Source organism: Neobacillus sp. DY30, from assembly GCF_030123065.1.
Taxonomy (GTDB): domain Bacteria; phylum Bacillota; class Bacilli; order Bacillales; family Cytobacillaceae; genus Neobacillus.
Map to the genome: position 1 here is coordinate 1,989,803 of NZ_CP126093.1, position 57,671 is coordinate 2,047,473.

At 39.0% G+C, this 57,671-nt stretch carries 52 protein-coding genes (2 of these 52 running past the window's edge); 50 read left to right on the plus strand and 2 right to left on the minus strand.

Annotated elements, in window-relative coordinates:
- From QNH29_RS09740 to QNH29_RS09840, 21 genes are all read left to right on the plus strand, one after another.
- Positions 1 to 85: the 3' end of a Cof-type HAD-IIB family hydrolase gene (locus tag QNH29_RS09740; RefSeq protein WP_283864591.1), read on the plus strand. Its footprint begins 695 nt before the window's first position; the window shows 85 of its 780 coding nt (coding positions 696–780); its start codon lies off the left edge, out of view; it ends in the stop codon at positions 83 to 85.
- Positions 86 to 274: 189 nt separating this feature from the next.
- Positions 275 to 2,026: a cache domain-containing sensor histidine kinase gene (locus tag QNH29_RS09745; protein ID WP_283864592.1), complete on the plus strand. Its 1,752-nt coding sequence runs from the start codon at positions 275 to 277 to the stop codon at positions 2,024 to 2,026.
- Positions 2,001 to 3,554: a response regulator gene (locus QNH29_RS09750; protein ID WP_283864593.1), complete on the plus strand. Its 1,554-nt coding sequence runs from the start codon at positions 2,001 to 2,003 to the stop codon at positions 3,552 to 3,554. Before QNH29_RS09745 ends, QNH29_RS09750 begins: the two co-directional genes overlap by 26 nt.
- A 300-nt stretch (positions 3,555 to 3,854) precedes the next feature.
- Positions 3,855 to 5,384: an MFS transporter gene (locus QNH29_RS09755; RefSeq protein WP_283864594.1), complete on the plus strand. Its 1,530-nt coding sequence runs from the start codon at positions 3,855 to 3,857 to the stop codon at positions 5,382 to 5,384.
- Positions 5,385 to 5,423: 39 nt separating this feature from the next.
- Positions 5,424 to 7,832 carry a glycoside hydrolase family 31 protein gene (locus tag QNH29_RS09760; RefSeq protein WP_283864595.1) on the plus strand — a complete coding sequence of 803 codons (2,409 nt, stop codon included), beginning with the start codon at positions 5,424 to 5,426 and terminating at the stop codon, positions 7,830 to 7,832.
- Positions 7,833 to 7,986: 154 nt separating this feature from the next.
- Entirely contained in the window at positions 7,987 to 9,345 is a 1,359-nt protein-coding gene (locus QNH29_RS09765) for an ABC transporter substrate-binding protein (RefSeq protein WP_283864596.1), read from the plus strand.
- Positions 9,346 to 9,430: 85 nt separating this feature from the next.
- Positions 9,431 to 9,976, plus strand: a complete 546-nt coding sequence (locus tag QNH29_RS09770) for a glycerol-3-phosphate responsive antiterminator (RefSeq protein WP_283864597.1) — start codon at positions 9,431 to 9,433, stop codon at positions 9,974 to 9,976.
- A gap of 197 nt (positions 9,977 to 10,173) precedes the next feature.
- On the plus strand, positions 10,174 to 11,664 hold the full coding sequence (gene glpK / locus QNH29_RS09775) for a glycerol kinase GlpK (RefSeq protein WP_283864598.1): 1,491 nt from the start codon (positions 10,174 to 10,176) through the stop codon (positions 11,662 to 11,664).
- A gap of 152 nt (positions 11,665 to 11,816) precedes the next feature.
- Positions 11,817 to 13,508: a glycerol-3-phosphate dehydrogenase/oxidase gene (locus QNH29_RS09780; RefSeq protein WP_283865579.1), complete on the plus strand. Its 1,692-nt coding sequence runs from the start codon at positions 11,817 to 11,819 to the stop codon at positions 13,506 to 13,508.
- 22 nt (positions 13,509 to 13,530) lie between these two features.
- On the plus strand, positions 13,531 to 14,715 hold the full coding sequence (locus QNH29_RS09785) for an ROK family transcriptional regulator (RefSeq protein ID WP_283864599.1): 1,185 nt from the start codon (positions 13,531 to 13,533) through the stop codon (positions 14,713 to 14,715).
- A gap of 237 nt (positions 14,716 to 14,952) precedes the next feature.
- The gene (locus QNH29_RS09790) at positions 14,953 to 16,221 is read left to right on the plus strand and encodes an alpha/beta hydrolase (RefSeq protein ID WP_283864600.1); all 1,269 of its coding nucleotides are present in this window, start codon (positions 14,953 to 14,955) and stop codon (positions 16,219 to 16,221) included.
- A gap of 325 nt (positions 16,222 to 16,546) precedes the next feature.
- Positions 16,547 to 17,563, plus strand: a complete 1,017-nt coding sequence (locus QNH29_RS09795) for a TRAP transporter substrate-binding protein (RefSeq protein ID WP_283864601.1) — start codon at positions 16,547 to 16,549, stop codon at positions 17,561 to 17,563.
- Positions 17,564 to 17,707: 144 nt separating this feature from the next.
- Positions 17,708 to 18,187 carry a TRAP transporter small permease gene (locus QNH29_RS09800; protein WP_283864602.1) on the plus strand — a complete coding sequence of 160 codons (480 nt, stop codon included), beginning with the start codon at positions 17,708 to 17,710 and terminating at the stop codon, positions 18,185 to 18,187.
- A gap of 21 nt (positions 18,188 to 18,208) precedes the next feature.
- Positions 18,209 to 19,510 carry a TRAP transporter large permease gene (locus QNH29_RS09805; RefSeq protein WP_283864603.1) on the plus strand — a complete coding sequence of 434 codons (1,302 nt, stop codon included), beginning with the start codon at positions 18,209 to 18,211 and terminating at the stop codon, positions 19,508 to 19,510.
- Positions 19,511 to 19,660: 150 nt separating this feature from the next.
- Positions 19,661 to 20,191, plus strand: a complete 531-nt coding sequence (locus tag QNH29_RS09810) for a helix-turn-helix domain-containing protein (protein WP_283864604.1) — start codon at positions 19,661 to 19,663, stop codon at positions 20,189 to 20,191.
- 136 nt (positions 20,192 to 20,327) lie between these two features.
- Positions 20,328 to 20,756 (plus strand): MarR family winged helix-turn-helix transcriptional regulator, encoded by a 429-nt coding sequence (locus tag QNH29_RS09815; RefSeq protein ID WP_283864605.1) that lies wholly within the window; start codon positions 20,328 to 20,330, stop codon positions 20,754 to 20,756.
- Between the two features lie 93 nt (positions 20,757 to 20,849).
- The gene (locus QNH29_RS09820; protein WP_283864606.1) at positions 20,850 to 22,613 is read left to right on the plus strand and encodes an ABC transporter ATP-binding protein; all 1,764 of its coding nucleotides are present in this window, start codon (positions 20,850 to 20,852) and stop codon (positions 22,611 to 22,613) included.
- Between the two features lie 22 nt (positions 22,614 to 22,635).
- Entirely contained in the window at positions 22,636 to 24,438 is a 1,803-nt protein-coding gene (locus tag QNH29_RS09825; RefSeq protein WP_283865580.1) for an ABC transporter ATP-binding protein, read from the plus strand.
- 170 nt (positions 24,439 to 24,608) lie between these two features.
- Positions 24,609 to 26,540 carry a fructose-1,6-bisphosphatase gene (gene fbp, locus QNH29_RS09830; RefSeq protein ID WP_283864607.1) on the plus strand — a complete coding sequence of 644 codons (1,932 nt, stop codon included), beginning with the start codon at positions 24,609 to 24,611 and terminating at the stop codon, positions 26,538 to 26,540.
- A 238-nt stretch (positions 26,541 to 26,778) separates the two neighbouring features.
- On the plus strand, positions 26,779 to 27,984 hold the full coding sequence (locus QNH29_RS09835) for a sensor histidine kinase (protein ID WP_283864608.1): 1,206 nt from the start codon (positions 26,779 to 26,781) through the stop codon (positions 27,982 to 27,984).
- Position 27,985: 1 nt separating this feature from the next.
- Positions 27,986 to 28,753, plus strand: a complete 768-nt coding sequence (locus QNH29_RS09840; protein ID WP_283864609.1) for a response regulator transcription factor — start codon at positions 27,986 to 27,988, stop codon at positions 28,751 to 28,753.
- Positions 28,754 to 28,824: 71 nt separating this feature from the next.
- Here the strand turns inward: QNH29_RS09840 and QNH29_RS09845 are convergent, their stop codons facing one another.
- Positions 28,825 to 29,979 carry a 1-propanol dehydrogenase PduQ gene (locus QNH29_RS09845; RefSeq protein ID WP_283864610.1) on the minus strand — a complete coding sequence of 385 codons (1,155 nt, stop codon included), beginning with the start codon at positions 29,977 to 29,979 and terminating at the stop codon, positions 28,825 to 28,827.
- A 250-nt stretch (positions 29,980 to 30,229) separates the two neighbouring features.
- Between QNH29_RS09845 and QNH29_RS09850 the strand changes: the two genes are divergently transcribed.
- The 25 genes from QNH29_RS09850 (at position 30,230) to QNH29_RS09975 (ending at position 52,183) form a co-directional block, all read left to right on the plus strand.
- Complete coding sequence (locus tag QNH29_RS09850; protein WP_283864611.1) at positions 30,230 to 31,144, plus strand: choline kinase family protein; 915 nt, start codon at positions 30,230 to 30,232, stop codon at positions 31,142 to 31,144.
- Between the two features lie 270 nt (positions 31,145 to 31,414).
- Positions 31,415 to 32,530 carry an EamA family transporter gene (locus QNH29_RS09855; protein ID WP_283864612.1) on the plus strand — a complete coding sequence of 372 codons (1,116 nt, stop codon included), beginning with the start codon at positions 31,415 to 31,417 and terminating at the stop codon, positions 32,528 to 32,530.
- 30 nt (positions 32,531 to 32,560) lie between these two features.
- The gene (locus QNH29_RS09860; protein WP_283864613.1) at positions 32,561 to 32,827 is read left to right on the plus strand and encodes a hypothetical protein; all 267 of its coding nucleotides are present in this window, start codon (positions 32,561 to 32,563) and stop codon (positions 32,825 to 32,827) included.
- A gap of 20 nt (positions 32,828 to 32,847) precedes the next feature.
- Entirely contained in the window at positions 32,848 to 33,144 is a 297-nt protein-coding gene (locus QNH29_RS09865; RefSeq protein ID WP_283864614.1) for a BMC domain-containing protein, read from the plus strand.
- A 22-nt stretch (positions 33,145 to 33,166) separates the two neighbouring features.
- The gene (locus QNH29_RS09870) at positions 33,167 to 33,469 is read left to right on the plus strand and encodes a BMC domain-containing protein (RefSeq protein WP_283864615.1); all 303 of its coding nucleotides are present in this window, start codon (positions 33,167 to 33,169) and stop codon (positions 33,467 to 33,469) included.
- Between the two features lie 32 nt (positions 33,470 to 33,501).
- Positions 33,502 to 34,992, plus strand: coding sequence for an aldehyde dehydrogenase family protein (locus tag QNH29_RS09875; RefSeq protein WP_283864616.1), 1,491 nt, complete (start codon positions 33,502 to 33,504; stop codon positions 34,990 to 34,992).
- A 55-nt stretch (positions 34,993 to 35,047) separates the two neighbouring features.
- Positions 35,048 to 37,585, plus strand: a complete 2,538-nt coding sequence (cutC, locus tag QNH29_RS09880; protein WP_283864617.1) for a choline trimethylamine-lyase — start codon at positions 35,048 to 35,050, stop codon at positions 37,583 to 37,585.
- A gap of 82 nt (positions 37,586 to 37,667) precedes the next feature.
- Positions 37,668 to 38,603 (plus strand): choline TMA-lyase-activating enzyme, encoded by a 936-nt coding sequence (gene cutD, locus QNH29_RS09885; RefSeq protein WP_283864618.1) that lies wholly within the window; start codon positions 37,668 to 37,670, stop codon positions 38,601 to 38,603.
- A 26-nt stretch (positions 38,604 to 38,629) separates the two neighbouring features.
- Complete coding sequence (locus tag QNH29_RS09890; RefSeq protein ID WP_283864619.1) at positions 38,630 to 38,983, plus strand: BMC domain-containing protein; 354 nt, start codon at positions 38,630 to 38,632, stop codon at positions 38,981 to 38,983.
- Positions 38,980 to 39,426, plus strand: coding sequence for a EutP/PduV family microcompartment system protein (locus QNH29_RS09895; RefSeq protein ID WP_283864620.1), 447 nt, complete (start codon positions 38,980 to 38,982; stop codon positions 39,424 to 39,426). The genes QNH29_RS09890 and QNH29_RS09895 overlap by 4 nt, the downstream gene beginning before the upstream one ends.
- On the plus strand, positions 39,426 to 40,130 hold the full coding sequence (locus QNH29_RS09900) for a cobalamin adenosyltransferase (RefSeq protein ID WP_283864621.1): 705 nt from the start codon (positions 39,426 to 39,428) through the stop codon (positions 40,128 to 40,130). Before QNH29_RS09895 ends, QNH29_RS09900 begins: the two co-directional genes overlap by 1 nt.
- Positions 40,097 to 40,933: an ethanolamine utilization protein EutJ gene (gene eutJ / locus QNH29_RS09905; RefSeq protein ID WP_283864622.1), complete on the plus strand. Its 837-nt coding sequence runs from the start codon at positions 40,097 to 40,099 to the stop codon at positions 40,931 to 40,933. The genes QNH29_RS09900 and eutJ overlap by 34 nt, the downstream gene beginning before the upstream one ends.
- A gap of 84 nt (positions 40,934 to 41,017) precedes the next feature.
- Positions 41,018 to 41,281, plus strand: a complete 264-nt coding sequence (locus QNH29_RS09910; RefSeq protein ID WP_283864623.1) for a EutN/CcmL family microcompartment protein — start codon at positions 41,018 to 41,020, stop codon at positions 41,279 to 41,281.
- A 16-nt stretch (positions 41,282 to 41,297) separates the two neighbouring features.
- Positions 41,298 to 42,623 (plus strand): 4Fe-4S dicluster domain-containing protein, encoded by a 1,326-nt coding sequence (locus QNH29_RS09915; RefSeq protein ID WP_349654895.1) that lies wholly within the window; start codon positions 41,298 to 41,300, stop codon positions 42,621 to 42,623.
- 1 nt (position 42,624) lies between these two features.
- Complete coding sequence (locus QNH29_RS09925) at positions 42,625 to 43,173, plus strand: BMC domain-containing protein (protein ID WP_283864624.1); 549 nt, start codon at positions 42,625 to 42,627, stop codon at positions 43,171 to 43,173.
- 105 nt (positions 43,174 to 43,278) lie between these two features.
- The gene (locus QNH29_RS09930; protein WP_283864625.1) at positions 43,279 to 43,938 is read left to right on the plus strand and encodes a cupin domain-containing protein; all 660 of its coding nucleotides are present in this window, start codon (positions 43,279 to 43,281) and stop codon (positions 43,936 to 43,938) included.
- A 17-nt stretch (positions 43,939 to 43,955) separates the two neighbouring features.
- Positions 43,956 to 44,582, plus strand: a complete 627-nt coding sequence (locus QNH29_RS30320) for a BMC domain-containing protein (protein WP_349654896.1) — start codon at positions 43,956 to 43,958, stop codon at positions 44,580 to 44,582.
- A 24-nt stretch (positions 44,583 to 44,606) separates the two neighbouring features.
- Positions 44,607 to 46,124, plus strand: a complete 1,518-nt coding sequence (locus QNH29_RS09940; RefSeq protein ID WP_283864626.1) for an acetaldehyde dehydrogenase (acetylating) — start codon at positions 44,607 to 44,609, stop codon at positions 46,122 to 46,124.
- Between the two features lie 6 nt (positions 46,125 to 46,130).
- On the plus strand, positions 46,131 to 46,829 hold the full coding sequence (locus tag QNH29_RS09945; protein ID WP_283864627.1) for a phosphate propanoyltransferase: 699 nt from the start codon (positions 46,131 to 46,133) through the stop codon (positions 46,827 to 46,829).
- Between the two features lie 20 nt (positions 46,830 to 46,849).
- Positions 46,850 to 47,134, plus strand: a complete 285-nt coding sequence (gene eutM / locus QNH29_RS09950; protein ID WP_283864628.1) for an ethanolamine utilization microcompartment protein EutM — start codon at positions 46,850 to 46,852, stop codon at positions 47,132 to 47,134.
- Between the two features lie 67 nt (positions 47,135 to 47,201).
- Complete coding sequence (gene eutM / locus QNH29_RS09955) at positions 47,202 to 47,504, plus strand: ethanolamine utilization microcompartment protein EutM (RefSeq protein ID WP_283864629.1); 303 nt, start codon at positions 47,202 to 47,204, stop codon at positions 47,502 to 47,504.
- 367 nt (positions 47,505 to 47,871) lie between these two features.
- On the plus strand, positions 47,872 to 49,374 hold the full coding sequence (locus QNH29_RS09960; protein ID WP_283864630.1) for a pectinesterase family protein: 1,503 nt from the start codon (positions 47,872 to 47,874) through the stop codon (positions 49,372 to 49,374).
- Between the two features lie 209 nt (positions 49,375 to 49,583).
- Positions 49,584 to 50,891, plus strand: coding sequence for a pectate lyase family protein (locus QNH29_RS09965; protein WP_481858789.1), 1,308 nt, complete (start codon positions 49,584 to 49,586; stop codon positions 50,889 to 50,891).
- 244 nt (positions 50,892 to 51,135) lie between these two features.
- On the plus strand, positions 51,136 to 51,522 hold the full coding sequence (locus tag QNH29_RS09970) for a CidA/LrgA family protein (RefSeq protein ID WP_283864631.1): 387 nt from the start codon (positions 51,136 to 51,138) through the stop codon (positions 51,520 to 51,522).
- Positions 51,500 to 52,183, plus strand: a complete 684-nt coding sequence (locus QNH29_RS09975) for an LrgB family protein (protein ID WP_283864632.1) — start codon at positions 51,500 to 51,502, stop codon at positions 52,181 to 52,183. The genes QNH29_RS09970 and QNH29_RS09975 overlap by 23 nt, the downstream gene beginning before the upstream one ends.
- Positions 52,184 to 52,322: 139 nt before the next feature.
- Here QNH29_RS09975 and pdxR read toward each other — a convergent pair whose 3' ends face one another.
- Positions 52,323 to 53,729 carry a MocR-like pyridoxine biosynthesis transcription factor PdxR gene (gene pdxR, locus QNH29_RS09980; protein WP_283864633.1) on the minus strand — a complete coding sequence of 469 codons (1,407 nt, stop codon included), beginning with the start codon at positions 53,727 to 53,729 and terminating at the stop codon, positions 52,323 to 52,325.
- A 150-nt stretch (positions 53,730 to 53,879) separates the two neighbouring features.
- On the opposite strand from pdxR, the gene QNH29_RS09985 reads away from it, so the two are divergent.
- The 4 genes from QNH29_RS09985 to QNH29_RS10000 all read left to right on the plus strand — a co-directional run.
- Positions 53,880 to 54,407: an ECF transporter S component gene (locus tag QNH29_RS09985; protein WP_283864634.1), complete on the plus strand. Its 528-nt coding sequence runs from the start codon at positions 53,880 to 53,882 to the stop codon at positions 54,405 to 54,407.
- A 427-nt stretch (positions 54,408 to 54,834) separates the two neighbouring features.
- Positions 54,835 to 56,073: a Bcr/CflA family multidrug efflux MFS transporter gene (locus QNH29_RS09990; RefSeq protein WP_283864635.1), complete on the plus strand. Its 1,239-nt coding sequence runs from the start codon at positions 54,835 to 54,837 to the stop codon at positions 56,071 to 56,073.
- 299 nt (positions 56,074 to 56,372) lie between these two features.
- Positions 56,373 to 57,332 carry an agmatinase gene (gene speB / locus QNH29_RS09995; protein WP_283864636.1) on the plus strand — a complete coding sequence of 320 codons (960 nt, stop codon included), beginning with the start codon at positions 56,373 to 56,375 and terminating at the stop codon, positions 57,330 to 57,332.
- Between the two features lie 16 nt (positions 57,333 to 57,348).
- Positions 57,349 to 57,671, plus strand: the beginning of a protein-coding gene (locus QNH29_RS10000) for an APC family permease (protein WP_283864637.1). The gene runs 1,033 nt beyond the window's last position; the window shows 323 of its 1,356 coding nt (coding positions 1–323); it begins with the start codon at positions 57,349 to 57,351; its stop codon lies beyond the right edge, outside the window.

The window sequence follows — 57,671 nt, forward strand, 5'->3', positions numbered from 1 at the left end:
TGTAAAGGCAGTCGCAAAATATGTTACAAAATCAGTAGAAGACAATGGGATTACTCATGGACTTCAAATGGTTGGCTTGTTATAACTTAATATGGATTACCGGTAACAAGACCCAAGTGAATGATCACACTTGGGTCTTGTTTTGTTCCTGTTTTTAGCAGATTAACAAAGTAACTTATCTATTTGAATGAATTTTGTTATATTAAGATAAATATGTTATGGAAAGCAACGGTGCACGAATATGATGTTTAAACGTTTCTTAAAATTTCGCCATTTGAAAAATCAATTGTTATTTCAGAATGCCCTTAGCATCAGCCTAATAATTGGGTTGACTGCAATGATTACCTATAGTATTGCTATAAAAATCCAGATTAATGAGGCAATTCGATACAATACTGTAATGGTCATGCAAATAAGTAAGAGTATAGATAATATGGTGGAATCCTTTAATCGTGTGATGGATGGTGTAACTTTCAACAATGATGTACAAGAAATATTGCCAGAGGCATACGAAAATAGTAAAGAAAAAAATTTCTTAAATAAAAACTTATTATCCAAAATAACAGATGAAACTGTCATGTTCAATGAAGTTGATCTTGTTTATCTTTATGACACTGAAGGTTTAAGAGTCAATTTAAGAAGAAGTGTTAATAACAATAACTATGAATTCTTTAATACATTACGTCCCGAGATTTATGATCCAAGTGGAAAAGTCACTTGGAGCGTTGAGAAGTCTGTAATTACAGCGAATCGAACAATCTACGATATACACTCTTATCAAATGAAAGTCATTGGTTATCTAACAATGTCTATGGATAGCGCATATTTACAGGAGCGGATTCAGAAATTTGATCCGACTGAAGAAAGACATATTATTATTTTAGATAAAGAGAATAATGTGGTTATCTCTAATTCAAATGACAAGGAATTAAATGCGGTTACATCATGGCTGTCAAACTCATCTAAACATTTAGCTAATTCCGATACATTAATAGAAATCCCGGATTCTGGGAAAATGATTATAAACAATTATCAATCCGAATTAACAGGGTGGAAAATCATTTCTTTAATAAGTTTGAATGAGATTTCGGAAGGCCCTGAACTTATTGGTAAGACCATCTTTTTAATAGGCATAGTAGCAATCATTATTGGTATCATTATTATTTGGATAAGTACGAATTATATTGTTAGACCTTTAAATAAATTAAGTTTGGTAATGGATGAGGTTGAGAAAGATAACTTCAATGTTCGGCTTCAAATCGACCGTTCGGATGAGCTTGGAAGAGTTGGCGAAAGCTTTAATAGGATGATGAGTAAGATTAACAACTTGATTTCGGACATCTATCAGAAGGATATAAATGAAAAAGACGCACAGCTAAGAGCACTTCGAGCCCAGATAAATCCACATTTTCTCTATAATACTCTAGACACAATCAATTGGATGGCACAGTTTGGGAAATCGGATGAAGTTAGTAAAATGACAACCTCTTTAAGCAGGCTTCTGAAAAAAAGCATTACGAATAATGGGGAATTCATTAGACTTGAAGAAGAGATTAATTATATTGATGATTATATGACGATTCAAAAAATTAGGTTTCAAGACCGAATTCATTACTCTGTCAACGTTGATCCCGATGCTAAAAATTGCTTAGTTCCAAAACTGATTCTGCAGCCAATTGTTGAAAATGCCATGATTCATGGAATAGAAAAGAAAATTGGTATCGGATATATATTTATCAATGGGAAAATTAAAAATAACAAATTGCACATTGAAGTTTTAGATAATGGAGTAGGTATGGATGAAAATACAGTCGCCTCTCTTTCTGAGGGTAGATATGTAAGTCTGGATGAAAACAGAGGAACAGGAAATGGGATATTAAATGTTCAAAATCGGATTCAATTATTATTTGGTGATGATAATGGTTTAAAGATTGAAAGTAATATTAACATCGGAACCTCGTTTGAGCTGACTTTACCTATACGAAGGGAGGGGAGTCTAAATGTTGAGAGTACTCATAATAGATGATGAACCCTTTATTAGTAAAGGGTTATCTGAAAAAATCGATTGGCCAGCCCTTGGCTGCGAAATTTGTGGGATGGCTTCGAATGGTTACGAAGGAAAAGAACTAATTAATAAACTTAAGCCAGATATCGTTGTGTCTGATATTGTTATGCCGGGACATACAGGCCTGGAATTGGCGGAATTCGTTCATCACAATCATAAAGATATCCTAATGATTCTCTTGTCAGGTTATGATGAGTTTACATTTGCCAAAGAAGCCTTTAAATATGGTGTTTTTGATTATTTACTTAAACCAACAGTCGTAGAAGAAGTAATGGCTGTAATTAAAAATGCGGTAAATACGATAGAACAAAAAAGAAATAAAGAGAAAAACTATGAATACTTGGAAAATGCTCTTCAAGAGAGCAAACCCATTATAGAACAATCATTATTATATGAAATGACAGTTAAGGGGATAGTACCGACACAAAATATAAAACAAAGTATAAATCTTACACCTGGAAAAGGTGCTGTGATAACAATAGAAATGTATAGTGATACGCAAAATAGCACATCCTTTGATTCTATTTCAAAATCCATCAAGGACTTATTACTATCAAAAAATAAGGAAGTAAGATTTGTAACGCATGATCAACAACTTTTGGTAATACCCTCATTCTCACTATTAATGCCGGATAAAGTGGTTGAAACACGATTAAAAGATATTGCTGAAAATATATTGGGTGATATTTCTTTTGAGGATCGCACCCATGTTTCAATTGGTATTGGGGGAATGTTTACTTCTATCAACACCTTACACTCCTCTTACTTACAATCAATCACAGCATTATCACGGAGTTATTTTGTTGGGAAAGGTAAAATTCATATTTATACTGAACCTAGCACCAAACATTATAATAATAATTTCTCTGCAAACTTATCGAGCTTTATTGAAAAGTTTGAGGAATGGGAACTTGAGAAGATTCTGCTTGAAATTGAGGAACTATTCAAGGAGCTAAAATACACATTTAATAGACAGTTAGTATTAAATCTTTGCTTAGAGTTATTAATTAAACTTGGGTTAGTCGTTGCAAAATGGGATAAAAATTTTTCAATGACCGTTGGATATGAACAACTTGAACGCTGTAAAACCTTTGATCAACTGCTTGAATTTATGAAGCAAACCTGTGTGAAGGTAAAAAATCATCTTTACGAAACAATGAATAAAAATAACATAGGTGTAGTTGAGCAGGCAAAACGAATTATTGAACAAGAATATGGTAATCCAAATCTAAATGCACAGTTTATTGCAGAACAACTTGATGTTAGTGTTAGTTATTTAAGCCGGACCTTTAAAAGGGATACCGGGGAAAATCTTAGTAATTTCTTAACCGAAAAACGAATTCAGGAGGCACAAAAACTTTTAACTTCTACTGATTTAAAAGCAAATGAAGTCTCATTAATGGTTGGATTTCTTGATTCAAGATATTTTGGACAGGTTTTTAAAAAAATTATGAAAACTACTCCTTCTGAATATAAAAAAATCAGATGAATGATAAACAAGCAGTTAAAATTTAAATCTTTCTCCCTCATGGCCGTATCACATGAAATTCATGTGATACGGCTTTTTTAATCTAAGGTAGTCAATATTTTCAACAACTACTTCAAAAAATTCAACCTTTTTCTCCTATAACTGTAAGGTAAAATGAAAAACAAGAAAGCACTTTCAACTGCTTTTGTAAGGGGTTGCAATCAGAGGAGGATATAAAAAAGACACCCATCCACTAGCTCACTGGGCTGGTAACTGGGAGAGCCGGCCGTTAAATTTTATAAGGAGAGAGAAGGGGATTGTATGACAACTATCAAGAAAAAGATTACCATACCTAGAGCTATTGGTTATGGGTTAACGGACATAATGGGCGGCGGTGCTTTCACCGTTATTGCTGCTTGGTTAATGTACTACTATACGACATTTGTGGGTTTGACTCCTGTTGAGGGTGCCTCGATTATTGCTATTGCTCGTATAGTGGATGCGATCGTGAGCTTAGCTATCGGCAGTGTTACAGATAACTTCTATAAATTTAAATTGGGAAGAAAGTTTGGCAGACGCCGTTTCTTTCTATTAATTGGTTCGCCTCTAATGGTCACCTATGTACTGCTCTGGTTTACAGGAATGAATTATTGGTACTATCTATTAAGCTATTTGTTATTTGAAATCGTTATGGCATTAGTATTGATTCCATGGGAAACGCTGCCATCCGAAATGACAAAGGATTTTAATGAAAGAACGAAATTATCCACAGCAAGAATGTTCATGTCGGGTACAGGTGTATTTTTAGCCACATTTGTTCCTGCACGTTTAATCGCTTACTTTGGTGAAGATAATGCGTATGCTTATTTTATCAATGCTGTATTTTTTGCCATCCTTTTTGCAATCTGTATCTTTATCTCTTATAAAGTAACATGGGAAAACAAGCTTACACCTGAAGAAGAAAAGGAATTCATCGCACAATCCAAAAAATCTAAAAGTTTTGGTGAAACACTTCGTGGTATTGGAACCGTTTTAAAGGAATATGGAACTACTCTAAAAATAAAAAGCTTTCGAAAACATTTAGCAATTTATTTATTATCGTTTACTGCGAAAGACGTATTTAATGCCGTTTTTGTTTATTTCTGTGTGTTTGCCCTAAGCATTTCATCATCACTTGCTGCAGACTTACTATCACTCAGTATCATTGGGGTGCCTATTATGCTGGTAGCTGGTTTCTTAATGATAAAAGTGGGCCCAGGTAATTTGTATAAAATCTCCTATTCCATGATGCTTATCTGTTTGGGAGCGTTTTATGCAGTCTATTTAACTAAGCCGGATTCAATGGTGGTTATGCTGTTTGTGATTGCTGCTTTTTATCAGGTTGGCAGAGCAATTTTAGACTTTACACCGTGGAATGTATTCCCTTTCATTCCGGATATTGACGAGATTGTAACGAGACAAAGACGAGAAGGATTATTTGCAGCCGTTATGACATTCGCTAGAAAAACGTCTGTTGCATTGGCTACGATGGTTGTGGGACTTGTATTGCAATGGGGCGGTTTTATTGCAGGAGAAAAAACACAAACAGCAGAGGCAGTTCATACCATCGTCTATACTATGGTGATTGGCGCTTCAGTACTTCTTGTTGCAGCATTACTAGTTGTGTTTACCTTTAAATTAAATAAACATACTCATAAAATATTAGTCGATGAAATTGATAGATTAAAAAATAATGGTTCGAAGCTTAAAGTCGATCCGAAAACAAAAGAAGTAGTTGAAAATCTTACTGGATTTAAGTATGAGGATATTTGGAAGGACAATAACACTGAAACTAAAATAAAATCTGCTTGAGTTAAATAAGCTCTCGAGAAAGCGTAAGGTGAAAAGATTATGTCAATTCGTGAAAAATACATGTTCAAGTTTGTTAATGAAGACAATAATTGTTTAGTGTTTAAATTAGAGCATAGTGATATTTTTGCTAGAGTATTTGTTTTAGAAAATGATATTTTGCGTGTTTTGATGACAGAGGGTGAAAAGCTATCGCTGCCGCAAACTTGGTTAGTGGCACCGGGGATGGATGACGTCCCGATGGAAGGCAGAGACCGATTGGATCTTAGTCCATTTAGTCTGCCAGACTATGTTTCGTATGAAAAAGAAGAAGTATTTTATCTTGAAACATCATCATTAAAAGTTGAAATTAATCTAAATGGATTCAATATACATTGGTATTATAAGGATTCCGAAACATCAGATTGTATTCATTTAATGAATGACAGAAAAACACAAGCCTATAATTTTGATGGTTCATTAGGTGATGGAATATTCCATTATATCGAGCGGACGAGAGAAGAAAGCTATTACGGTTTAGGGGAAAAGGCGGGCGACACCAATCGCTATGGTAAGCGCTATCGTATGATGAATCTTGATCCAATGGGATACGATGCTCAAAATACCGACCCATTATACAAACATATCCCGTTTTATATTACCCGAAATGATAAGACAAATATTTCATTTGGAATATTTTACGATAATATGTCAAAAGCAGTATTTGATATGGGAAATGAGATGGATAATTATCATGGCTGGTATCGCTATTTCCAATCAGATGCCGGAGATTTAGATTACTATATCATTGCTGGTCCTGAAGTAAAGGATGTTGTAAAAAGATACACATGGTTAACCGGGAAACCGATTTTTCAGCCAAAATGGAGCCTGGGCTATTCGGGATCTACGATGACATATACAGATTTACCGAAATCCCAAGAAAGATTAAATGAATTCCTGCAATTATGTGAAGAACATGACATTATTTGTGATTCGTTCCAATTATCATCAGGCTATACGTCTATTGGGGATAAACGTTATGTATTTAATTGGAATAGAGATAAGTTTCCAGACCCAAAAGGGTTCACAGACGGATATCATGAAAAGAATGTCCATCTTTGTGCGAACATCAAACCTTGCTTGTTAAAAGACCATCCATTATTTGAAGAATTAGAAGATAAAGGGATGTTTATTAAATCGAAAGATGGCAAAACGGCTGAAATGGCACAGTTTTGGGATGAAGTTGGAGCCTATTTGGATTTTACAAATAAAGAAACGTATATATGGTGGAAACAAAAGGTAACGGAAGCATTACTGGAATATGGTATTGATTCTACATGGAATGATAACAATGAGTTTGAAATTTGGACAAAAAATGTACGAAGCAATGGATTCGGGCAAGAGGTAGATTTTGAACTTGTACGTGCCTTACAGCCATTATTAATGATGAAGGCTTCCTATGAAGCACAAAAGGAATTTTCACCAAAAGTAAGACCATATTTAATTTCACGTTCCGGCAGTCCAGGAATGCAGCGATATGTTCAAACATGGACAGGTGATAATTATACGAGCTGGAAAACCGTTAAATACAACATTAAGATGGCCATTGGTTTAAGCTTATCAGGTGTATATAATATTGGTCATGATATCGGCGGATTTTCCGGTCCAGCTCCGTCACCGGAATTATTTGTCCGCTGGGTGCAAAATGGAATTTTCTATCCTAGGTTTACCATTCATTCATGGAATGACGATCAAACTGTCAATGTTCCGTGGATGTATGAAGAAACAGCAGGCCATATAAGGGATTTAATTAAGTTTAGACACAGATTAACTCCATATTTGTATACTTTGTTATACAATGCTCACGATCAGTATGAGCCTATCATTAAACCAACATTCTACGAGTTTGGTCACGATAAAAAGACATTTGATGAATGTGATGATTTTATGTTAGGTGATTCCATTCTAGTGACATCTGTGGTGGAAGAAGGAGCTGCTGAGCGAACAGTCTATTTACCAGTGTACGATGGCGGTTGGTATGATTATCATACATCAGCCTGGTATGAAGGTGGACAAACTGTAACGATTCCTGCACCATTAACGTATGCACCGTTCCTTGTAAAAGGAGGCAGTATCATTCCAGTGAATGATGCAGACTGTTCATTTCTAACAAAAACAAACGATGAACGGGGATTTGAGCTGTTCCCACACCAACAAACAGGTACATCAGATTATGTATTGTTCGAGGATGACGGGATCTCTTCAAATTATCAAGAAAATCATACTAAACTGCATGTTCACATGGAAACAACAAGTGATCGAATAGAAGTGTCTTTGGAAAAAGAAGGGATCTTCGAGTTGTCATATAAGCAAATTACATTCCATTTGCCAAAGGGTGAAACAAGGGAGTTAGTGGTGAACGGACAGCCTTTACAACAAACGGATAATGGAAGTTTTGTTTACTATCTATAAAATTTAAAGGATTTTCTCCCTGATTAGTCAAATAGACCCTATAGGATAGATATACATAAAAAGTCTAACTATAGGGTATTTTTTTTGTATAATGGATTGGGATTTAAGTTTTTCACATCCCAAATGAGCATTATAGAAAGGGAAATATCATCCTATGAAACAATCATTGAAAACGATTTCTACTTTTTTTATAACATTGATACTTTTATTAATAATATCAGCATGTGCTAACAACCCAAGTCCAAAAGAAAAAATCGAATCAGACAATACAAAGAAAGTTACCTTGGATTTCCTTTGGTTTAGTGACGGTGTAGAGGGAAAGGTAATGAAAGAGATTATCAAGGATTATCAAGCCAAAAATCAAAATGTTGAAATAAATTTAATAGAAGTGGCTTATCAAGATTTAAATACAAAATTAAAAAGAATGATTGCAGGAGGGGAACCTCCAGCTTTAGCACGTATAACAGATACTGGGAATTTTGCTGATTTTGCATTAGATCTTACACCATATGTTGGGGGAGCGGAAGAATTTACTTCTCAATTTCTCCCAGCAATTAAACCTTATTATGTAAAAGGGAGTAAGATAATTGCAGCACCTATGGATGTTACGGCTAACTGCATCATTTATAACAAAACATTGTTTATTAAAGCAGGAGTACAAGTTCCGCAAACCCCCGACGAAGTTTGGACCTGGGATGAATTTGTCGAAGCTCTTAAAACAGTAAAAGAAAAAGGCGGGGCAAAACACGGGCTGTTAGTTGATTTTACACCCCGAAGATACTCAACATTAGTTTATCAATTTGGCGGAAGCCTCATGACAGAAGATGGTTCTGCACCAGCAATCAATAATGAAAATGGTGTAGCAGCTTTAGATTATTTTATCAAGCTTCATAAAGATGCGATTATTCCTGAATCTGTTTGGTTAGGCGTGGAAGATCCCATTAAACTTTTCCGCTCAGGACAGGCTGCTGCTCACCTATCTGGAAACTGGATATTAAGCAACTATAGCGATATTGAGAATTTTGAGTGGGGGGTAACATACCTTCCTAAAAAAGAGATTCGTTCTTCTGTACCGGGAGGAAAATATATCATGGGCTTCAAAAATACTGAGGTAGAAGACGAAACAGCTGATTTTATAGAATATTTAGCATCAAAAAAAGTGAATGCTGAATTTAATCAAGAGTCTCTGTTGTTAAGTTCAAGATTAGATAACAATGAATTAAACTACGAATTTGGCAAAGAGATGTTTAAAATATTTTCAAATGAATTAGAAAACACTCCACTTATTGCAGCCGAAGATTGGCGAAATCAAGAGGTCATTTCCCAGGTTTCCTCTCATATGAGAGACTCAATAATGAAAGCTCTAAATGGGGAAGTAACCTCACAAGAAGCAATGAATGCTGTAGCAGAAAAAATTAAAGAAGCGATTGAGGGAAGTCATACTATTCAGAATGAATATAGAGATGATTTGCCTGATAACCTTCAATCATCAAACCTTTTAGCTAGTTATTGAAAAAGTTGAGTCATAGACACATTTTCACTTTTGATATGTTTTATAACCTATAAATAATAAGAAAAGAGAGGAAAGGATTAATGTTATGAACCAGAAAATCATCCCTGCCTCTTCTAATATGAAGGAATTCGAATCCTTTTTGAGAAGTCCTTACGAGATTGGTGTATTTCTAGATATGCATATTGCTCAGTTAAAAAATATTAATAGTATGGCTAAGGAAAAAGGGAAGAAAATGATTTACCATGTGGACCTAATCCACGGTATAAAAAATGATGATTATGCTACAGAGTATATTTGTCAAGAATTCAAGCCGTTCGGCTTAATTTCAACTAAATCTAGTGTGATTCAAAAGGCAAAGCAAAAAGGTGTAATTGCGGTACAAAGAATTTTCCTAATCGATAGTCATGCTCTTGAAAAAAGCTATAAATTAATAGCAAAAACCCAGCCAGATTACATTGAAGTCCTGCCTGGGGCAATGCCGAAGATTATTTCAGAAGTTAAGGAGAGTGTAGGAATACCCATTTTGGCTGGAGGGTTAATTCGAAATACTGAAGATGTAAATGCGGCGCTAATGGCAGGAGCTACAGCGATCACCACTTCAAAACGAGAGTTATGGGAGGGTTTTTTTTAAAACATATTAACAACATACTCATGTTAAAAAAGTTGTTGACATGGGTTTTAGTAGAATTGTATACTTTCCTCAACAAGTTAACAGTATGTGACGGAGAGTAGGAGATTCACGCAGAGACCCATTTTGTGGTTAATTCTGTTTGGTGAATCTCCTTTTTTATATTCATTATAAGATGTTATTTTGGGAGGAAATTAATAATGGAGAAATATATTTTATCTATAGACCAGGGGACAACTAGTTCACGTGCAATTATTTTTAATAAAAATGGGGAAATTGTTCATTCTGCACAAAAAGAAATCACGCAATACTTTCCTAAGCCAGGCTGGGTCGAACACAATCCTAATGAAATCTGGGGCTCCATTCTTTCGGTTGTTGCCGAAGTTCTATCAGAATCCGAAATTAAACCTGAACAAATTGCAGGTATAGGAATTACAAACCAACGCGAAACAGCTATAGTCTGGGACAAGGAAACAGGCCATCCAGTTTATAATGCCATTGTTTGGCAATCAAGACAAACAACGGAGATTTGTGAAGAGTTAAAAGAAAAAGGTTATCATGACCTATTTCGTAATAAAACTGGACTGTTAATTGATCCTTACTTTTCAGGAACAAAGGTAAAATGGATCCTCGATCATGTGGAAGGGGCACGTGAAAAAGCGGATCAAGGAAAATTATTATTTGGTACTGTTGATACTTGGCTTGTTTGGAAACTATCCGGCGGCCGTGCACATGTAACCGATTATTCTAATGCTTCACGTACCTTAATGTTCAACATTTATGAATTAAAATGGGATGATGAATTATTGGGTATTTTAGGTGTGCCTTATTCTATGCTGCCAGAGGTTAGACCATCATCAGAAATTTATGGGAAAACGGTTGATTATCACTTTTTTGGGAACGAGATTCCAATATCAGGAGTTGCCGGTGACCAGCAGGCCGCATTGTTCGGACAAGCGTGCTTTGAAGAAGGAATGGCAAAAAACACCTATGGTACTGGCTGCTTTATGTTAAAGAATACGGGTGAGAATGCTGTTCGCTCAGGGCATGGATTATTAACTACTATAGCATGGGGACTGAATGGGAAAGTAGAATATGCGCTCGAGGGAAGTATTTTTGTGGCGGGTTCTGCCATCCAGTGGCTTCGTGATGGGTTAAGAATGTTTAAAGATGCAAAGGATAGTGAAGCATATGCAGCAAAAGTCGATTCCAACGATGGTGTCTATGTGGTTCCAGCATTTGTTGGCTTAGGAACTCCTTATTGGGATAGTGAAGTAAAAGGTGCCGTTTTTGGTTTAACACGGGGTTCAACAAAGGAACATTTTATTCGTGCTACATTAGAATCACTTGCATACCAAACAAAAGATGTAATAGCTGCCATGGAAGCTGATTCGGGAATTGAACTAAAAACACTTCGTGTTGATGGCGGGGCGGTGAAAAATAACTTCATCATGGAGTTCCAAAGTGATATTTTAAATGTTCCAGTAGAAAGACCAGTTGTAAATGAAACTACAGCATTAGGTGCCGCATATTTAGCAGGACTTGCTGTCGGCTTCTGGGAAAGCCAAGAGGAAATTGCCAAGCAATGGGCGGTTGACCGAACCTTCTTACCAAAGTTGTCGGAAGAAAATCGAAATAAATTATATGATGGTTGGAAAAAAGCAGTAAAAGCGACTATGGCTTTTAAATAATTATTTTCAAGTTCCTTACTTAATGTTATACTAAAGGCAAGTTAATACATGGCAGGAGAAGTCGGAGAGACCACAAAAACATTATCAATAATGATAATGTCTTTTGTGGTCTCTTTTTATTTCATCTGAAAAATAAGCAGGAGGAGTACATGATGCAATTTTCAAACTTAAATCGAACTGAATTTGTTAACAAATTTAAAACAGAAGTTTTTGATGTGTTAATTATAGGCGGAGGAATTACAGGGGCTGGTATCGCTCTTGATGCACAAAGTCGCGGAATGAATACCGCTCTAGTTGAAATGCAGGACTTCGCTGCGGGGACCTCAAGCAGGTCGACTAAATTGGTTCACGGCGGACTTAGATATCTAAAACAATTTGAAGTTAAAATGGTGGCAGAGGTAGGAAAAGAAAGGGCGATTGTCTACGAAAATGGCCCGCATGTGACAACGCCTGAATGGATGTTGTTACCACTTCATAAGGGGGGGACATTTGGTAAATTCAGTACATCCATTGGTCTGCGGGTATATGATTTCTTAGCTGGTGTGAAAAAGTCGGAACGGAGAAAAATGCTAACCTCACAGTCCACTTTAGAAAAAGAGCCGCTTATAAAAAAATCTGGCTTAAAGGGCGGCGGATATTATGTGGAATATCGTACAGATGATGCAAGGCTGACCATCGAGGTTATGAAGGCTGCGGTGGAAAAAGGTGCTATAGCTTGTAATTATACAAAGGTATCAAAGCTTCTATATGAAAATGGCAAGGTAATGGGTGCCCTGGTAGAAGATCAATTAACAGGCGAAAGATATGAAATTCATGCCAAAAAGGTTGTTAATGCTGCAGGACCATGGGTGGATCAAATTCGCGAAATGGACCAATCAAAAAAAGGAAAATTCCTACAGCTATCAAAAGGTGTTCACCTAGTGATTGACCAATCTCGTTTTCCTATGAAACAAGCAGTTTATTTTGACACGCCAGACGGCCGGATGGTGTTTGCGATCCCTCGTGATGGGAAGGTCTATGTAGGAACAACAGATACTTTCTATAAAGAAGATGCCGTAAATCCTAATATGACAGAAAGTGATCGAAGTTATATTTTAAATGCAATTAACTATATGTTCCCTGAAGTGAAAATAAGTGAAAAAGATGTTGAATCGAGCTGGGCAGGTGTACGACCGCTTATTTACGAAGAAGGAAAGAATGCCTCAGAAATTTCTCGGAAGGATGAGATTTGGGAATCAAAATCGGATTTAATTACCATTGCTGGCGGTAAATTAACAGGCTATCGAAAAATGGCTGAAATGGTGGTTGATTTATTGGCGGCAAAATTAACAGCAGAAGAGGGGAAAAGCTTCAAATCGTGTCAAACGAAGTATCTCCCAATTTCAGGCGGTGATGTTGGAGGTTCAAAACAATTTCCATCTTTTATTACTGCAACAGTTAGAAAAGGTATGGAAATTGGTCTTAGCAAAGAAGAGGCTGAAACATTAGTGAAAATATATGGGTCCAATAGTAAAACAGTGTTTGAATTGTTGAAAAATAATATGTCAGATGCAACTAAATATCAATTACCTACCGTGTTATTTGCAAAATTACTATATAGCGTTGAACATGAAATGATTGCTACACCAATTGATTTCTTTAACCGCCGCACAGGTGCAATTTTATTTGATATAAAAACCGTTAAAGAATGGAAGAAGCAAGTAATTGCTTATTTAGCTGATAAATTAAACTGGTCTGGTCAAGAGAAAAACAAATATTCATCTTCAGTCGATGAGGCATTAAAAGCAGCTGTCATCCCTGTGGATCATCCAGAATCTTACCAAAAAGCTGCAAATGGTAATTAACTTGAATAACAGGGTGAACGTTATGGAAATTGGTGTTGCTTCTTATCTTAAGAAGATAAATAAAAATTTGATATTAAGTAAAATTATTAAGCATGGGCCGATTTCGAGGTCGGATTTAGCTAATATAACCAAATTAACTAAGGCGACCATATCTGCACAGGCAGCGGATCTTTTAGAGGAAGAATTAATTATCGAAACCCATACCGAGTATAACAGTGTTGGAAGAAAGCCGATTATGCTTTCGCTTAGGACAAATGCTGGGTATGCATTGGGAATTGATTTAGATTATCGGGATATTAAATTTACCGTATCTGACCTTATGGGCAACCCAGTTCATACTGCTAGAGTAGAGTTAAAGAATTCCAACTATGATGAAATTATTCAAATCTTAATCAACCAAATTCTTGCATACCAACAGAAATTTTCTCATAGCCATTTTGGGATTATTGGTGTTGTCATTGGAATACATGGAACAGTGACCAATGACAAAACCATCTCTTTTGTTCCACAGCATAGATGGTATAACAAGGACTTAAAGACTGATCTAGAGAAAAATGTAAATATAGAAGTTACTGTTGAAAATAATGCAAATTTATGTGCATTCGCCGAAAAAGTATTTAATTTTCATCAATGCACGAACTTAATTAATATAAGTATGTATTCTGGAATAGGCATGGGATTTTTAATGAATGGAGAACTGGTGAAAGGGTATCATGGATTTGCAGGTGAAATGGGTCACATGATTATCCATCCAGATGGAAAACCATGTAATTGCGGTAAATCGGGTTGTTGGGAGTTATATGCTTCTGAAGCGAGCTTCTTTAAACAAATATCCGAGAAACTGGATCATCCTTTATTAACCTACGAGGATATTAAAAATCTTGTTATTGCCAGAAACCCAGTAGTTATAACTGAAATGGATGAATATATAAAGTATGTATCTATTGGTCTAAATAATATTATTAATTTACTAAATCCTGAAACACTAGTGATAAATAGTGAATTATTAAAACAATTTCCTGAAGCAATGAGCATAATTAAATCAAATATAAAAACTTCGATTAGTAATTATAAGGAAATATATATATCTGAGCTCGGTACTGATGCTTGTGGAATGGGAGCTTGTGCTCTGGCGATAAAGAATTTTTTAGAGATACCTGAGTTAAGTTTATCAATTAAGCAAGATGTGTTGGTACAAACTATTTAACTACTAAAAACTTCAAATCCTACTCTAAAAAATATAAAAGAAGTAACCCAACAGATGGATAAACTGTTGGGTTATTCATTTCTATAAACTTCAATCTTCTGATATGTTAAGTAACACCTCTTTATTGTGAAAATTAACCTCTTTTTTTTACATTTCTAATAATTCAGAAAAAATATATAATCAAATCACATCTTGATGTAACTTTATAAATCAAACGAATTTGAAAGGAGCAGGGGAATGAAAAAAGTCTTAATTCTAGGAATCACCGTTTTAATGCTATGCTCGATCTTTAGCAACACTATCTTTGCTTCAGAGTCATCTGGAGTTGATTACGCTGATTATAAACCCGGCGTAACGGTGGAGGCGAATGCTGCTTCTCCAACCGGCTATTATGCAACGTTTATTTATGAGGATGAAACCAAAGCAGCAACAAAGGTTGAACTTTATAGTGACACATTCCATCATTTCACAATCGAAGATGGATTTACACGTCCATATAAACCGGAGGAGTATAAAGCGGGTATGTTCCCAGCAGGCGGTAATGCTGATACTACATATTATGTAACAATGGAAAAGCTGGGCAAAAATTTGTGGGGAGCTAGAGTTCCTCTATCCAGTGGCGCTTTTGTCTACAATTTCCGCATTACCAATCCTGATGGCACTACAACCGCTAGACTAGATGATCCTAACAATCCGACGCTGCTGAATACTGCTACAGGAATTGATAGTTTGTCAAGCATGGTTTATGTTCCGTATAATTCGAAAACAATGGGAACGGGAGAGTGGCTGGATCGTTCGGTAGAGCTCCCATGCAAAAATAAGAACGGTAAAGTTAAAACCGTTGCTTATACAGGTGCTGCCGGTGATACACGAGGGCTTGCTGTTTACCTGCCTCACGGATATAATGAAAACCGCAAGAAACCATACAAGGTGCTTTATCTGTCACATGGCACTTCTGGCGATAAGCTTGGCAATGAACTGCGCTGGATGAATGAGGGCGCAGTGGCTAATATTATGGATAATCTGATTGCAGATGGCACTGCTGAACCTTTTGTTGTAGTGACCATGAATAATCAGGACTTTGGATGGGACTATAAAAAAATAGAAGAAGACCAATTTGAACATATTATGCCTTATATTGAAGCCAACTACAATGTATATAATACCCCTGAGGGCCGCGCTTACGCTGGTTTATCGGCAGGAGGGATTACAGCCAATCGGATGTATTTCAACCACGCAGACAAGTTTGCTTATTTTGGTATTTGGAGTTATACAGTAACGGGAAATGAACTGAATAATATCGGTACTTACAGCAATCTGGACAAGCCTTCTGTTATGGTGGGTGCTGGTACGTGGGATTTTGGTCTTAAACCAGTGCAAGATTTAAGTGCTGCGCTTACGAATGAAGGAATCGAACATGATTATCTTGAGATTCCTGCTGCACATGACTGGGAAGTTTGGCAGTTATTCTATGCTAAATTTGTAGAGGATCACTTGTGGAAGTGATAGAGAATTAGATAACAGAAGCCTGATTATGTATTATATAGAGTTTTTGAAAACAATAAGCAAATAATAAACAGCCCACAAGGTTAGCATTATGTGGGGCTGTTTTAATAGATTTGCGGACAATATCAATTGCTTTTTCCAGGTTTTAATGACTATGAAAAAAACAGATTGACATCGTTTTCAAAACCTATTATTATAGTAAATAAGTTAATAATATGTGACGGAGAAATGGAGACTCACACGGATTGCCTGGTATTTTATTCAGGTCCTTCTGTTGTGAGTCTCTTTTTTTTTCGTCCTAATCCTATTAGGGGGGTCAATTATAATGAGAAAATTGTTATCTTTTGTTACAACTGGTATTTTAGCAGCGGGACTTTTGGCTGGGTGTGGCAATACAGCTGACACAGGCGGAAAGGAAACTGGGGTGGAGGAGAAAACTTTTAAGCTTGCCCATAACATGAGTGAAGACCATCCTGTTCACAAAGCCCTTGAGGATTTCTCCAAGAAGGTGGAAGAAAAGTCGGATGGGCATATGAAGGTTCAAATTTTTGCAAATGGTGTTCTTGGAGCAGAAAAGGAAGTATTAGAGCAGCTGCAAGGCGGAGCTGTAGATATGACAAAAGTGAGTGCTGCAGCTTTGGAGAGCTTTGCTCCTGAATATGCTGTTTTTAGTCTCCCATATTTATTTGTCAGCAAAGATCATTTTTATAAATCCATGGAATCGGAAGCGATTCAAAAGCTTTACCTGGCAAACAAGGATAAAAAATTTGTAGGGTTGACTTATTATGATTCTGGTGCAAGAAGCTTCTATACAAAAGATAAGGCGATTAACACACCAAATGATTTAAAAGGGTTAAAGATTCGTGTCCAAGATTCACCTACCGCAATAGAGATGGTGAAATTACTAGGTGGGAACGCAACACCAATGGCGTATGGAGAGGTTTATACGGCACTGCAAGCGGGAGTTATTGATGGTGCGGAAAGTAATGAAACCGCATTAACAACTGGTAAGCACGGAGAAGTTGCAAAAGAGTTTTCAATCAATGAACATACAATGATCCCAGATATTCTCGTTATGAGCGCTGCTACATGGGACAGCCTATCTGAAGAACAGCAGAAAATTCTAACTGATGCAGCGGGAGAGTCAACAGAATACCAAAAGGAACTATGGAATAAAGCGATCGAAGAGGCGATAACAGTAGCAGAGTCAGAAATGGGCGTGAAATTCAACGAGGTAGATAAAGCGCCGTTTATTGAAAAGGTTAAGCCGATGCATGAGGAATATAGCAAGAAAGATCCCAAAATCAAAGAAATCATAGATGCGATTGAAGCTCTAAAATAATAGAGGAAAGGGTCAAGCTGCGCCTTGCTGGTAGAATGATAGGGCGAAAAAATAATGGCTTGCCCTTTCTATTTTATCTAGGGTGAAAAAGTTACCATGACAGTAAAAAAAATAGAAAAAGACACCGAAGAAGGAGTTTAGGTTATGAAAACAATACGAAGTTTTCTGGATAAGTTAATTATGTTTGTAGCGTGCTTATTCACCGTCATCATGGTTATCGGTGCAATCTGGCAGGTTTTTAGCCGATATATATTGGGGGATCCGAGCACGATTACAGAAGAGTTGCTTCGTTTCGGACTTATATGGACTACAATGTTAGGAGCAAGTTATGCTTTCGGCAAAAACCAGCATTTAGCGATAACCGGTTTATTGGATAAATTAAAAGGAAAAAACCAAAAAGCAATTAGACTGGTTAATGCTTTGTTCATTATTAGTTTTGCCGGTGCAGTTATGATCAAAGGCGGATTAAACATTGTATCCACGACCATGACACAGTTGACACCGATTCTGCAAATTCCAATGGGATTAATCTATTCCATCGTACCTATTTCGGGAACGATCATTATCATTTATCAACTATTAAATATGCCCGATTGGTTAAAGAAGAAAGAAGAAATCATATAGAGATGAAGGGAGGAGTTTTTCATGGGTGCGATTGAAACAGGTTTAGTGCTGGTAATTAGTTTTATTATTTTAATGGCAATGGGGGTACCAATTTCTGTAGCCACAGGGATAGCCTCTTTTATTGCTGCGCTAATGATTGTACCGTTTGACGTTGCCATTTTTACGGCAGCTCAAAAAATGGTTAGTGGGATCGACAGTTTTTCCCTTTTGGCCGTTATCTTTTTTATTTTGTCAGGAATTATTATGAATAACGGGGGAATCGCACTGCGTCTTGTCAACTTGGCAAAATTGATGGGCGGCAGTCTTCCTGGATCACTAGCTCATACGAATGTCGTAGGGAACATGCTGTTTGGATCGATTTCAGGATCCGCAGTTGCGGCAGCGGCTGCCATCGGTGGTACTATGGCTCCGCTTCAGGAAAAAGAAGGGTATAATAAAGCGTATTCTGCAGCGGTAAATATTGCCTCCTCTCCTGCAGGTTTATTGATTCCTCCGAGCGGAGCATTTATTATTTATTCGATGGTCAGCGGAGGTACTTCAATTGCCGCATTATTTTTAGCGGGATATGTACCGGGAATCCTAATGGGACTAACAATTATGGCTATTGCCTACTATATTGCTAAAAAAGAGAATTATCCAGTAGCAAAAAAACCGAGTTTTTCTGAGGGTGCAAAAGTTGTTATTGAAGCCATTCCAAGCTTACTGCTCATCGTGATCGTAATCGGGGGAATTGTAGCAGGAGTCTTTACTGCAACAGAAGGTTCTGCCGTAGCTGTTTTATATTCCGTCATTCTTTCTATCATTTATAAAACCTTAAAGTGGTCCGATGTTCCAAAGATTTTGAGAGAAACAGTTGTTATGACAGGAATTGTGTTATTTCTGGTTGCGGCTTCATCGATCATGTCCTGGGTAATGGCGTTTAGCGGTATACCAGCTGCGATTAGCCAAGCTGTATTATCCATTTCAGATAACCCTATTGTTATTCTATTAATCATTAATGTTGTATTGTTATTAGTCGGCACCGTAATGGATATAACACCAGCAATCCTGATTTTTACCCCTATCTTTTTGCCAATTGTAACTCAAATAGGCATGGATCCTGTTCATTTTGGAATTGTTTTGGTTTTTAACCTCTGTATCGGTATCGTGAGTCCGCCATCCGGAAGCAGTTTATTTGTCGGATGCAGTGTTGGGGGAGTTAGCATTGAGACCGTAACGAGACCATTATTAATTTTCATTGCCGGTTTAATTGTCACGTTACTGCTCGTAACGTATGTTCCAGCCATTACCTTGTTTGTTCCTAAACTATTTGGGGCTATGTAGCTGCTTAATCGTACTTATATCCTATTATTATATTAATCAAGTTAATAATATGTGACGGAGAAATGGAGACTCACACGGATTACCTGTTATTTTATTCAGGTCCTTCTGTCGTGGTCTCTTTTTTCACCATAAGCGTAATAGGGGGAATATATGAATCAGATTAGTTATTTGTTAAATCACAATCCAATAAAGGCTTCTGGACTGGATAATTCTGAACTCTTTTATTATCAGTCTGGTGCTCTATTAGTTATTTTTCAAACGGATAATATAGACTTTATCAAAACAGATTTAATTAACATTACTAATGATCTAGACAAAGTTTACCCAAAAGACAATACCAAACAGTATAGTATGATTATAAATCAAATTATTGAAGAGATTGATAAACAAATAAGTAATCCTGATTTAACTTTAAAGTATCTTGCTCAAGAAATAATCTTTATGAATAAGGACTATTTAGGAAAGCAATTTAAAAAAGAAACCGGGCAAACTTTTACTGATTACTTAATGCAATATCGCATGAATAAGGCGATGGAGCTTATCGCTGAAACGAACGATTTAAAGGTATGCGATGTAGCAGAAAAAATAGGATTTAAAAACAACCCTGCTTATTTTAGCAGGGCATTTAAGAAATTTACTGGTGTAACACCTTTAGCTTATCAAAAAGAAATAAGAAAGTGAGCCTTGAAAGATCAAGGCTTTTTGATGTTCGGAAAATTAACAGCATTCCAAATATCTGGAACCAAAGAACTTGACATTTTACTCTCCGCATCATATATTATCTAATAGTATTAGATAATTTGAAAGGTGCAATATAATGGATTACAGAGAGTTAGCAAAAGAAGTTATAAATAACATGACGAAAAACCCTAAAATGCCTTTTCAAAAAAAAGTTGATGATCTTTCTCATGGAGAAAAGAGGATATTAGGATACCTTGCTTATTGGAAAAAAGGCGTCACTTCTGGTGAAATTAGTGAAAAACTGTTTCTCAGTACCCCTCGTGTAGCATCTGCCCTTAACAGTTTATCCAAAAAAGGATTTATTGAACGAAATAGGGATGAGCGTGACAAACGTATTGTCATCGTGACCATCACAGATGCTGGACATAGTTTTGTTATGGAAGAATATGAAGAGGCATTATCTATGCTCGAGACTACACTGCAAAAACTAGGAGAAAAAGATGCGAAGGAGTTTGTTCGTATTTTAAAACGGATTACAGAATTCGCAACCGAAGATGAATGTTGATAATGCAGACTCATGGAGAGGATGCATTATTTTTGAAAATTATCTAACACTATTAGGTTTGTTCTGAATGAATCCTTAGGAGGGGTTTTTAACGTGCTGAAAATTTTTAAATATCTTCAGAAAAAGGATTGGCTGCTAATCATATGCAGTTTAATTTTCATTGTGACTCAGGTGTATCTCGATTTAAAGCTGCCTGACTATATGCGCGAAGTCACCGTGCTGGTACAGACGGAAGGAAGTAAGATGAGCGATGTTCTCCTAAATGGCGGGTATATGATTTTATGTGCTGTTGGCAGCATGGTTGCGGCAATGATTGTCGGATTCTTTGCCGCCAAAGTCGCCGCTGGTTTTTCTGTTCGGCTCCGTGCGATGGTATTTGAGAAGACCATGTCTTTTTCAATGGAAGAAATCAATGGCTTTTCAACTCCTAGTTTGATTACACGCTCCACAAATGATATCACACAGATTCAAATGCTGATTGCAATGGGACTGCAGGTAGTAATTAAAGCACCTATTTTAGCAGTGTGGGCAATCTTAAAGATTATGGGAAAAAGCTGGCAGTGGACGGCCACTACCGGGATCGCCGTTGCTATCCTAATTGTCATGTTAACGATTCTTATTTTTGTTGCGATGCCAAAATTTAAGGTGATTCAGAGTTTAACAGATAACTTGAATCGTGTTTCAAGGGAAAACTTATCAGGTATCAGGGTGGTTCATGCCTACAATGCCGAAAAGTATCAGGAAGCGAAATTTGAAAAAGCAAACGATGAACTGACCAAGACGAATCTTTTTACCAGCCGGACCATGGCCATTATTATGCCGACAATGGGCATTATTATGTCAGGTATGAGTCTAGCTATCTATTGGATTGGTGCCTACTTAATTAATAATGCGTCACTACCGAATCGTTTATCTCTATTTTCAGATATGGTCGTTTTCTCTTCTTATGCCATGCAGGTAATAATGGCATTTATGATGCTTAGCTTCGTATTTATCATGCTGCCTAGGGCATCTGTTTCTGCAAGACGAATTAATGAAGTGCTCGATACGGAGGCAACCATCATGGATGGGACAGAGAAAGAAGGAAAGAAGGACTACTCAGGCGAGGTTGAATTCCGGAATGTGAGTTTTAAATATCCAGATGCTTCAGATTATATACTTCGAAATGTTAGCTTTACTGCACACAAAGGAGAAACAGTGGCATTTATCGGCTCCACCGGCAGTGGGAAGAGTACACTGCTTAACCTCATTCCCCGCTATTTTGATGCAACGGAAGGGGAAGTATTGATTGATGGTCTGAATGTAAAAAATTATCAGCAAGAGGCATTACGTAATAAACTTGGTTATGTATCCCAAAAAGCTGTATTGTTCAGCGGTACCGTTTCTTCCAATGTAGCTTATGGTGAAAGTCGTAAGAGTTCAGCAAAGGACCATGCCATTAAAAAGGCGGTGGAAATAGCACAAGGTACGGAATTTGTTGAGAAAATGGAAAATCAGTATGAGGCTTCCATAGCTCAAGGTGGTACCAATATCTCTGGCGGACAGAAGCAAAGACTGTCCATTGCCCGTGCGGTATATAGACAGCCAGAAATCTATATTTTTGATGATTCATTTTCCGCACTAGATTATAAGACAGATAGAACGTTACGGTCTGTTCTAAAAAAAGAAACGCAAGATGCAACTACATTAATTGTTGCACAACGGATTGGTACCATTAAGGATGCAGATCGAATTGTTGTACTTGATGATGGTGAAGTGGTTGGAATTGGCACCCACCATGAGCTCTTGAAGAATTGTGAAGTTTACCAAGAAATTGCCTATTCTCAGTTGTCAAAGGAGGAGCTTGAAATTGGCTGAAAATCGTCAGGAACAGAATAGAATGACACCACCAGGCCCGCCGCATGGAGGCGGCCCCCGTGGACCAGTCGCAAAACCAAAGGATTTTAAGAAAACGTTTAGGCAGCTGATATCTTATTGCAAAGTTTTTTTGCCGCTAATTATCATAGCCTTGTTACTGGCAATGGCAGGGGCCATTTTCAACATCATTGGACCAGAGTTCCTGAATCAGATTACCGATTTGATTACGGAAGGAATGATGACCAGCATCGATCTTGACGCAGTAGTGAATGTCGGAGCAATTCTTGCTTTTTTATATGGCTTAGGTGCTTTGTTTAATTATATTCAAGGTTACATTATGGCCACCGTTACACAGCGAGTGTCTAAGAATTTACGCAAAGATATTTCAACAAAAATTAATCGTTTGCCGTTAAAATATTTTGACTCAACCAGTACCGGAGATGTTTTAAGTCGGATAACAAACGATGTTGATATGATTGGACAGACGATGAACCAAAGCTTAGGTGCACTCGTTTCGGCAGTGACCATGTTCCTCGGCTCTTTGATCATGATGTTTTATACAAACTGGATTATGGCAATTTCAGCCATACTATCTACTTTCATTGGCTTTGCTTTGATGACATTCATTATCTCAAAGTCACAAAAGTACTTTGCGCAGCAGCAAAAAGAGCTTGGTAAACTAAATGGCCATATTGAGGAAATCTATTCTGGCCACCATGTTGTGAAGGTTTATAATGGAGAAAAAAATGCGAAGGAAACCTTTCATGAAATCAACACAAGACTTTATGATAGCGCATGGAAATCTCAATTTATGTCAGGGCTGATGATGCCATTGATGATGTTTGTTGGTAATTTTGGTTATGTGGTCGTAAGTATCGTTGGTGCCGTTCTTGCAGTAAATGATGTCATTTCATTTGGTGTAATTGTAGCCTTTATGATTTATATCCGACTGTTTACGCAGCCTCTTACACAAATCGCCCAGGCGGCTACCAACCTGCAGTCCACTGCTGCAGCAAGTGAACGTGTATTCGAATTCCTCGCTGAAGAAGAGATTGCTGACGAGAGCGAAAAACAGGAAAGACTTGAAACTGTCATTGGGGATGTAGAGTTTAAAAATGTTCGTTTTGGCTATAGCGAAGATAAAATGGTCATCAATAACTTTTCCGCTATTGCAAAATCAGGTCAAAAAGTGGCAATTGTTGGTCCTACTGGTGCTGGTAAAACAACGTTGGTCAACCTGCTGATGCGATTCTATGAAGTAAATGGCGGGGAAATTTTGATTGACGGTGTACCAACACATAACCTCACGAGGGAAAACATTCATAACCTGTTTAGTATGGTTCTTCAGGACACGTGGTTGTTTGAAGGTACGATTCGTGAGAATATTGTCTATTCCAGACAGGGAGTAAGTGATGAGGAAATTGAAGAGGCCTGTAAAGCAGTGGGGCTTCACCATTTTATTAAAACACTGCCAAAAGGCTATGATACGATACTCGATGATAAAGCAAATCTTTCCTCTGGCCAAAAACAGCTCATTACCATCGCTAGAGCAATGATTGAGCATAAACCATTACTTATTTTAGATGAGGCAACTAGTTCGGTGGATACCCGTACAGAAGTATTGATCCAGAAAGCCATGGATAAACTGACAGTCGGCAAAACTTCATTTGTGATTGCCCACAGACTTTCTACCATTAAAAATGCTGATTTAATTCTTGTAATGAAAAATGGAGACATTATCGAAAGCGGAAATCACGAGGAATTACTTCAGAGAAATGGTTTTTATGCTGAGCTTTACAATAGTCAGTTTGAAAATGCGTCATAGTTAGCTTTAATGTTGGATTGCCCGAGGAAAAATTTTCTCCGGGCCATTTTATTCTTTCAATTTCTAAATATTACAATAACTATTATTTGTCTTTTCTGATATAATACATAATTAATCTCAAACTATTACATAGGTAATAAATGGCGAATTTTGAAAGGGGATACATACCTTTGAACTCAAATTATCTAGATTTACTCCTCCAAAAATATGATTGCGAAGAAAAAGTGGTAACTGAAATTATTAAACTGGAAGCCATTCTTAATCTCCCAAAAGGGACCGAACATTTTGTCAGCGATTTACATGGGGAGTATCAAGCTTTTCAACATGTATTAAGAAATGGTTCAGGGAATGTAAAAAAGAGAATCAGAGACTTGTTTCAAGACGTTTTATTTGAAAAAGAAATAAATGATTTTGCCACATTAGTTTATTATCCTGAAGAAAAATTAAAATTAATGAAAAGTCATTTCAGCAATGAACAAGAATTAAACCAATGGTATATCGTAATCATTGAGCGGATGATCAGGCTTATCTCTCACGCTTCCTCGAAATATACACGGTCGAAATTACGAAAAGCATTGCCGAATCAGTTTGTGTTTGTTATAGAAGAGCTGCTTTACAAAACGAACCAATCTGAAAATAAGGAGCAATATTATAAAGAAATAGTCGAGCAGATTATCTCCTTAGGACAGGCTGATAAACTCATAACAGGGCTTGCGTATACCACCCAAAGATTGGTGGTCGACCATCTCCATGTAGTGGGGGATATTTATGATCGTGGACCAGAACCTGATAAAATCATGGATACTTTGATTAATTACCATTCCGTTGACATTCAGTGGGGAAACCATGATGTACTCTGGATAGGTGCTTTTGCTGGTTCAATGGTTTGTCTGGCTAATATTATTCGTATCTGCGCAAGATATGACAATCTTGATATAATTGAAGATGTATATGGAATCAATCTTAGGCCTCTCTTGAACCTTGCCGAGAAATACTATCAGGACAATCCGGCTTTCAGACCTAAGGTACATTCAGATAAGAAGCAGTCTGATCATGAAATATTACAAATAACGAAAATTCATCAAGCCATTGCGATGATTCAGTTCAAACTTGAAATGCCTATTATAAAGAGACGCCCGTATTTTAATATGTCAGAAAGGCTTCTACTCGAGAAAATCGATTATGACAAGAACGAAATAACAATTTATGGACAAACCTATCCTCTAGAGAATACGTGTTTTGCAACGGTAAATCCAGAGCAGCCTGATCAATTATTGGAAGAAGAAAAGCAGGTCATGGAAAGATTATTATTTTCAGTCCAGCATTCAGAAAAGCTTGCCAGACATATGAATTTCCTGATGAAAAAAGGGAGTCTCTATTTAAAATATAACGGGAACCTATTAATACATGGCTGTATTCCTTTAGATGAAAAAGGAAATATGGAAAAAATGGTTATTGAAAATAATACCTATTCAGGCCGGGAGTTACTTGATGTTTTTGAACGGTATTTACGTCATGCCTTTACCCACCCTGAAGTCACAGATGATCTTGCGACCGATATGGTCTGGTATTTATGGTCGGGAGAATATTCATCACTCTTTGGAAAAAGAGAGATGACCACTTTTGAGAGGTACTTTATTAAGGACAAGGCGACTCATAAAGAGGGAAAGAACCCATACTACTATTTACGTGAAAATGAGGAAATTTGCCGTAAAATCCTAACAGAGTTTGATCTGAATCCTGACCAAGGTCACATTATCAATGGTCATACACCAGTTAAAGAAATTGAGGGAGAAGATCCAATTAAAGCAAATGGCAAGATGATCGTAATCGATGGTGGTTTCTCCAAAGCTTATCAATCAACAACAGGAATAGCAGGTTATACGTTACTATATAATTCCTTCGGTATGCAACTGGTCGCCCATAAGCATTTTAATTCAAAAGAAGATGTTTTACTTAACGGGACAGATGTTTTATCCATTAAAAGAGTGGTAGATGAAGAGTTAAAGAGAAAAAAGGTTAAAGAAACAAATGTTGGAGAGAAATTATTGCAGGAAATCTCGATTTTGAATAGTCTGAGAGAATATCGCTATATGGATTAACACCAATAAGAAGAGGGGTAATTTGCCCTCTTCTTATTTTTTTCCTTCTATACCAATAAAACAAATTCCTTAGCAGATACTCGAAAAAAATGTAGAGGTATACACAAAATATTCTTATTTAAAACAAAAATGCGAACATGAAGTATGTATAATAAAATTGATATTCTTATATCAATGACTAATCTCAGTTTTTCTAAAAATATCGAATTCAATACACAGTGGAAGGTGTACTAATAGGATGAAAACAACCGAAAATCCTCTCAATGAATTAATTGCTTCCAATTTATATGCCCGCTATAGTGGAATTTTATCCCTGTCAGATATTCCTTTAGTATTGGTCGATACAAATGGCCATGTTATGCATGAGCTAATTCCTGCTCCCGATTTTTGCAGGTTTGTATGTAAAAAGCAAGGAGATCAGAAGGTTTGCCCAGACTACAACAGCCGTTTTAACCCGGATAAGGGGGAGAAGGGAAGGTTTATATGCCATTATGGCTTGCATAATATCTTTATACCGATTAAAAAGAATGACGAAACTGTAGGTTTTGTTTCCGGAATGAAGGTTTATTCGCAGGATACAGAATACCAAAAATATATGATTGATATCCAGTCTCTTAAGGAAGAAATAAAAACAGAGTTGGAATTCATTGCCAAGTCCATTGCATCATTGAAAACCGTTGATGAAAATAAAATGAAGATCCATGAGCAAATATGCAGCCATATTGCGAAGAATATCAGCATTGACCTGACCGAAAGCACCAAGAACCATACAGAATCCGCAATAACCAGATTATCTATTGAAAAGGAAATGCTGGAGAAAAAGATTATAGACTTAGAAGCGAAAAACATGTCGCTGGTGGTCAATCCACATTTTTTGTTTAATACCTTGAACTGTATTGCCCGGATCGCCTATTTTGAACATTCTCATAAAACAGAGGAACTGATCTACTGCCTGTCCGATTTGCTGCGGTACAATTTAAAGCAGGATGATCAACTTCACACTATTGGTTCTGAAATCGATAACATTGAGAAATATCTTTACATCCAAAAGGCACGATTTAAAAATCGGCTGGAGTATACAATCGATGTTCCTGAGAATATTAGGGCTTACAGAATTCCGAATATGGTCATTCAGCCTATTGTTGAGAACGCCTTAATTCACGGTATCACACCGAGACGTGATGGAGGAAAAATACATATCATTACCAAAGAAACTGAAAAGGCAGTTATTATTACAGTTGCAGATAATGGAAATGGTTTCTGCAGAGAGGCCATCGAAAAAATCAAACAATCTGAAAATAAATCGGGTCTGGGGTTCCGAAGCACTGACAGGCGCCTAAAACAAAATTATGGTGAATGTTACGGCTTAGAGATTATAAAATCTGATTTTAGCGGGAGTACAGTCGCTATCAAGATTCCCAACCAGATGACCGGGAGGCCGTAGAATGAACGTTGTCTTGATTGTAGAAGATGAAATGCTTGAACGGGAGTTCCTGACAATGATTGTACGTGACGAACTTCAACCCGAGGATATTTTGCTGACTGCAGACAGCGGAAACGAGGCTGTCAAGCTGGCCAAGCAGTACCGTCCCAATGTTATTTTTATGGATTTGATGATTCCTGATATGGATGGTTTAAGTGTGGCTCAAGAGATTAGAAAATTCTTGCCTCACTCGTGCATAAGCATTCTATCTGCTTATTCCGATTTTTCCTATGCACAAAAAGCCATCAGTCTAAGAGTTTTTGAATATCTTTTAAAACCGGTCAAACCTATTACAGTCTTAGAGATACTCGGCAAAATGTTGAAAGCGGTTTCGGATATCAAGCAAGGAGCCGGCCGGGATAAGCCGGAAGTAGTTATCAAGGAAACCTATAATGAGCACTCTCATTTTATCGAAGAAGCAATTAAATATATTGGGACATATTTTCGAGAAAAATTAACTTTGGAAATGGTGGCCGCCAAAGTATTTGTGAATCCAAAATATTTCAGTCATGTTTTTAAAAAAGAAATGGGTATCGCGTTCACTGAATATATCATTCAACTGAGAATACAATATGCCTGCAGACTGCTTGAAACAACCAATTACCAGGCTTACCGGATTTCCATTGAATGCGGCTTCTCGGACCCATCTTATTTTAATAGAGTTTTCTGCGCCAAAATGAACATGACACCTCAAAATTATCGAAAAAACATCCACGCTTTAAATCAATAGGATTCCTCTCGTGGGGAAAAGGTGAATGGTTAAAAAGCTCCCCACTGTAAAAGCGACAGTGGGGGATATTTTTAATAGCATTTTTCAAAAATAACCTTTAAATCTTCCTTAGCAGGCTGCCTAGGATTTGTCGGGGTGCAGCGGTCAAGTAACGCTGTCTCCGCCAAATGCTCCAATGCGTTTGCAAACTCAGTCTGATCAATGCCGAGGTACCTGATTTTATCCTCAATTCCAAGGGACTTTTTCAGGCGCTTTATAGCTTGCATGAAATTTACTGCACCCTCACGTTTTGTTCTGGCTGGGAGCTGCAGTATCACAGCAAGTTTTGCATAGCGACTGGCAGCATATTCACCTAAGGGACCGTTTAAATCGGCATTGTATTCCATCACCTGATTCAGCAATAGTGCGTTCGAGCGGCCATGAGAAATGTGAAAAGTACCGCCAAAGGCATGGGCAAGGCTGTGATTAATACCAAGACCGGTATTGGTAAACGCCATTCCTGCTAAACATGAGGCATTCAGCACACAATCACGGGCAAAATCATTTTTCGGGTCCTTGTAGAGTGTTTCGAGATTTTCAAAAATCAGTTTGATAGCCTTTTCGGCAAGGGCATCGGAAAAATGAGTTGCCTTGGTAGAAACATAGGCCTCGATGGCATGAACTAAAACATCAATTCCTGTATCTGCGACCACATGCTGCGGGACATGCTGGATACAGGTAGAATCAAGGATGGCAATGTCTGGTGCTATAAATTCATCAATCACTACAATCTTTTCGCCATTTGAAGTAATGACGGAAAAGTCGGTTACTTCAGATCCGGTGCCGCTAGTCGAAGGGATTGCGATAAAGAGAGGTTTGTTAATTTCTGCCCCCTCAACAGCGGCGAATTGCCAGGCAAAATAAAGGATTCCTTTGGCTGAATCAATGGCTGAGCCGCCGCCGATGGCAACAAGAACATCTGCACCACTTTCTCTGTAAAGCTTCAGCCCATCGGCAATTAACGAAACATCGGGATCAGGGCGGACCCCTGTGAAAATGTGGGAGCTGATTCCAGCATCATGCAAGTAATCTACAACCTGTTGCAGGTATCCCAGCGATTCCATAATAGAATCGGAAACAATAAATGCCCGTGACCCTTTAACTTGCTTTAAAAATTTCAGCGAATCCCGATTAAAGTATACTTTGGTTTTGAGAATAAACTGGTCTTCTATGGTCGGTACCCCCATTCATGAGCTTTTTAACAATAATCCATGTTAAGAATATCATGGAACCGAACCGGCAGATTGAAGATTCGCCAGATAATATAGTATTATCGCAGCCTATTTATAACTTAAATGGTACTAATTCTTTTTTTCTTGAACAATCGCTATATTTAAAGGTAATATTACTATTTTATTCACAGAGGTTGATTGACCTCCCATTTTTATGAAATTATACTTTTACTAACAATCTTAATGTGCACTGGTGGAATAATATATGAATATAGAAGATTTAGTACAGAGCAAGCTTCGCAGCATTTTTGATGATGACTATCTTATCTTCGACAAATCCCGTTTTGCCGGCGGACTTACTAATTATAATTACATTATGAACATCAAAGGATCAGAATATATTATCAGGCAGCCGGGCGGAATGACTAACCAAATGATTGATCGAAGTATTGAAAAGGTCAACAACCGGATTGCTTCGGAACTTGGTCTTAATTCAGAATGTGTTTATTTTGATGAAAATAGCGGGATTAAAATCAGTGCCTATATAAAGAATAGTCAAAACGTTGCGCTTGCCAATCCCTGTAAGAATGGAAATTTAAGAGCTGTCTCAAGTTTGTTGAAAAAAACTCATTTGAGTAAAAGACATTTTCCTAATGTCTTTGATTGGAAAACTGAACTAACAAAATATGAGCAGATTGTGAAAGAGCTTAACGGCGATTTTTTCTATGATTATCATGCTCTCAAGAGGAACCTGCTTAATTTTTTGGGTCAAAATATTATACAAACGATATCTCAACCCTGCCATAATGATCCAGTACCGGAGAATTTTGTGATAAATGACAAGGATGAAGCCTATCTGATTGACTGGGAATATTCTGGGATGAATGACCCGGCATGGGATGTTGCTGCCTATATTCTTGAATCCAAACTAGACGACGAATCAATAAAAGATTTTCTCACGGACTATTACGACCATTACCCAAAACGGGAGGAAATAGCAAAAATAAAAGGCTTCATGCTGGCACAAGATTTGCTTTGGACTGTATGGGCACTCATCCGGCATTACAATGGCGATGATTTTCTTGACTATTGCTATTTTAGGTACGAACGGTTTCGAAAGAATATGGTAGCAATTAGCCATTTATCTGATTATTCCATCTCCAGCATAGTGAAAAATTAAATAATCTAAATGAAAGAGGATGTTCCAAAAGGGTCTAACCCTTCCTTATAGAACATTCTCTTTTTTTATGGATATTTTACAAGATTTATGACGAATTTGCGGACGATGTTTTTATGCAAATAAATAACGATTGTACAATCCAATAAAAACAACAGATGGAAATTATCCAGTAAAACCTTTCCTAGATGCCATGATTAAGCGCTCTTATCAATTATGATGAAGATGCAATTTATTTAAGGTGAAAATTATTTTTACGAAGGAGTTTTGCGTATGAACGCTGTGGCAGGATCTACTCATTCAAATTCATTAGCCCTTGCTGCTAAGCAGAAGGTAGCCTCACAATTTTTCAAAAAGGGAATTGTAATCGCTTTATTCTCAGGTTTGATGTATGGTTTCTATTCCGCATTCCTGACATTAGGAATGTCGAAGGGCGTTTGGGCTGACTGGTATGGCGCTGAAACGGTCCTATCAGCCTTTGTGATCACCTATTTGCTTGGTGCTCTGGGCAGTGCGGTTAATGATACCACGAGCGCGGGTTGGGCCTTACTTAATGTCGGTGTAAAAGGAAAAATGGGAGATTTCTTTCGGACACTTAAGACAAAACCTGGACGTGTGATGATTTTAGCAGCTTTAGTCGGAGGACCAATCTCTAGTACTGCTTATGTTGTCGGTCTTCAAATGGCGGGATCCATCGTTATTCCAATTACGGCACTTTGTCCGGCCATTGGTGCGATTCTAGGCAGACTGCTTTACAAACAGCAATTAAACAAACGAATGATGTTAGGGATCGCCATTTGTGTTATTGCCAGCTTCATGATTGGCAGCACAAGCATTGGCGGCGATGCGCCAAAAGGTATGTTACTTGGGATTTTAATTGCATTCATAGCGGCTCTGGGCTGGGGCTTTGAAGGCTGTGTTGCCGGCTATGGTACATCGATGATTGACTATGAAATCAGCATTACGATCCGTCAAGTCATTTCAGGTCTTTCCAACTTAATTATTCTAATCCCTATTTTTGGATTGCTTGCTGGTGATATCGGACTTTCAGCTGATCTTGCTATTCAGGCATTTTCAAGTGGGCCAGCGATGATTTGGATAGCAATCGGAGGTTTTTGTGCCTGGATTTCTTATATGTGCTGGTATCGAGGAAACAGTATGTGTGGTGCCGCTCTAGGTATGGCTTGTAATGGAACATATTCGTTCTGGGGTCCATTCTGCTGCTGGATCGTCCTTGGTGTTATCTTCGGCATGGATGGCTGGTCAATTCCACCTATTGCCTGGATTGCGGCCGTGGTAATGGTATTTGGTATCTTATTGATCGCCATGAATCCACTCGATCTATTCAAAAAAGGGAACAGGCATAATGATCAAAAAATTGCTAGCTAATAGAGTAATTTTATATGGAGGAGAATGATCTTGAACCCACTTAACTATGCTATTTTAAAACACTTTACACGAGTGAATGAAGCTTGTGCAGAAGACGTGATTGAAGCGCTAAAAAGTAAATACGGAAAATTCAAGGCCCTTAATAGAAAAGATATAATTTCCGCACTCATGACGGCCGAAGCCAATGGTCTTATTGAAGAAACAAGATTTGATTTAGACCCAGACGGCGTCTTAAGAATTTACTATCAAGCTCATGAAGATGGTGCAAGCACCATTAACAAATACATTAAAGACTGATCAACCTTGGGGGGAATACGATGAGGTATCAAGGTGATGAAGCATTAGGACTTGTGGAGACAGTTGGTATGGTGCCGGCAATTGAGGCAGCAGATAAAATGCTGAAAGCAGCTAATGTGGAATTGATATCATATGAAAATGTCGGCTCAACGCTCGTTACCATCATGGTAAAGGGTGATGTGGCTGCTGTTAGGACAGCTGTAGAAGCGGGAGCTGCCGCTGCTGCGGCAATCGGCAAATTAACGGCTCACAATGTGATGCCACGCCCGATTAGGAGTGTTGGTGACATCGTTTCATTATATGACATTGATAAATAAATAAGGTTAGGGGACTACCTAAATGAATAGATACGAAGCATTAGGATTAATTGAAACATTTGGGATTGTCTATGTGTTAGAGGCAGCAGATGCGATGTGTAAAGCAGCAGATGTGGAATTGATAGGCTTCGAAAACGTGGCGTCAGGTTACATTTCCGTTCTGGTCCGCGGAGATGTGGGAGCTTGTAAAACCGCGGTAGAAACCGGTGTACAAGCAGTAGAAAATCTTGGAGTCCAGGTATATAGCTCTGTAGTAATAGCTAGACCCCATCAAGATATTGAAAAAATCATAGCACGTTATTCCATTGATAAGTTGCTTGGTTGAAAATGTGGCTGAAATGAAAAGGAGAGTCAGAAATGAAAATTATTGATAACGATTTGCTCTCCATCCAAGAAGCGCGAATCCTAGTGGAAAATGCCCGCGAAGCACAAAAAAAACTTGCTGCTTTTCCACAGAAGAAACTTGATGAAATTGTTGGATTAATTGCAGAAGAGATTCGGCAACATGCAAAAGAGCTTGCAATAATGTCCAGTGAAGAAACTGATTACGGTAATTGGCAGGATAAGTACATAAAAAACCGCTTCGTTTCCGAATATTTGCCGGAGAAGCTTAAAGGAATGACCTGTGTAGGTGTCATTAGCCGAGATCAGCACAATAACACGATGGATATCGGAGTTCCAATTGGTGTTGTAATTGCTCTTAGTCTTGCCACCAGTCCGGTTTCTACTACTATATATAAAACGTTAATTGCGATAAAGTCCGGTAATGCCATCATCTTTTCGCCGCATCCAAGAGCAAGGAAAACGGTTGGAAAAGCGCTGGATATGATGATTCAGACAGCTGAGGCAGCTGGTTTGCCGGAAGGGGCACTTTCCTATCTGCACACCGTAACGCCAAGTGGAACATTAGAGTTAATGAATCATCCTGGTACTTCCTTGATTATCAATACCGGTGTACTTGGTCTGTTGAAAGAAATAAATAAGTCCGGGAAGCCCGTAATTTACGGCGGAAACGGCAATGGACCAGCATTTATCGAACGTACGGCTGACGTCAAGCAGGCAGTAATGGACATCATTGCCAGCAAAACATTTGATAACGGTGTTGTCTCTGCCGCAGAGCATTCTGTTGTCGTCGATAGCTGCATAGCATCCGAAGTAAAACGTGAGTTTCAGGTTAATGGTGCTTATTTTATGACATCAGAAGAATCGCAAAAGCTCAGCAGCCATCTTTTTCAAGCAAATGGCTGTGTTGATCCTGAAATGGTGGGCAAAACCGCATCACAATTGGCTAGTCGCTCCGGGTTTTCTGTACCGGATAGTGTGAAGGTACTTGTTTCAGAGCAAAAATATGTTTCAGATGAAAATCCGTTCACGAAAGAAATGCTTTGTCCGGTGTTCGCCTACTATATAGAAGACGACTGGATCAATGCTTGTGAAAAGTGTATTGAATTATTAATTAGCGAAAAGGATGGGCATACGCTTGTCATTCATTCATCAGATGAAGAAGTCATTCGCCAGTTTGCTTTAAAAAAGCCGGTAGGCAGGGTGCTTGTAAATACGGGTTCAACTTTTGGGAGCATGGGGATTACAACGAATTTATTCCCGGCCATGACCCTTGGCAGCGGATCGGCGGGTGTTGGCATTACAACTGATAATGTCTCACCGATGAATCTGATTTATATCAGAAAGGTTGGTTATGGAGTGAGAAGGCCGGAAGAGATGAGCATTGGTGCTTTGATGGGGGGAAATCCTTCATTGGGAAATATGTCGCAAACTTCGGAGTATAACCCAGAAGAATTGCAGATGCTCCAGCAAATATTAAAAAATGTGCTTCAAGGGAGTTTATAGAGTAATAGATTTTGAGAGAATCATGTATTTAGATTTCAAAGAAGGAGAGGTAGGAATGTTAGATATACGTGACTTTTCAGTTAAATTAGCCCAAGCGACCAAAAATATGTCTGAAGCGGAGCGGGCATCACTAATTAAATTGTTTGAAGGTGTCTCAAAAAATATGGGTCAGGAAGAACTTACATCTGACCACAGCAGTCATGACGGTGGGATTCCAAATGGGATGACGGAGCGTTTAGCAGCCTTAAAAGAAAATTATTTGAAACATGTTCCGACTATTACTACACATCGAGCCAGGGCAATCACAAAGATTGCGAAGGAAAACCCAGGCATGCCAAAGATTATGCTGCGTGCAAAATGTTTCCGTTATTGTTGTGAAACAGCACCTCTCGTTATTCAGGACAATGAGCTAATTGTTGGAGCACCAAACGGAGCACCGCGTGCAGGTGCATTTTCTCCTGATATAGCATGGAGATGGATGGAGCAAGAAATTGACACGATCGATACACGTCCGCAGGATCCTTTCTATATTTCTGAAGAAGATAAACGGATTATGCGCGAGGAATTGTTCCCTTTCTGGAAAGGGAAATCCGTTGATGAGTATTGCGAAGACCAATACCGCGAAGCTGGTCTTTGGGAGCTTTCGGGTGAATCCTACGTTTCCGATTGTTCCTACCATGCGCTGAATGGCGGCGGTGACTCCAATCCGGGATACGATGTCATCCTGATGAAGAAGGGGATGCTCGATATCCAGCAGGAGGCAAAGGATCACCTAGAAAAGCTGGAATATCAAAATCCAGATAATATTGAAAAAATCTATTTCTATAAATCTGTCATTGATACGACAGAAGGCGTTATGATCTATGCCAAGCGTTTATCTCAGTACGCTGCTGAACTTGCAGCCAAGGAAACGAATCCAAAGCGCAAGGCAGAATTACTAAAGATTTCAGAGGTGAATGCCAGAGTACCTGCCCATAAGCCGCAAACCTTCTGGGAAGCCATTCAAGCAGTATGGACGATTGAGTCCTTGCTTGTTGTCGAAGAAAATCAGACAGGTATGTCAATCGGCCGCGTAGATCAGTATATGTACCCATATTATAAAGCAGACAAAGAATCTGGCCGCATGACCGACTTTGAGGCATTTGAATTAGCAGGATGTATGTTAATCAAAATGTCAGAAATGATGTGGGTAACAAGTGAAGGCGGTTCTAAGTTCTTCGCAGGATACCAGCCATTTGTCAATATGTGTGTCGGCGGTGTAACCCGAGATGGCCGTGACGCAACCAATGACTTGACCTACTTATTGATGGATGCGGTTCGTCACGTGAAAATTTATCAGCCATCATTGGCGGCACGGATTCATAACCGATCACCACAAAAGTATTTGAAGAAAATTGTTGAAGTTATACGTTCCGGTATGGGATTCCCAGCATGCCATTTCGATGATGCCCATATCAAGATGATGCTGGCAAAAGGGGTTTCTATAGAAGATGCAAGGGACTACTGTTTGATGGGGTGTGTAGAACCACAGAAATCTGGCCGCCTTTATCAGTGGACCTCCACTGCTTATACACAATGGCCAATCTGTATTGAGTTGGTGCTGAACCATGGAGTTCCGCTCTGGTACGGCAAGCAGGTGACCCCGGACTTGGGAAGCTTGAGCCAATTTAAAACATACGAAAATTTTGAAAATGCCGTGAAAGAGCAAATTAAATATATTACAAAATGGTCTGCTGTCGCTACCGTCATTTCCCAGCGTATTCACAAAGAATTGGCACCAAAACCACTTATGTCAATCATGTATGAAGGCTGTATGGAAAAAGGCCTTGATGTTTCTGCTGGCGGTGCGATGTACAACTTCGGTCCAGGAGTTGTCTGGTCTGGATTGGCCACGTATACAGACTCCATGGCTGCAATTAAAAAATTGGTATTTGATGAGAAGAAATACACACTTGAGCAGTTGAATGAAGCATTAAATGCCGACTTTGCAGGTTATGAACGGATACGTACGGACTGCTTGAATGCTCCGAAGTATGGCAATGACGATGATTATGCCGATTTAATCGCTTCAGATTTAGTGAATTTTACCGAAATGGAACACCGCAAGTACAAGACATTATATTCCGTTTTGAGCCATGGTACATTGTCGATTTCCAACAACACTCCATTTGGACAAATGACAGGTGCATCCGCCAATGGACGTCATGCCTGGCTGCCATTATCTGATGGAATCAGCCCGTCGCAGGGCTCTGATGTCAAGGGGCCGACGGCAATTATTAAGTCAATTTCAAAAATGGCCAATGACAACATGAACATCGGTATGGTTCATAACTTCAAGCTAATGTCTGGTTTGCTCGATACACCTGAGGGTGAAGAAGGAATTATTACCCTATTGCGTACAGCCTCCGTACTAGGTAATGGTGAGATGCAATTCAACTACCTCGATAACGAGACCTTGATTGAAGCACAGAAACATCCGGAACGCTACCGTGACCTAATTGTCCGTGTGGCAGGTTACAGTGCCTTCTTCGTTGAGCTTTGCAAGGATGTTCAGGACGAAATCATCAGTAGAACAATGCTGAATCATTTGTAAATTTTTAAATTAAGATTTTCCTGTTGCCTGCCCGCAGCCATGTGTTTTGGTATCAGAAAAGTTACGTAAGGAGATTAAGGGTATGACAGGTTTGATTGAGAGAAAAGCACTCATTTTTAACGTACAGAAATATAACATGTTCGATGGACCAGGAGTAAGAACCATTGTGTTTTTTAAAGGGTGCCCATTGCGCTGTAAGTGGTGTGCCAATCCTGAAGGTTTAGAACGGAAATTTCAAGTCATGTTAAAACAAAGCTTATGTACAGATTGCGGCGCCTGTGTTCCTGTCTGCCCGGTTGGCATGCTTAATCTATCAAAAGGAAAGCTTAAGATATCCCGCGATATCGATTGTACTGGCTGCCGCAAATGTATCGGTGTTTGTCCGGAATCGTCGTTATCGATAGCCGGAGAAGCAAAAACGATTTCAGAACTGCTGGAAATCGTCGAAGAGGACAGGACATTTTATGAATTATCCGGCGGCGGCATCACCCTTGGCGGCGGTGAAGTACTGATGCAGCCTGAGGCTGCCGTAAATCTTCTGATGGCTTGCAAGAAAGAAGGGATTAATACCGCCATAGAAACAAGCGGCTATGCAAAGCTGGAATCGGTCCTTCAAGTTGCTGAGTTTACAGACTTATTCCTTTACGATATCAAGCATATGGATTCCGAGCGGCATTTCGAATTAACTGGCGTGCGCAACGAGCGGATATTAAACAACCTGAGCGAACTGCTGAAGCGCAGGTATAATGTGCAAATTCGGATGCCTCTGCTGAAAGGCTACAACGACAGCAAGGAAGAAATTGATCAAGTCATTCAATTTTTACTGCCCTATAAGGATAATAAAAATTTCAAAGGGCTTGACCTTTTGCCGTATCACAAATTTGGGGTCAATAAGTACAATCAACTCGGTAATGAATACCAAATCACTGGAGATCCAAACATGACCGAAACCGATATGAGGCGGATTGAAGACTGGTTTAAACAATATGAATTTCAAGTGAAGGTAGTCAATCACTAATAGATTAATAGAGTGAGGTAATGACGATGGGATCAGTTGGGAAAAAGGCGATAGAGCGAATTATCCAGGAATCTGTTCCTGGAAAACAAGTGACCATTGCTCATGTCATTGCTTCCCCCATGCCGGACATATATGAACGGCTGGGAATCGATGAAAAAGGTGCAATCGGGATTCTGACGCTGACACCCTATGAAACGGCCATAATAGCAGCTGATATCGCCACAAAGTCAGCTGATGTGGAAATTGGCTTTCTTGACCGCTTTACGGGTTCTGTCGTCATTAGCGGTGATGTCCAAAGCGTCGTAACTGCTCTTGAAGCCGTTAATAATACATTGAAAACAATGCTGGGTTTTACAACAACCCTAATAACACGAACATGAGAAAGAAGAGAATAATGGTAATCGGACCGACTGCTTGCGGCAAGACTACATTGGTCAACGCCCTAAATGAAGAGGATAAACCGATTCGTAAAACGCAGAACCTGATCTATGGCAAAAATACCATAGATGTTCCAGGAGCTTATATCGAAAATACATGGATGTACAAATATTTAATTTCTGCTATGCAGGATGCATCACATGTCTTGATCCTTGTCGATCAATCTAAGCCTGCAGAGGTTTATTCGCCTGGTTTTGCCAAAGTGTTTCGATGTCCTGTTATTGGTGTCATTACAAAAGCGGATGCCACGCCGGAAAATGAGGATAAATGCATACAACAGCTAAAGGAAATCGGAACGGCAAATCCTTATTTTAAAATAAGTGTGCAGCAAGACATTGGCATCAGTGCCTTAAAAGAATATCTATTTGAACAGAAAGCTAGGTAATGAAAATGAAATTTATTACCGAAAGTTACTTAAGGGAGCTATATAAAAAAGAACCCTTCACAGATTTTGTGTTAAGAACAGGAACGAGACTTACTCCTGGCGGCAGGCAGTATCTCACAGATAAGGGAATTAAAATGCATGATTCAAGTATCAAGAAAATATCTGGCCGAACAAAGCAACAAGCTGAGGAACTATCCGTACCGGAAAACAAGGTGGATTGGAAAAGGCTTCAGTTTCATAGCAGGCTGAAATCGACAGAAGCCTTGTTCCTGTTGACCTGTGAAGAGCTTCTTGGGAGAGACGTTGTTCTCGCTCACCATATCGTGAAGTTGTACAAACAATTTTCTTCAATAAAGAATGCCGTGAATTCGCTTGGCACGGTCGAGAACCTACCTTGTAATGATTGCACTGGTATCATGAAATGCAATTTTTCTAGTAACCTGGGTGACTGTTTTGAAATCACAGAATTTCATATGCAGCTTGAAAAAGGCAGGGAATTGTTACTGTTGCATCGACTTCGTTGTGCTTTGCAGGAGCTCGAGCCGCTAATGCTGGAACTCAGTGACAGTGATAATGAAGAAAAAGCATGGAACATCGATATGATTGGCAAGGTGAATCAGGTTATTAACACGCTGTCGCAATACATCCACAAAACGATAGGAGGGACCGAATGTCTGAGACTTTTGAATACTGCGACAAGCTAGTTGAGAATTTTGAAAAAGTAATTGAAAAGCCCAGGGTCGGTAAGTCATCAGTTTACTATACCGGAGTGGATTTAGGAACAGCTTGTGTCGTGTTAGCTGTATTGGACGAAAATTACCAACCAGCAGCAGGCGCCTGCCGCTACGCAGATGTCGTTCGTGATGGGATGGTAGTGGATTATATCGGGGCCGTTAATCTGGTGCGAGAAATGAAGCACGAACTGGAAGAGAAACTGGGAACTCAATTAATGTACGCAGCTGCAGCAATTCCACCGGGTACGGATGAATTAGACGGGGGTGCCGTAAAGAATGTCGTTCAAGCGGCCGGATTTGAACTGACCAACCTTCTGGATGAACCGACTGCTGCGAATGAAGTGCTCAAAATGCAGAACGGTGCCGTGGTTGATATTGGCGGCGGTACAACAGGTATTTCGATTCTAAAGGATGGCAAGGTCGTCTATGTCGTGGATGAGCCAACAGGGGGAACCCATTTTTCGCTAGTGATTTCCGGAGCCTATAAACTTCCATTTACTGATGCTGATCAATACAAACGTGATTCCAAGAATCATAAAGAATTGCTGCCGGTATTAAAACCGGTAATTGAAAAAATTGCCTCCATCATAACCCGGCATATCAACAATCACGAGGTAAAGGAAATATCCTTGGTTGGAGGTACCGCCTGTTTGGAAGGAATCGAGGTAATCATTGAGAAGAAAACAAGGATATACACACATAAGCCAAAGAATCCAATGTTTGTGACTCCACTAGGGATCGCGCTAAGCTGTACACAGGAAATCATGGACTAGCAAACTACAAGAAGGCATGGATGGCTAGATTAAGAAAGTTCATCTATGAAACCTACAATACAAGATGGAAGAAGGTGTCAATTTATGATAACGGCAAAACTTATTGATAATGTCTGGGCAACTAGAAAAGCAGAATCACTTAACGGGTTAAAGTTTATGCTTGCTGAAGTGATTGGCGGCAGTAATGAAGGGGAGCGTTTAGTCGTTGTCGATATCATAGGTGCCGGGATTGGCGACAGGGTGATTGTTACGACTGGTTCATCAGCCAGAAAAATGCTTAGTGATGACACCGTTCCGGTTGATGCCTGTGTTGTTGGAATCATAGATGAAGATTGTCAGTTTAAGTGATAAGGGGGATGGGAGATTGAGTCTTCTAGATTTGGTAAAAGAAGCAGGCATCGTCGGAGCAGGAGGAGCGGGATTCCCTACACATGTAAAGCTGGCTGCAAAGGCGGAGTTTATCCTTCTAAACGGAGTGGAGTGCGAACCGCTGCTGCGGGTGGACCAGCAGTTAATGGCGTTATTTCCAGATGAAATTATTAAAGGATTCGAGGGTGCTGGAAGACTGGTTGGTGCGGAGAAAGCTTTGATTGGAATAAAAGAAAAGCATAAAGAAGTCATGGCGATTTTAAAACAGCGAATCAAGGAGCTTGAACTCGACAGCTTTGTTAAGGTTAAAGGACTAAAGGATGCCTATCCTGCGGGTGATGAACAGGTGTTAGTTTACGAACTGACAGGAAGGGTCGTTCCGGAGGCAGGGATCCCGATTGAGGTTGGCTGTGTCGTGATTAATTCCGAAACGGCGTTAAATATCTATCATGCCTCAAATGGAAAGCCTGTAACGGAAAAATATATCACAGTTGCAGGTGATATTCCGCAACGGATGACCGTAAAGGTTCCTGTAGGCACACCAACCATGGATGTCCTGCGCTTGAGCGGCATCAAAAATTTTGATGATTATGCCGTCATAGATGGCGGTCCGATGATGGGCAAGGTCATGAACAGCATAGACGGCCATGTAACAAAGAAAACCAAAGGCTTGGTCATTTTAAAAAAGCAACATAACCTGATTAAACGAAAAACAACGACCTTGGAAGCAGCGAAGAGAATTAATAAGTCCTGCGAACAATGCCGAATGTGCACAGAAATGTGTCCGCGCTATTTGCTAGGGCATCATCTTCAGCCTCATAAGTTGATGAGAGTCACCAACTATGGACTGCAGAATCAAGAAGATCAAAAAATGGTTTATCTATGCTCCCAATGCAATTTGTGCGAATTATTCTCATGCCCTATAGGCTTATTTCCGAAGTTTAACAACCAGTATTTGAAGCAGCAGTTAATGGAAAACAATATTCGTTTTACGAGAGTACCTACTTCATATACAGCCCGCAAAAATCGCGAGTTTCGTTTGGTTCCGAGCAAGCGTCTCGTTGCAAAATTAGGCTTATATCATTTAGATAAACCGGCTCCAATGTCTGACGTAACAGTGAATCCAGAGATTGTCCGGATTGCCCATAGCCAGCATGTCGGAGCACCTGCGATTCCAGTTGTTACTGTTGGCGATCATGTAACCATGGGACAGTTAATTGGGAAAATTCCCGACAGCAGCTTAGGAGCAGCGATTCATGCAAGTATTTCTGGCAAGGTTGTCGAAATTGAAAAAGCGTATATTGCAATAAGGAGGACCTAAGATGGCGAATGCAATCGGAGTCGTAGAATTTACTAGCATTGCCCGCGGGATCTATACGGCAGACCAGATGGTGAAGATTTCTGATGTTGAAATCGTAACTGCTTCATCCACCTGTCCGGGTAAGTATATAGCCATTGTTCATGGTGATGTTGCGGCTGTTCAGGATTCGGTAGAAGTAGGTGAGCGGCTGGCAGAAGAATGTTTCGTTGATTCACTGATTATCCCGAATGTCAGTCCGGCTGTTTTTCCAGCAATTGCAGGGACAACCGTTCCAGATCGCATCAATGCTCTCGGGATCATAGAATCTTTTTCACTGGCCACTATGATCGTTGCAGCAGATGCCATCCTCAAAACGGCTGATGTTGAAGCATTGGAGCTTCGGTTGGGAAATGGACTGGGTGGCAAGGCTTACTTTACGTTTACCGGCGATGTAGCCTCAGTGAAAGAAAGCATGGAAGCAGGAAAGACGGTCGCAGAAGAAAAAGGCTTGCTCGTCAATTGTGAGATCATCGCCTCTGTTTCCGACAGACTGATACCAAGTCTATTCTAACTAAAAATGTCAATAGCGTTGTTAAAGTACCTCTAATTATTACCTACAGTTGGAGTTTAACAGCTATTGATATAATTCCCTAATCGTTGAGAGGAGGTTAAGGGGATGAAGAAATTAATATCCATGAAAGATGTGGAAGCTTTTGAAAAGCAAGGACAGAAAATAGTTTGTATCGATAAAAAAACGATTATTACTCCGGCAGCTAAGGATGCAGCGAAAATTTACGGAATAGAGTTTTCCTTTGAGAAAGTAAGCTGTGAGGAAAAAACCTCCATACCTGCAAATCCTTATGGTGGTGAAATAGACAGTAACCTAATTTTTAGCGCACTAAAGGCTTTAGCAGATAAAGGACTTCTTAAAGGACTGATGGATGCGCTTAACCTTCAAGCAGTACCCTATCAGGCAGAGCGTGATAGCGGCGGTTTTAAAGTCGTTCGGGGAAATACTGTAAAATATGACGTCTTCGAAACTGGTAATTCAAACGATAAAGTGTTTTACCAGGAATTAATCAGCAAAGATGAATCTCAAATGAGTGCCGGTTTTTTAACGATTGAAGAGTCAAGATTTGAATGGGATTTAACCTATGAGGAAGTTGATTATGTCATCGAAGGCACGGTAACGGTCACGATTAATGGAAAAACCTATACGGCTTATACTGGAGATGTACTTTATGTACCGAAAGGGTCGAAGGTCGTTTGGGGCTCCCCTGACAAGGCCAGGATTTTTTACACTACATATCCAGCAAACTGGGCTGACCTTGTTTAAGGTAAGGAGGGCGGAACGTGCAGGCACTTGGTTTAATTGAAACAAAAGGTCTCCTAGCAGCGTTGGAAAGTGCAGATGCGATGCTGAAGGCGGCAAATGTAAACCTAATTGAAAAAACTCTCTCAGGCGGCGGACTGGTGACCATGGTTGTTACCGGTGATGTCGGTGCAGTAAAAGCAGCGGTGGAAGCCGGTGCAGCGGCAGTAAAACAGCTAAAAAGTGAATTGCTGGTTTCTCAGCATGTCATTCCGAGACCTCATGTGGAATTGAATGGCACAATCGTCGGATACGGAGTGAACGAGGAGAATGTGGTTATTCAATTGTTGGAACCTATAGAACATGAACTAGCAGATGATAATAAATCTTCTCAATCGGAAGTAGCGGTAGAAGAAGACAGAAAGATATTGCCAGTAATGGACTTAGGAGAACTCAATAAAAACCAGATGGATTATATCGTTCTCGAGTATGGATTAACCATAGCCTTTGAGGTGATAGCAAGTCTCAAAGTTACCACACTTCGATCTCTTGCTCGTGAATATAAGAATTTAGGAATAGCAGGAAGATTGATTTCCAAAGCAGATAAGAAGACGCTGCTTGAAGAAATCAAAGCATTTTACGAAAAAACTCAAATAATTGACTATTAGAATAGTGAAAGGGGGAATCCTCTAATGGAAAATTTCGACTATGATTTAAGGTCGATTCAAGCAGTTAGAGACATTGCTCGTTTAGGACAAATTGCTACTCAACAGATTGCCGAATATACAGAAGAGCAAATTGATAAAATTTTACGCAGCATGGTGAAAGCAGCGAAAGAAAATGCTGTCCTCCTTGCTAAAATGGCGGTTGAAGAAACCGGATTTGGTAAGGTTGCCGACAAAACCTATAAAAATCACTTGGCATCTACGATTTTATATCAATCTATTAAAGATATCAAAACCATTGGTGTGATTGCACATGATGAAGTAAAACAAGTGATGGATGTTGCGGAGCCAGTAGGATTGTTAATGGGGATTATTCCTTCTACAAATCCAACATCAACAGCGATTTTTAAAGCGATGATTGCGATTAAATCACGTAATGCGATTGTTTTTTCGCCACACCCATCTGCAGCAAAATGTACATTGAAGGCTGCAGAAATTATGAACCAGGCTGCGGTTGAAGCTGGTGCCCCAGCCAACAGTATCGGCTGTATTTCTCTGCCTAGCATGAATGCAACAAATGAATTAATGGAATGTAAAGAGGTGAAGATGATCATCGCCACCGGTGGTCCTGGTCTTGTAAAAGCCTCTTACAGTAAAGGTAAGCCGGCTCTCGGCGTTGGCGCAGGAAACTGCCCGGCCTATATTGAGAGAACGGCCAATATCTCAAAGGCTGTATCGGATATCTTAGCCAGTAAGACATTTGACTACGGCACGATTTGCGCCTCAGAACAGTCTGTTATTGTAGAAGCGTGTAACCGCGAGAGGGTAATAGCAGAATTTAAAAAACAAGGCGGTTATTTCATGAGCCCGGAAGAAACAGCAAAAGTATGTCAATTACTGTTTAAAAACGGCCATGCCATGAATGCCAAGTTTGTTGGCAGATCGCCGCAGGTAATTGCTGAGGCTGCTGGGTTCTCCATTCCAGAAGGAACGAAGGTTCTTATCGGTGAACAGCATGGAGTCGGTCCGAGCTATCCGCTTTCCTACGAAAAACTAACATCCGTTCTTGCTTTTTATACAGTGATAGATTGGCAGGAAGCTTGCAACCTTAGTATCCAACTGCTTCAGAACGGCATCGGTCACAGTATGAGCCTTCATACTCAAGATAAAGATATCGTGATGAAATTTGCGAAAAAGCCGGCAGCCCGGATTTTAGTGAATACCGGGAGCACTCAGGGAGGGGTTGGAGCGAGCACAGGTCTGATGCCTTCATTCACACTTGGATGCGGGACATGGGGCGGAAGCTCGGTATCGGAAAACGTAAGCCCAATCCATTTGATTAATATCAAGCGGGTTGCTTACGGACTAAAAGATTGTAGTACATTAGCTTCTGCTGATCCAACATTCGATTATCCAGAGCTATCAAATAGCTGTGAAAGCTGCAATGAAGCACCAGCATCTTTAGCTGGGCATAGTGATTCAGCGAATAATGAACAGCTTGTCAAGCTCATCAACGAGTTAGTCGCTGCGATGGCAAGGGGGTAAACCTGCATGGACAAATATGGGGATGTTTTAAAGCTCTTAATAGAGGCAGTAAAGTCTAATATCTCTTTGGCAGAAGTTAAAGAGGTGCTGACATCTGTTCCAGTGGAATGGAAAGAGGAGCCGGTATATGAGAGTTCATTTAATATTACAGTTGGTGTTTCAAACCGACACATCCATCTATCACTAGAACATTTATATACTTTGTTTGGTGAAGGGTATCAGCTTCACAAGGTAAAAGACTTATCACAGCCTGGCCAATATGCCTGTAAGGAAACCCTCACCATTTGCGGACCTAAAGGCGCGATTGAAAAAGTAAGAATTCTCGGGCCATGCCGAAGTAAGACCCAAGTGGAAATTCTTGAAGCAGATTCCTATAAGCTTGGAAGAGGCTCTGAACCAAGAATGTCCGGAGATTTAACAGGTACACCTGGTATCACATTAATCGGTCCAAAAGGTTCTGTACAGCTTACAGAAGGTTTGATTGTGGCGCAAAGACATATACACATGACCCTTGATGATGCCGAGCGCTTAGGTGTAGAAAATGGACAGGTTGTTTCAATCGAGTTTAATGGACCACGCGGTGGCATTTTCAACAATGTTGCCATCAGGGCAAGTGCCGCATCCGCACTTGAATGTCACATTGATACAGAAGAAGCTAATGCCATGGGTGTTAATTCTCAAACTAAAGTAAAAATAATAAAATAATAATCTTGGAGGAATGAACAATGAGATACGATGCACTTGGAATGATCGAAACAAAAGGTTTAGTAGGAGCAATCGAAGCAGCAGATGCCATGGTGAAAGCAGCAAACGTCAACTTAATAGGTAAGGAACATGTGGGCGGAGGTTTAGTAACAGTAATGGTACGTGGTGACGTTGGAGCAGTAAAGGCAGCAACTGATGCGGGAGCAGCAGCAGCAGAGCGCGTTGGCGAGTTAGTTTCCGTTCACGTCATCCCGCGTCCTCATGGTGAGGTAGAACTAGTTCTTCCAACAGCAGTTGTTAAATAAAAGGAAATTTGGTAATGAAATAAAAAAGAAATTAAATAAAAAAATAATACTATCGGAGGCAAATAACATGAAATACGATGCACTAGGAATGATCGAAACAAAAGGTTTAGTAGGAGCAATTGAAGCAGCAGATGCTATGGTGAAAGCAGCGAATGTTTACCTGATTGGTAAAGAACATGTAGGCGGAGGTTTAGTAACCGTTATGGTTCGTGGCGATGTAGGAGCAGTAAAGGCAGCAACTGATGCGGGAGCAGCAGCAGCAGAGCGTGTTGGTGAATTAGTATCCGTTCATGTTATTCCACGGCCACATTCAGAAATAGAAACAGTTCTTCCAACAGCTGTAAAACAAAAAGAAGTTGTAACAGTTTAATTTTTTCGGACGGCAGAGAATGACCTTTGCCGTCTATTATTTTATTATTAAGTAGAAAAATAGAAAAAACGAGCAGGGTGTGATTTTAGATCACACCCTGTTTGTCATTTGAAATTTTAAGAAGGTACGCATCTTTTATAAGTATATGTCCTCAAATATTTAAAGAGTAATTGTGACTATAAATCAGGCCAATGTGAAGCTTTAAAACTCAAACAAATTGACTATTTTTTTTAATAGTTAAAAATTTTTAACATTTATCTTAAAATTTTATATTCTCAAAAAAATATTAAACTTACATAATACACTTAGACTTTAAGAAAGGAAGGTAATAGAATTGGTCAAATTAAAAAGGCGAAATAAAAATATAATGATCTCGTCTGTGACATTACTAGCAATGCTAAGTGGTTTTCATACAAATTTTAGTTTTGCTGAGTCTACAGTGGCGTCGGCAAACTATGCGGAACCCTCCCCTGTACATTCTGTAAAAGAGATTACGGAAGTCGATGCTTCTCAATTAATCAGCGGGCTGCACATGAAAAAGTTAAAATTATTAGGCATGGGAGCTGAAGAGGGAGAAACAGAAACTCCTGCCGTTCTTCCCGCAGGTAACAAAATAAAAATGAATGAAGTAGATTTTATTGGCCAAAATCTTATTGCAGTAACTTTTGACAGAAAGCTAGAATCCATTAACGTAGAAGACATTTCTTTCTTCAAAAATAGTGGAAATCTTGAAGTAAAAAGAGCAGCGATCACTATAAATAAAGAGGGTCATACTGTCATCTTCTATGAATCTGCCACCCCAATTAATTCAGAATCCTTCAGCGAGAAAGACAAAATTGTTGCCACCGTAGTTAATGAAGACTCCAAAGATATCAATGGAAATACATTAAAGATCACCGACCACAGGAAGCTCAAAGATATTACACCACAGTTGAATGAAATACCCAATGTATTAACAGTTTCAAAGGATGGCCTGGCAGATTACGCCACCGTTCAAGGTGCAATCGACGCGATACCTGCAAATAATACCGAAAAAGTCGAAGTGTTTATAGGAAATGGTGTTTATAAGGAGCTTGTTACCATTCCTAAGGAAAAACCTTTTATCCACCTCAAAGGTGAAAGCGCTTCAGATACCATAATTATCTATGATAACTACTCTGGTAAGCCTAAGCCTGGCGGCGGAACATATGGGACAACCGGCAGTGCTAGTGTTTATGTTTATGGAGATGATTTCATCGCTGAAAACCTTACGTTTGAAAACTCCTTCGATGAGCAAAGTGTGAATGTTAGCAATAAGCAGGCTGTAGCTGTTTATGCAAGAGGAGAACGGCAAACCTTCAAAAACTCTCGGTTTATTGGGAATCAGGACACATTGTATGTAAATGGTGGAACGCAATATTTCTATCAATCTTATATCGAGGGAGATGTAGATTTCATCTTTGGGCGTTCAAGTGCCGTTTTTGAAGAATGTGATATTTTTTCCTTGGACCGGGGCTCGTCAACGAATAATGGATATGTTACCGCTGCGAGTACATTGATTACGGAGCCTTATGGGTATTTATTCCTTAATTCCAAGCTGTTAAGCAATGCACCTGCAGGTACCGTTTATTTGGGGCGGCCATGGCATCCAAGCGGAGACCCCAATGCCATCGGCAGTGTAGTTTTTATGAATAGTTACCTTGGACCGCATATTATGGCGCAAGGATGGACCGATATGTCAGGTTTTTCATACAAAGACGCAAGATTCTATGAATATAAAAACTATGGTCCGGGAGCTGTCATTAATGAGGATCGCAGGCAGTTATCCGACGAAGAGGCCAAGCAGTACACCATTGAAAATGTCCTGAAAGGCTGGAATCCGAAAGAGTAACTTTTGTAGGAGAAGTATAATAAGAAAAAAATAAAAGAAAACGAGTATATTAAAAATTGATGCAAAAATTAAAGAAACTATAAGGATATTATGAAAATCCAAAAATATCAAACAAACATCTTAAAATATTGAATTCCTTATGTAAGCGCTTCCGGTTACTATAAACAAGAAATGTTCATTAAATTCTAATTATTTAAGGAGTGTTCTGGGTGAAAAAAACATTTAGCAGTCTTTTAGCAGTCTCTTTGTTATCAATGGGAATTGCATCGGTTTCATCAGCTTCGTCTAATTTAGGAAGTGAAGTCCTGGCACCGAAGGATGGCTGGGCAGCTTATGGTACGGGAACAACAGGCGGAGCAGCTGCTGATGCCAGCCATGTGTTCACCGTAACAAATAAAGCACAGCTTCTTAAAGCTCTTGGCAACAAGGATAACACTTCTAAAATTATTTATGTTAAAGGTACGATTGACTTTAATGTAGATTCGAATAATGATCCGGTAGGACCTGACTATTACGCAGATCCAGCGTATGATTTTAATGCCTACCTCGAAGCTTATAATCCTGAGGTATGGGGCTACGACAACGAAGTGTCCGGTCCGTTGGAGGATGCACGTGCCCGCTCTGCTCAGAATCAAAAAAAGCAAATCGTTGTTAATATTGGTTCAAACACATCTATTATTGGACTGGGAGATGATGCCAAAATTATCGGCGGCAGCTTTATTATGAGTGGAGTGGAAAATATCATTATCCGCAATATTGAATTTGAAGCACCCGTTGATTTCTTTCCGCAATGGGATCCGACAGACGGCGAGTTTGGTGAATGGAACTCCGAATATGACAACGTGACAGTAACAAATAACTCACACAATATCTGGATTGATCATAACAAGTTTACGGATGGGGAACACCATGATGAGGATTCTGGAAAACTTTTTGGTAGGACATACCAGCAGCATGACGGATTGCTTGATGTCACGAATGGCGCTGATTATGTAACCATTTCTTACAATGTGTTGGAGGACCATGACAAGACCTCGCTTATCGGCTCCAGTGATAGTAGAAGGACCGACGATGGACACTTAAAGGTCACGATTCATCATAACTATTACAAAAACGTAACACAGCGGCTGCCAAGGGTCCGTTATGGTCAAGTACATGTATACAACAATTATTATGAGTTTAATAAAGACTCAGATAATAAGTTTGATTATGCTCTTGGCGTTGGCATGAACTCCAAAATCTATGCAGAGAATAATTATTTTAATTTTAATTATGATGTTGATCCCGGGCAAATTATCAAGGATTGGAAAGGAACTTCTATTTATGAAAGCGGCTCATTTGTAAATGGAAAAAGCTCTGCGAATGAAGTTGATTTAGTAGAAGCTTTTAATCAAACACACACGGTCCAGTTAAATGAAAATGTTGGCTGGGAACCATCCTTGTTTACAAAAATTGACCCGACACAGGCAGTTCCTGCGCTGGTAAAAGCAAAGGCCGGGACTGGCAAAATAAAATAGGCTGTAAAGAACCCATAAAATTTTTTATGGGTTCTTCTTGTTTTCCCATGGTTATATGTAAAAAAACTAGTTTTATAGTTAAGATAATAACCATGCTTGAAAAATCCCCCTTAATTGACAACCAATCTAAACTCCGTGATATATATTTTAGGAATAATATTTTTATTCTATAATAGAAAGGTAAACTACGATAATAAAAGTGTTTTTATCTACGTATCAGTCACCAGGAAGGAAGAGGAATTACATGAAAAAGGCTGTTCTCTTTTTGTCGCAATTGCTTATTCTAATTGCTATTTATAGTGTATCTAATTACATAGTTGAATTAATAAAGCTGCCTATACCCGGCAGTGTCCTGGGAATGATTCTATTATTTATAAGCTTGTCTCTAGGAATCATAAAATTAAAATATATTGAAAAGGCAGCAGAGTATCTTATCAAACACCTAGCATTATTTTTTGTTCCATATGCGGTGGGTTTAATGACTTATGGAGATTTAATAAAGACTAGTGGTTGGAAATTACTTCTTATGATTGTTGGCAGTACGGTGATAGGATTAGTCGTAACGTCTGGAATCACACAATACTTATCATCAAAGGGGACGAAGAAACATGTACGGTCTGACTCTATTTAATATTAGTTTAACTATACTTATCTATATTGGTTCACGGGTACTGTATAGACATATCTCCAACCCTTTTACGACTCCAGTATTGTTAACAACGATTTTAGTCATAATCGTTTTAAGAATAGCGGATATAAATTATCAACAATATACACCGGCTAAAGAATGGTTAACGTACTTGCTGGGACCTGCGACAGTAGCTCTTGCTGTTCCTATGTACAAAAATCGACTCGTCATTAAGGAAAAAGCCGTACAGGTTTCAGTAGGGTTAACGGTGGGCAGTCTTGCTACAATAGCATCTGCTATAGGGATTTCAAAACTGTTAAACCTTTCTGAAAGGATACAGGCAACTTCTGCGGTTAAGGCAGTTACGACCCCAGTGGCAATTGAAATTGTTCCTATTATAGGTGGAGATCCGACATTAGCTGCCATACTAGTTATTACTGCAGGAATCTTTGGAGCTGCCTTTGGCTCACTATGCTTAACAATATTTAAAATTCACGATCCAATCTCACGCGGTCTGGGTATTGGAACTGTCGCACATGGTATCGGTACTAGCCAGGCGGTAGCAGAAGGGAAATTACAAGGAGCTGTGTCCAGTGTGGCAATGGGTGCCGCTGCAATCCTTACCTCTATTATTCTTCCAATAATCTACAAACTTTTGAATTGAAGTGCAACCCTGTGTTAATCAGAATTAAACTTTGAAGCAATTTTTATATAAATTAAGGAGCCTGTAACTTGTCGAAATAGACAAGCGACAGGCTCTTCCTTTTTAAACATTTATAATGGTCCTATCTCTTTATTTAACATCAGAGTTTATTTTTTGCTATTCCCCAGCATTGCATTAATTGGTGAATGCCTTCCTCCATTTTCTCTAATGGGATGCCGCCAAACCCTAACAGAAATGTTGGATACTTATATTCTATTGGCTTTAACAGGTAATCAGTTACAGGGTAAATGGCGATAGAGTTTTCTTCCGCGATTTTTTTTAACTTCTCTTCACTTATTGCCAGGGGAAGGGAAATTAAAACGTGCATCCCGGCCTGGTCTCCAGTGATGATGACCTCTGGATAATAGGTTTTAAAGGTATGGGTCAGTTTATCAAGTTTTTTTCGGTAAATTTTCCGCATCCGGTTTAAGTGTTTAGAGAAATAGCCGTCTCTCATGAACCTGGCTACTATATGCTGGTCAAATCTCGGGACAGTCGCTGAATAATAACTGAATGTTTCCTTATATTTTTTCAGTAATGTTGAAGGCAAAACAAAATAAGCTACTCGTAATGACGGCATTAATGACTTGGTAAACGTACTCAGATAAATGACCTTGTTGTTTTGGTCCATCCCTTGCAATGCGGGAATGGGTTTTCCGGTGTAACGGAATTCACTGTCATAATCGTCTTCAATGATGTAGCGGTTCTCAGCTTTTACTGCCCAATGCAATAGCTGCGTTCTTCTTGTTGCAGTAAGGACCGCACCGGTTGGAAATTGATGGGAAGGCGTAATGTAAACCACATTCGCATTTGTTTTTTCAAGTTCATCCACAATCAATCCATCTTCATCAACTGGAATCGGGATCGCTTTGTTTTGCAGTTGAGTTCTTGGTATTGCCGAATAGCCGGGATTCTCTAGGGCGAATTTTGAATCACTTTTAAGCAGTCTTAAAATCATCGGAAGGAGTTGTTCCGTTCCCGAACCAATCACAATTTGCTTCGGTTTACACACAATTCCCCGTGATTGATAAAGGTATTTTGCTATTTCAGTCCTTAATGTGTATTCCCCTTGCGGTTCCCCAACCTGTAATAAATTCTTTGATGGAAGATCATATAAATCTTTTGCATATCTTCTCCACTGTGAAAATGGAAAGGAATCTGTATCGATCTTACCCGGGTGAAAGTCAAAGCGGAACGATTTTTCTTCTGCTTCCTCTACAGGCAGCTCTGCCTGTTCTGTTTCGATATAAGGTAATTCATTAATATCCTCTACAAAAAAACCAATCCGCGGTTTTGACACAATAAAGCCCTCTGCAATCAGCTGGGCATAGGCAACTTCAATGGTTGTTTGGCTTATATTTAAAAAATCGGCCAATTTTTTTTTGGAGGGCAGTTTCGTACCAACTTCAAGTTGTTTGCACATAATGGCCGTTTTTATACCAGTATATAGCTGTTCATACAAGGGTTTTGTTATGTTTTTATTCAATTCAAACATAAGCATATCCATTCGGGCCCTCTCCTCTCTGACCATGTTAATTTTTTAAAATGTGACACTTTTTATATTGTCAGATTTTATTATACTAGTAATCATTAGAGAAGAGGAGATTCTTTTTTATTAACTAGAATACTAACACTTCAAATGAAGAGGGGGATTTACATGTTCTCGATAGAACAAAACAAAACGAGAACCCTGGTTCTCAATGCACTATTTATTACTTTAACGTTTTTGGCCACAATGTTTATCAACATTAGGCTTCCGCTGATGGGAAATGGGGGTCTCATCCATTTGGGCAATGTGCCGCTTTTGATTGCCGCATTTGTTTTTGGCAAAAAAACAGGTGCGATAGCAGGTGCCTTCGGAATGGCTCTGTTTGATATTATTTCAGGGTGGACATTATGGGCTCCGTTTACGTTTGTTATCGTTGGTGCAATGGGCTATGTAGCGGGTTCTATTGCTGAAAAGATGCCAGGAAAAAAGGTATTCGTTCATCTGCTGGCAGTTGCTGCTGCCCTGATTATTAAAGTTATCGGCTACTATTTTACAGAAGTCGTGCTTTATGGAAACTGGATCCAGCCGTTCGGTTCCATCCCAGGTAACATCATGCAGCTCGTCATCGCCGGCATGATAGTGGTGCCACTTGCAAATGGGTTTAAGAAAAGGGTTGGGCGTACGAATTCAATATAGCTTTGAAGAGGGTGGGACAAAACCCTCTTCTAAGATGAAAAAAGCCGGTGAAATTTCACCGGCTTTTATTATTTTTCGATGAAAATAAAGGCAACTTGCTCTTTATATAGTGTATTGAAAAACTCTACGTATGCTAGTGCTTCTGTTGATGATTAACGGTTGGAAATATGAAGGAGTCATTTTAGAAAAAGAAATCATAGAGTATCATTTAAAGAGCAGGATCATCCTACTCTTATTAATATTTAATATTTAATATTTAAATCTATCTCAAAAAATCCTCATAGTAATATTTCGCTTGACGAAGTAATTTGTCCTGTGTTATTTTTGTATGCATGTTGATTCTAACCCCAGTAATTAACAAATTTATTTTTCTAATGATAGTTAACTAATTTAAAAATAAAATCTTTTATAAAAAGGAGAGTAATAGTTGAATACTTTAACAGGCGCGAAACGATTACAACTTGCTTTACTATTAGGGTCACTCGGTCTTTTAGGACCTTTTACGATCGATACGTACTTGCCATCATTTCCTACGATTGTGAAAGACTATGATACAACGGCATCTCTCGTTCAAGTTAGTTTAACGACTTGCCTGCTTGGATTAGGATTGGGTCAATTAATTATTGGACCAATGAGTGATGTGCAAGGCCGCCGCAAACCACTCAGGACTTTCCTCATGCTGTATTTAATAGCTTCTATCATTTGTGCATTTGCACCCAATATTTACACTTTTATTGGTGCCCGTTTCATTCAAGGCTTTGCGGCAGCAGGTGGTCTCGTTATTTCTAGGGCAATCGTTCGCGATCTCTACAGTGGAAGAGAACTGACTAAGTTTTTCTCTTTATTGATGTTAGTGGGTAATCTCGGACCAATCGTGGCACCGATTGCGGGAGCCATCATCCTGGCGTTTACAGACTGGTCAGGAGTTTTTCTAGTTTTATCTTGTATTGGAATTGTCTTAGTTTTAATGGTTTCATGGAAACTAAAGGAAACCTTACCTGAGGAAAAGCGTGTCCCAAGTGATTTTTCACAGGTCGTAAAGAATTTTGGTTCCTTGTTCAGGGATCGAGAGTTTACAGGCTATGCCTTTACTCAAGGATTAATCGTTGCAGGGATCTTTGCTTATGTCTCAGGTATTCCTTTTGTTTATCAAAATATTTACGGTGTATCTCCGCAAGTATTCAGTCTATTATTTGGAGTGAATGGTGTTGCACTGATTATTGGAAGTCAATTGGTTGGACGTTTAGCAGATTATATATCTGAAACGACCTTCTTAAAGATGGGGTTATTTACGGCTAACATATCCGGTGTTGTGTTACTTGCAGCTCTTCTATTGAAGGCGCCGCTAATTGCCGTTGCGATTCCTATCTTCTTGTTTATTGGCTCATTAGCCGTTATTTCTTCAACTTCGTTCACATTAGCGATGGAGAAACAAGGCCATATAGCAGGAAGCGCCTCTGCGCTTTTAGGCCTTTTGCCATTTGTTCTGGGGTCATTAACGGCTCCACTTGTTGGAATAGCAGGAGAGTATACAGCCATTCCAATGGGGGTTATAATGTTTGCAACTAGCTTTATCGCTTTATTGATTTATTTTGGTGTGGTTAGAAAATCCTTTAAGGTTCAGCCAAGAAGAAAGCTGAAGGGGAATTTTCAAATTAAGGGATAATAGCAAACGCCTGACTGATTTCGTCAGGCGTTTTCTTTATTGAATTTTTTAAATCAAAAATGGATTTGCTCAGTTGCTCTCTACTTCCTTTTTGACGTCCCGAAGAGGATTCGAACCTCCGACCATGATGTTTTTCTTAATATTGTATTGGAAAATAAAAAACTCTTTGGGTATTTTATATAATTTTGAAAAGGCAAGAAAATCTTATGAATAGTTTGACTATTTAGTTAATGGCAATTATAATTTAATTAAACTAACTACCGGTAGTTAATATTTATAAACTAAGGAGACGATTGACCATGAAATATCCATTATCGGATGATGTAAAACCAGAATTTTGTACAACAGGAACATTTATGCGGTTGCCATCTTCAAGTGAAAATGCAAAATTAGCTATAGTTGGGATGCCTTTTGATACCGCTGCTTCTTTCCGTGTGGGGGCGCGTTTTGCACCCCAAGCCATTCGTCAAGCATCCATGACACTTTTTCCTTATCATCCCATTCACAAGGTCTATCCATTTGAGGATACTAAAGCAATTGACATTGGCGATGTTTCTGTAATACCTCATAATATCCATCGTAGCTATCAATTAATTGAAGATACGATATTTGAGTTAATGAACCAAGATATTATTCCAATCGGACTTGGGGGCGATCATTCCGTAACGCTGGCAAATCTTCGCGCTGCGGCTAAAAAATACGGACCCGTGGCGATGATACATTTTGATTCCCATACGGATACATGGGACACCTATTATGATGAAAAATATTGGCATGGTTCACCATTTATCCGTGCCTATGAGGAAGGGTTATTAATTCCCGATAAAGTATTCCAAATAGGGATAAGAGGAACATTGAACCATCCAGGTGATTTAGAGGCAAGTTATGACTTGGGGTACAATGTCATTACCACTCCTGAGATTCATGAACGAGGATTTGCTGATATCTTGCGGGAAATGAAGGAAGTAATTAGTGACACACCGTGTTTCTTAACCTTCGATATTGATTTTGTCGATCCATCTTGTGCACCGGGAACCGGAACACTTGAAGTAGGAGGCTATAATAGTCTGGAAACTCTGAAAATGATTCGCTCCTTAACAGATTTCAATTTTATCGGGTTTGATTTAGTTGAGGTATTGCCATCCTATGACCCTGCACAAATTACCTCGTTGCTTGCCGCAACACTGGTCCATGATTTTGCTAGTTTAGCAGCTTTGAAAATCAAAAAAGAAATAAAAATAGTAACAAATAATTATTGAGAGGGTTGGTATATGGATGAATAAATCCCCTGAGCTGAAACGAACACTTTCATTAGGTCATGTTATTTTGTTCGGTCTATCTTTTATGGCTCCCATTACAGTATTTACTACTTATGGTATTGCAATTGGAAGCACACATGGCATGATTCCCACTGCATATATCATTTCTTTGGGTGTCATGTTACTGACAGCTTACAGCTATGGGAAAATGGTCAAAGAATTTCCAACAACCGGTTCGGCCTATGCCTATGTTCAAAAAGGAATCAATCCATCCATGGGATTTCTAGTCGGGTGGGTGATTCTGCTGGATTATTTACTAAGCCCGATGATTAGTGCCTT

Coding starts and splice junctions, on each gene's coding strand:
- cutD (WP_283864618.1), top strand. CDS start 37,668: ATGACAGGTTTGATTGAGAGAAAAGCACTCATTTTTAACGTACAGAAA.
- QNH29_RS09750 (WP_283864593.1), top strand. CDS start 2,001: ATGTTGAGAGTACTCATAATAGATGATGAACCCTTTATTAGTAAAGGG.
- QNH29_RS09960 (WP_283864630.1), top strand. CDS start 47,872: ATGATCTCGTCTGTGACATTACTAGCAATGCTAAGTGGTTTTCATACA.
- eutJ (WP_283864622.1), top strand. CDS start 40,097: ATGTCTGAGACTTTTGAATACTGCGACAAGCTAGTTGAGAATTTTGAA.
- QNH29_RS09760 (WP_283864595.1), top strand. CDS start 5,424: ATGTCAATTCGTGAAAAATACATGTTCAAGTTTGTTAATGAAGACAAT.
- eutM (WP_283864628.1), top strand. CDS start 46,850: ATGAGATACGATGCACTTGGAATGATCGAAACAAAAGGTTTAGTAGGA.
- QNH29_RS09815 (WP_283864605.1), top strand. CDS start 20,328: ATGGATTACAGAGAGTTAGCAAAAGAAGTTATAAATAACATGACGAAA.
- QNH29_RS09975 (WP_283864632.1), top strand. CDS start 51,500: ATGTACGGTCTGACTCTATTTAATATTAGTTTAACTATACTTATCTAT.
- QNH29_RS09790 (WP_283864600.1), top strand. CDS start 14,953: ATGAAAAAAGTCTTAATTCTAGGAATCACCGTTTTAATGCTATGCTCG.
- QNH29_RS09895 (WP_283864620.1), top strand. CDS start 38,980: ATGAGAAAGAAGAGAATAATGGTAATCGGACCGACTGCTTGCGGCAAG.
- QNH29_RS09850 (WP_283864611.1), top strand. CDS start 30,230: ATGAATATAGAAGATTTAGTACAGAGCAAGCTTCGCAGCATTTTTGAT.
- QNH29_RS09875 (WP_283864616.1), top strand. CDS start 33,502: ATGAAAATTATTGATAACGATTTGCTCTCCATCCAAGAAGCGCGAATC.
- QNH29_RS09810 (WP_283864604.1), top strand. CDS start 19,661: ATGAATCAGATTAGTTATTTGTTAAATCACAATCCAATAAAGGCTTCT.
- cutC (WP_283864617.1), top strand. CDS start 35,048: ATGTTAGATATACGTGACTTTTCAGTTAAATTAGCCCAAGCGACCAAA.
- pdxR (WP_283864633.1), bottom strand. CDS start 53,729: ATGGATATGCTTATGTTTGAATTGAATAAAAACATAACAAAACCCTTG.
- QNH29_RS09840 (WP_283864609.1), top strand. CDS start 27,986: ATGAACGTTGTCTTGATTGTAGAAGATGAAATGCTTGAACGGGAGTTC.
- QNH29_RS09985 (WP_283864634.1), top strand. CDS start 53,880: ATGTTCTCGATAGAACAAAACAAAACGAGAACCCTGGTTCTCAATGCA.
- QNH29_RS09835 (WP_283864608.1), top strand. CDS start 26,779: ATGAAAACAACCGAAAATCCTCTCAATGAATTAATTGCTTCCAATTTA.
- QNH29_RS09970 (WP_283864631.1), top strand. CDS start 51,136: ATGAAAAAGGCTGTTCTCTTTTTGTCGCAATTGCTTATTCTAATTGCT.
- QNH29_RS09925 (WP_283864624.1), top strand. CDS start 42,625: ATGGCGAATGCAATCGGAGTCGTAGAATTTACTAGCATTGCCCGCGGG.
- QNH29_RS09910 (WP_283864623.1), top strand. CDS start 41,018: ATGATAACGGCAAAACTTATTGATAATGTCTGGGCAACTAGAAAAGCA.
- QNH29_RS09870 (WP_283864615.1), top strand. CDS start 33,167: ATGAATAGATACGAAGCATTAGGATTAATTGAAACATTTGGGATTGTC.
- QNH29_RS09900 (WP_283864621.1), top strand. CDS start 39,426: ATGAAAATGAAATTTATTACCGAAAGTTACTTAAGGGAGCTATATAAA.
- QNH29_RS09945 (WP_283864627.1), top strand. CDS start 46,131: ATGGACAAATATGGGGATGTTTTAAAGCTCTTAATAGAGGCAGTAAAG.
- QNH29_RS09755 (WP_283864594.1), top strand. CDS start 3,855: ATGACAACTATCAAGAAAAAGATTACCATACCTAGAGCTATTGGTTAT.
- QNH29_RS09805 (WP_283864603.1), top strand. CDS start 18,209: ATGGGTGCGATTGAAACAGGTTTAGTGCTGGTAATTAGTTTTATTATT.
- QNH29_RS09770 (WP_283864597.1), top strand. CDS start 9,431: ATGAACCAGAAAATCATCCCTGCCTCTTCTAATATGAAGGAATTCGAA.
- glpK (WP_283864598.1), top strand. CDS start 10,174: ATGGAGAAATATATTTTATCTATAGACCAGGGGACAACTAGTTCACGT.
- QNH29_RS09930 (WP_283864625.1), top strand. CDS start 43,279: ATGAAGAAATTAATATCCATGAAAGATGTGGAAGCTTTTGAAAAGCAA.
- QNH29_RS09890 (WP_283864619.1), top strand. CDS start 38,630: ATGGGATCAGTTGGGAAAAAGGCGATAGAGCGAATTATCCAGGAATCT.
- QNH29_RS09795 (WP_283864601.1), top strand. CDS start 16,547: ATGAGAAAATTGTTATCTTTTGTTACAACTGGTATTTTAGCAGCGGGA.
- QNH29_RS09765 (WP_283864596.1), top strand. CDS start 7,987: ATGAAACAATCATTGAAAACGATTTCTACTTTTTTTATAACATTGATA.
- QNH29_RS09855 (WP_283864612.1), top strand. CDS start 31,415: ATGAACGCTGTGGCAGGATCTACTCATTCAAATTCATTAGCCCTTGCT.
- QNH29_RS09780 (WP_283865579.1), top strand. CDS start 11,817: ATGCAATTTTCAAACTTAAATCGAACTGAATTTGTTAACAAATTTAAA.
- QNH29_RS09845 (WP_283864610.1), bottom strand. CDS start 29,979: ATGGGGGTACCGACCATAGAAGACCAGTTTATTCTCAAAACCAAAGTA.
- QNH29_RS09940 (WP_283864626.1), top strand. CDS start 44,607: ATGGAAAATTTCGACTATGATTTAAGGTCGATTCAAGCAGTTAGAGAC.
- speB (WP_283864636.1), top strand. CDS start 56,373: ATGAAATATCCATTATCGGATGATGTAAAACCAGAATTTTGTACAACA.
- QNH29_RS09785 (WP_283864599.1), top strand. CDS start 13,531: ATGGAAATTGGTGTTGCTTCTTATCTTAAGAAGATAAATAAAAATTTG.
- QNH29_RS09825 (WP_283865580.1), top strand. CDS start 22,636: ATGACACCACCAGGCCCGCCGCATGGAGGCGGCCCCCGTGGACCAGTC.
- eutM (WP_283864629.1), top strand. CDS start 47,202: ATGAAATACGATGCACTAGGAATGATCGAAACAAAAGGTTTAGTAGGA.
- QNH29_RS09865 (WP_283864614.1), top strand. CDS start 32,848: ATGAGGTATCAAGGTGATGAAGCATTAGGACTTGTGGAGACAGTTGGT.
- QNH29_RS09800 (WP_283864602.1), top strand. CDS start 17,708: ATGAAAACAATACGAAGTTTTCTGGATAAGTTAATTATGTTTGTAGCG.